Source organism: Ochrobactrum sp. MYb379 (assembly GCF_037479515.1).
GTDB lineage: Bacteria > Pseudomonadota > Alphaproteobacteria > Rhizobiales > Rhizobiaceae > Brucella.
The window spans coordinates 55,977-112,550 of record NZ_JBBGYW010000011.1 but is presented as its reverse complement, the minus strand read 5'-3'; the positions used below and the strand labels follow the sequence as shown (position 1 = coordinate 112,550).

The following is a 56,574-nucleotide window of genomic DNA, read 5'->3' as shown; positions in this document are numbered from 1 at the left end:
CCAAGGGTACGGAAATCCTGCCGGTTTAGCGGTCGCGGATTGTTGCTTGTAGGGGAGTTTGTTGATGCCATCGATTCCATCTCTTCTGATCGGGTATCCGGATATGGACCCTAATGCGCCAATTGCATGCGCACTGCAAGCTTGACTTTTTGTCAATTTGTCATATTTTAGAATTATTCTAAACTATGGATTTTAACAATGCTCAGCCGATTTTTTAGAAATAGCCGTCGTCCTTTTAAATCCCTATCCGAACAAGAAATTCTTGCTCTTGCCATCTCCTCCGAAGAGGACGATGCACGCATCTATCTGGCTTATGCTGATGGTTTGCGTGAAGAGTTTCCGCAATCTGCAAAAATCTTTGAGCAGATGGCCGCCGAAGAGCATCAACATCGCGATGCATTGATTGAGCGACACCGCGCACGTTTTGGTGACAGGATTCCGCTTATTCGTCGCGAACATGTCACCGGCTATTACGAGCGCAAACCCGACTGGCTGGTACGCCCGCTTGGCATCGACAAGGTGCGCGATGCAGCAGCGCAAATGGAAGATCAAGCCTACCGCTTTTACATTGAAGCTTCCAAGCACGTGACAGACGCGCAGACGCGTAAGCTTCTGGGCGATCTGGCGCAGCAGGAAAAACAGCACGAGGCGACAGCCGAGTCGCTTGAGGGCGAGCTCACCCCTCACGACGTTAAAGACGACGAACGCGCATCGGAGCGCAAACAGTTTATCCTGACCTATGTGCAGCCGGGTCTCGCCGGATTGATGGACGGTTCGGTCTCCACCCTCGCACCAATCTTCGCCGCAGCCTTTGCCACACAGGATACGTGGCAGACATTTTTGGTCGGTCTGTCGGCTTCAGTGGGTGCGGGTATTTCCATGGGCTTCACCGAAGCCGTGCACGACGACGGCAAGCTTTCAGGCCGTGGCTCACCGATTAAACGCGGCATTTCTTGCGGCCTGATGACAACGCTCGGTGGCCTTGGCCACACCCTGCCCTATCTGATCAAGGATTTCTGGACTGCGACAAGCATCGCTGCAATCCTCGTATTCTTCGAGCTCTGGGCCATCGCCTTCATCCAGAACCGCTATATGGAAACGCCATTCTTCCGTGCAGCCCTTCAGGTGGTGTTCGGCGGCGCGCTCGTTCTGGCAGTCGGCATATTGATCGGTAGCGCTTAAACCCGCACTTCATCACGAGGCTGAGAAACAGGCTCTTCGAAGACATCAATCGCAATGCGGCCCTGCCGGGAGACAGTGACAAAACTGTTTGCCGGCACCGCCATCCAGTTTGCAACTTCGCCGTCAAGCGGTTCCGACACCACACATATTCCCGAAGCGCTACCCAGCGTCGCGGTATAAAGCGTCGGTGCAAATGCGTCGGTTGCGTAGCGGATCGCATAAAGCTGACTGCCATCCGAAAAAGCAGCGGTCAGTCGCAAGAATGGCGGCACACCGGCAATCACCGCTTCTTCAACAATCGTCGCGACCATACGCTTCATGGCCAGCACGGGATCGTTTTCGAGACCAAACTCCAGCATCAGCAGAAAGATCAGCTCAGAATCAGTCGCACCGTGTTTCTGTCGGTAATTATCATCGCTCAGATGACCTTCAAGCCTACGCCGCAGCCGATCAAAATTACCAATCTGGCCATTATGCATAAAACTCCAGCGACCCGAAACGAACGGATGGCAATTAGAGCGACTGGTTAATCCACCTGTTGAAGCACGCACATGTGCGAGAAAAAGGCGCGACCGGATCTGCCGCGCAAGACTGTTTAAATTCTGATCGGACCACGCGGGAAGAATATCCCGATACAGACCCGGCTCGGCACGCTCACCATACCAGGCAACTCCGAAGCCATCGCCATTGGTGCGTGTTTTCGCTTCATGCGCATCGTGGCTTTGCGCCACGAGCGAATGACAGGGAGACGATATAATGTCTTCCAGATAGGTTTCAGGTCCGAGATAGGCGGCCCAACGACACATGTTTGATCCCGAAATTACCGGCTTCGGTTATGCGTCCGCTCATAAAGCTGGCGAACGATCGAGCTCGCAGTTTTCTCGAACAAAAATGGCAAAATTGCATGGATCAATGCTGCAAAAGCTGCACAAAAAAGCTTGAACGAAAAACGCCCGGCAAAAGCCATATGCTGAAAATAGGTTTCATCTATCGACTCTGGGTGTTCGGTGAAGAGGCGTGTAATACGAGTGGTCATTGGAAATACTCCCGTCACTGAGTAACTTGTTCCCGATTTGCGACGCATATCGCGTCGTTCTGGAAAATCATTCTAGCAAATGCACATGAGATGAAATCTCAAAATATCCTTGTTAAATACGATTTTATGAGACAATCATCCCAACATGAAACCAACTCTTGATGCAATTGATCGAAGAATATTGGATGAACTGCAAATTGACGGCACTTTGTCCGTTGATTCTCTATCAGAGCGCGTGCATCTTTCCCGCAATGCCTGCTGGCGGCGGGTCAAGCGCATGGAAGATGACGGGATCATCAAAGCCCGCGTTGCTCTGATTGATGCCGAAATGGCTGGTTGCGGCCTATCCGTATTCATTCTGGTGCGCACATCAAGCCACGACCCTGATTGGCTCGGCAAGTTTCGCTCGGCGATGGGCCGTTTTCCAGAGATCGTTGGCGTCTACCGCATGACCGGCGATCTCGACTATGTGCTCAAAGCGCGCGTTTCCGACGTCAAAGCTTATGACCGGCTTTATCAGCGATTGATCGCGAGCGTGCCCTTATCGGATGTATCAGCTTCATTCGTCATGGAGGAGATCAAGGAAACGACAGCCGTGCCATTAGAGCGGGATTGATCTACCGAAAAAGTGCATCTCATCGTGTAAAAGCATGACCCTGTGCCGGACAATCATTGCAAAACATCAAATAGACGGTACACCTTTGTAATAATTTCACGTATGAGCGTCGCCAATTTAACTTCTTGCACGCCAGATCAAATCTTGGAGGAAAGGCTCTCTCATGACCGTACCTACGCTTGGCATTATCCGCCTTGAACATGCGGAAGGCCTTGAACTCCCCGCTTACGAAACATCTGGTTCCGCTGGAATGGACCTTCGTGCAGCCGTTGCGGAAGATCGACAGATCGTCCTGCTGCCGGGTCGTCGCACATTAGTACCAACTGGTCTCATCTTTGAAATCCCGGAAGGCTTTGAAGTGCAGATCCGCCCACGTTCAGGCCTTGCCTTTAAGAACGGCATCACCTGCCTCAATACCCCCGGAACCATCGATTCGGATTATCGCGGCGAAGTAAAAGTGCTGCTCGTTAATCTTGGCGATGAAGATTTCCGCATCGAACGCGGCATGCGTATTGCGCAGGCTGTTTTTTCTCCGGTGGTTCAGCCGAAGATCGAAGAGCGCACTGAGGTCAGCGAAACCAAACGCGGCGCTGGCGGCTTCGGCTCAACTGGCACTGCCTGATTAAACAAAATCAAAGAATTCAGAAAGCCGGGTAAAGCCCGGCTTTTCTTTTGTACTCACACATTACAACAATCACATTTAAACCATCAAACAACCGCTTAAGCGTCCTCACACTAGGACTATTGCGCGCATGACAAATAATTAAGATGAATTCCTGACTGCGCAGACATAGATATCCGCCTAACACTATTTTTAAAATTGATTTCTCAGGGGTTACCGGGTGCTTAAATCCACTGATACACTTGCCGCAGGACGAAAAAGGACTGCTAAACGCAAACGCAATCCTTTGTGGATCGGCTTGGCTGTTGTGGCCATTGCCTTGGGCGCAGGCTGGTATTTCCTCAGTGGCAAAGAAGCAAGCGGCCAGAAAAGCACCTATCTCGCTGAGACAGTCGAACGCGGAAATATCGAAAACTCAATCACCGCCGTTGGAACATTGAGTGCGCTACGCAGCGTTAATGTTGGTGCGCAGGTTTCGGGGCAGCTGAAAAGCGTAAAAGTTGAAATCGGCGACACTGTAAAACAAGGTGATCTTCTGGCTGAGATCGACCCCTCGCCTTTCGAAAAGAAGATGGAAATCGCCAGCGCGCAGCTCGATAATCTTAAAGCGCAGCTTTTAAGCAAGCAGGCACAGCTTACACTCAAAAAGTCCAATGCTGCCCGCCAACGCTCTCTGCTGGCCACTAAAAATGCATCGCAATCAACCATTGATCAGGCCGACGCAGATCTTGCCGTGGCCGACGCCGATGTGAAAGCGCTGAGCGCACAGATTCGTCAACAGGAAGCCCAGCTTGCCAGCGACAAGGTCGATCTTGGCTACACGACGATCTACAGCCCAATGGCCGGCACAGTTGTCGATCAGACTTCTAAAGAAGGTGAAACGCTCAACGCCGTACAAAGCGCGCCGACGGTCGTAACCGTGGCAGACCTTACGGTGATGACAGTCGAAGCACAGGTTTCGGAAGCCGACATCAGCAAGCTAAAACCCGGCATGCCGGTTTATTTCACGCTACTCGGCCAACCTGAAAAGCGCTTTACCGGAACGCTCCGCCAGATCAAACCAACGCCCCAAACCGACAACAATGTTGTCCTCTATTATGCGCTGTTCGACGTTCCCAACCCGACCGGCGAACTCATGATCAATATGAGCGCTCAGGTCTATTTCGTTCTCGACAATGCCGAGAATGTGCTCGTTGTTCCAACAGCTGCATTGAATACAAAATCTGACAAGGACGGTAAGCCGCAAACCACTGTGCAGGTCGTGGATAAAAGTGGTGCGACGACAGAACGTGCTGTTGAAGTTGGCGTGCGCAACCGTGTGCAGGCGGAAATCAAAAGCGGTCTTGAAGAAGGTGACAAAGTCGTTGTCACCTCTGCATCGGCAACTGCGGGTTCCAGCCAGCGCGGTCGCAGGCCCGGCGGTATGTTCTTCTGATGGAGCAAACCATGACCGATGCTCCGCTCATAAGATTGCAGGATATTCGCAAGACCTATCACAATGGCGATCTCGCGGTTGAGGTTCTTCATGGGATCACGCTTGATATTCGCGCCGGCGAGTTCGTTGCCATTAAAGGTGCGTCTGGTTCTGGCAAGTCAACCCTGATGAATATTCTGGGCTGTCTGGATAGTCCTAGCGGCGGTGAATATCTGCTTGATGGCGAGGATGTCTCGACACTTGATGCTGATGAACTGGCAGGCCTGCGCCGCCGCACTTTCGGTTTTGTGTTTCAAAGCTATAATCTGATTGCCACATCGACCGCACTTGAGAATGTCGAAGTTCCCGCGATCTATGCAGGCATGCCAGCTGCTGAGCGTCACGAACGCGCGGCAGCACTTCTTGATACGCTTAAACTCGGCGACCGTTTGGACCATCGCCCCAACCAACTTTCCGGTGGTCAGCAGCAGCGCGTTTCCATTGCGCGCGCACTGATGAATGGTGGCCGGATCATCCTTGCGGACGAACCAACTGGCGCGCTCGATAGCCAGAGCGGCGAAGACGTTATGGCGCTTTTGCGTTCGATGCATGAGCAAGGTCATACGATCATCGTCATCACCCACGCTCGCGAAGTCGCAGAACGTGCTGACCGTCTGATTGAAATTCGCGACGGCCAGATTCTGTCCGATACGACCAAGCATGAAATCCCAGACATCGAGGCACCCAAAAACCTCCAGCAGGTGACGCAAAGCGGTGCGGCGCATATCGCCGATATTTCCGAAGCGGTCAAAATGGCAATGCGCGCGTTACGTGCCAACATCTTCCGCACGGTTTTGACCTTGCTCGGCATCATCATCGGCGTGAGTTCTGTTGTGACAATGCTGGCAATCGGTACCGGCGCGCAAAATTCGATTCTTGATCGCATCAATGCGATGGGCACCGACCTTGTTTTGATTCGTCCCTCTATGCCCGGATTCCGTGGCTCAGGCTCTGTGGCAACGCTTGTCCCTGAAGATGCAGACGCAATCCTTCAATTGCCCAATGTGAAAACCGCCGTGCCCGAAGTCACTGGCAGCGTTACGCTAAGGCGGGGCAATGTCGATTATCAGTCACAAGCCAATGGCACGGTCGCGGCTTTTTCTGAAGCCAAATCGTGGAAGATCGACACTGGCGATTTTATTACACCGCATGACATGGAATCCTATGCGCCGGTTGCAGTGCTTGGTTCCACTGTGGTCAAAACACTGTTCCCAGATGGCTCCAACCCCATTGGCCAATATATCTTAATCCAGAAAATCCCGTTTCAGGTGATCGGCGCTCTGGAATCAAAGGGCGCAGGCTTTGGTGGCTCCGATCAGGATGATGTGGTTGTCGTACCGCTCTCGACAGGGAACCTGCGGCTCTTTGGCCAGAAATATGTCCGCACCATCACCGTTAAGGTCAAGGATGCCGACCTGATCGATACGACGCAGGATCAGATTCAAGAATTACTTGATCACCGCCACAAGCAGCGTGACACCATGATCACCAACATGTCGTCTATCCGTGACGATGCGGCGGCCATGGGTTCGACCCTGACGCTGTTTCTGGGATCGGTAGCCGCAATCTCGCTTCTGGTCGGTGGCATTGGCGTGATGAATATCATGCTCGTCAGCGTAACCGAGCGCACCCGTGAAATCGGAGTTCGTATGGCAACAGGGGCGAGACGGCGAGATATTCTCCTTCAGTTCATCACGGAAGCTCTGACGGTATCTGCAATCGGCGGTGCATTCGGCGTGATACTTGGTGTGGGAGCAGCGACACTCATATCCTTTGCAGGCGTGGCCGTGGCCTTCAGCGCCGGTCCTGTCTTGCTCGCCTTTACATGCGCATTCGCAACGGGACTTGTTTTTGGCTTTCTACCAGCCCGCAAGGCATCACGTCTGTTGCCAGCAGTAGCGCTCTCATCCGAATAAGTCGCTCATCTCACAAAGAAAAAAGCTGGCCCGTTTTCACAGGCCAGCTTTTTAAAATTGCTTTGTAGAACTTACTTAAACTGAATAGGCACCGTGATCGGCATACGTGGTTTGGCAATTGCTGCTGGCGGTGCAGGCACAGGCGATGAATTGCGCGTTGCCTGAACTGCGAGTTCATCCACCGTCGGATTACCCGATGACCGTGCCAGACTAACAGACAGAATGTTGCCCGACGGATCAACGACGAAAGTTACCTGCGCTGTACCCTTAACGCCTTTTCCAGCCTGACGCTGCAAAGAACGTGTTCGGCGCAACAAATGCGAATACAGTTTCGACTGCCATTTGTTCGAACTCACACCTGGAGACGCATTGTTATCGCCACGGCGACTTGCAACAGCCTTGGATCCAGAATCAACGTCCATACGTGGAGCGCTTGCCGTACGGGTTTCTACAGCCTTTTCAGCCTTTTTCGGCTTCGGCTTTTCAACCTTTTTTACCGGCTTTGGCTTTTCAACCTTTGGTTTTTCAACTTTTGGCTTCTCGATCTTTGGCTCAGGCTTTTCAACAGGAAGCGGCATAGCCACCTCCGGCTTTGGAGCCTCAACGATATCTGGGATGACCTCTTCCGGTTCTTCAACTGGTTCAGGCTCCGGCTCTGGCTCCGGTTCCTTAACTTCCTCGATAACAGGTTCCGGTTGCTCTTCCTCAATAGGCTCAACGGCAGCTTCCTGCTGCGGAGCCTCCGAAACAGCCTCTTCCATCGGTGCTTCTGGCTCAGGAGCAAACTCCACCACCATGGCAGCAACCTCAGTGCCATCCGGTTGGTCTTCATCCTGGTTCATGCTTACAGCATAAGCGCCAGCAGCGTGTACGCTTAGAACAATAATCCCCGCACCAAGCCAACGCCCTGCATCATGCCAGAAGGAATGATGATGGCTATCAGTTGATGCCACATGTTTGATAGGCGGATGTTCGGGCGGCAATCTGTTCATTACTGAGCCCCCTGCTCAACAGGTAGAGCTGTTGAGGAAGGTGTTGACGCAGGAGCAGGTGCGGATCCATCGGCAGCAGGTGCAGCACTGATAGTTTCAAGGCCAACCAGCGCTATCTTGAGGTATCCAGCTTCGCGCAACAAATTCATCACGCGCATCAGTTCGCCATAGCCAACTGTTTTGTCGGCGCGGAGAAACACGCGTGCTTCCTTGTTGTTTTCAGAAACACCATCAAGCTTCGGGCCAAGAGCCTCGCGCACGACTGTATCATTGCCGACACTAACGGTAAGGTCGTCTTTAAGCGTTACATAGATAGGCTTGTCGGGACGAGGTGCAGGCGTTGCACTCGACGCAGGAAGATCAACATTGATATCAACCGTTGCCAGTGGGGCGGCAACCATGAAGATAATCAGCAGAACCAGCATAACGTCAATAAATGGCGTCACGTTGATTTCGTGATTAAGCTCCAGATCGTCACCACCACCTTCGCGAATTTTGCCAGCCATTTTGCTTACTCCGCAGCGTGTAGCTTGCCTTCAGATACACCAGCGGTTCTGAAGTCGAAATCACGGCTCACAAGGCGTTCAACACCAGCGCCAGCATCTGCAAGCAACGAACGATATCCAGTAATCGAGCGTGCAAAAACGTTATAGATAACAACCGCCGGAATAGCCGCAACAAGGCCGATAGCCGTTGCGAGCAGTGCTTCGGCGATACCAGGAGCGACAACTGCAAGATTGGTCGTCTGCGCCTGACTGATACCGATGAACGAGTTCATAATACCCCAAACGGTGCCGAACAGACCAACGAATGGTGCGACAGAACCGATGGTTGCCAGAATGCCGGTACCCTTGGAAAGACGGCGTCCGGCTTTTGCTTCAATACGTGACAGACGCGAGGACACACGTTCCTTAAGGCCATCGCCACCAGCGCGTGACAATGCCGGTCCAGATAGACGAACTTCATCTTCTGCTGCACGCACAAGAATTGAAGCTGGACCTTTAACACCATCAAGCGAACGAACCGCTTCAGCAAGCGTCGCGGAATGGCCGATCACCTTCAAAGCACGCTTAGCGCGGCTTCGTGCGCCAGCGAGTTCAAGTGATTTCGCGATCCAGATCGTCCAGGTTAAAAGTGATGCAATGGCAAGGCCAATCATCACGCTCTTGACCACCCAATCGGCAGCCATGAACATGCCCCAAGGCGAAAGGTCATGCGGCAATACAAAAGCAGGCTTCGCATCGCCGGCAACCACAGGCTCATTGACTGGTGCGGTAACAGGCGTAGTGGCAGGCGCTACAACAGGCTGCTCTGCAACTGGCCCTACAGCAGGTTGCTGCGCAGCAGGCGCAACCGGCGCCGCCGCTGGTGCGGGACTTGATACTGCCGGATTATTGGTAGCAGGCTCCTGCGCCTCCTGTGCAAGTGCAGAACCTGCAAATGCCAGTAACCCCATGCCCATCACCGTAGCCATGAAGCCTTTTCGCCAGAAACCAGTCATTGTGATCGCCTTTTGATTTTTCTCTTCCGTGCGCGCACAACAGATCGACCGTGCAAACTGCCACGCCGCTTAAGGGCTTTTCTTAACTCTCATTAACCTGATGTTGCAAGTCATGTTTTGAAATTAAAAGCATTTTCCTGATCATTATGGGCAAATAATGCAACTTCTACGCGCTGATATAGTCCTTGCTCACGACCCAATAATTCAGTGAAAACAGCAAAGAACGCAGGGACTGCGCTCCTGTCTGTCTTCCTAAACAGCGCGACATAACCGATCAGTTCTTCATTTCAATATGCGTAGCGTAAAATGTGGCCTATTGCATAAAACCTTCAAATCAGGCGTGATAATATGGATGGCGAACCTAACGTAGCAAATGCCTTACGGAAGGGCCGCTTGGAACTTGGGAGGATATGCTCATGATGTTTAAGGACATCCAGGCGCTCGAAAATGCCGCTCGCACCGCCATGGCAGGCAATGATGATCCACTGCCTATTCGTGCACGTGCATTAAAACCATCGCATTACGGTCTGGCCCTATTAGCAATTGTTGGCGCTGCTTATTTGTTACTCGCTTAAAATTAAACCGCTTCACGACGAACAATCCGGCAGACGTTTACCATGACATACAATCAGCAACGGATTGAGTTGCTGAATTGGTGTTCGCCATGCAACCATTAGGCCCAAACAACGTTATCAAAGTCGAGCAACATAGGTTGCGAACCACTGAACGTATAGGAGACCAGATATGGCGCGCGCAGCAAGCAATACGGCGAAGATCGGAAAAGAGATCGAAGAAGCTTTGACGGATTCGACAACCGAAGATCTTCAGGCTCAGGTCGAGCAGCTTAAAGAAGATATTGCTGCCATCGCTGCAACTCTCACAAGTCTTGGCTCGCAAACCGTGCGAGATGCAAAGCGTACCGCCAAAGATACATATAGAAGCGCTTATGTTCAGGGTGAGGACGTCGTCGATGATCTCAAGAACAAGGCACAGGACGTCGAAGCACAATTAACTGAGACAATTCGTGCTCGACCAATTGCTTCTTTGGCTACCGCAGTCGGCGTTGGCTATTTGCTCGCCCTTCTTTCGCGCCGCTGATTCCTGCCATGCTAAAACTTTTGGCCCCAGTCGTGGCAACGCTTGCAGGTGATGAGTTAAAACTCTTCACCGGACGCGCAAAACGTGCTGCAATTTTTGCGATAGCAGTAGCCATATTCGGGCTAATAGCGATCGTGTTTCTTTGCGTCGCAGCTTTCCTCGCTCTGAGTGAAAACTATAGCGGCCCAGTTGCAGCACTCATTCTTTCAGGATTAGCCCTGATTGTGGCGTTGCTCATTCTTGCGGTGTTGAAGATTCAAGCCGCCGCTGAAGAAAAGAAGCGCAAAGCTCGTATCGCTGCTGATAAATCCGCACTCATGGCAACGGCGGCAATCGCAACCGTTCCTTCTATCTTAAAGCGTCCCATTCTTGCCGTAGCGTTGCCTTTGGCTGGCATCGCACTGGTTAGCCTGCTTTCTGATAAGAAAAAACGATAAGATATCAGTTTATTAATTCCTATTACGTCGGCTCCTGTGAACTCTCACCGGGGCCGTTTTCTTGATGAGGGTCTAGATTCGTTAGTGACGACAACCGAATAATGACGCGCGTGCCAGTACCATTTAACGACTTCTTATAGATGGGCTTGTCGCCAAACTGCATGCAAAGCTGTTCAACAACCAAAGTGCCAAGACCATTCTGCTCTCGCTCCCCATCGAAATCGCTGCTCTTCCAGCCAATACCGTTATCTTCCACAACCAGCGCCAGCGATCCGGCGTCTTCATCATTTTTCAAGCTGACACAAATCTCGCCCCCCTCGCGTCCGACGAAGGCATGTTTGACAGCGTTGGTGATGAGTTCACCCAAAATAATACCGATGGTCGTGACGTCACGTGATTTAAAATCATATGGCGCAAAATCAGTTTTGAAGGTGATCTTACGATCCTCACTAATTCCTTCCTGAATATCTTCGATGACAGTCTCTAAAAACTCATCAATACGAGTCGATTCCATATCCTCGCCAAGACGAAGCCTTCGATGAGCTGTAGAAACGGTTTGCACCCGATCACGAGCCGCAATGAGCGCTGCACGCGCTTCTTCACTGCGGGTTTGTCGCAATTGCAACCCAAGCAGAGACGATACGGTTGCCAGTGAATTGCCTATCCGGTGATTGGAATCTTGTAAGAGCACCTCAACGCGATTGCGCTCCTTCTCGGCAATTGCCCGTTCTTTCTCGAGCTCGGCTGTGCGTTCTTGTACGCGCTGCTCAAGAAGTTGCTTCTCCGTTAGCAGAACGGATTGTCCTTCAAAGAGTGCGCGCGTTGCGCGTTGAACACTCGTCAAAAGTAAGAGAGTTAGCATTGCTGCCGATGCAAGCGCCACGATAGACGTCACGGTCAACATAAAACGCATATGATCGATATAGGCATTACGCTGCTCAAGTTCCGCACCTTCCGTGGCAACAAACTGCGCTACGGTTGTAGCGAGTTGCTCCCGCAAAACCTTGCCCGCGTTTCCACGTAGCTGAGCTGTTGCCTCGCTAATTTGTCCTGATCGGGCTAGGTTTATCGTTTCACGAATATCCTTCTGCCCCCGTTCGACCAGCGATTTAATCTCAATAACCCGCTCATGTTGTTGCGGGTTATCTTGTGTCATCAGAGCGAGGTTAGACAATGTCTCATCAATATCGATGATCGCCTGTTCATAACGGTCGATATATTCTTTATCGAGTGTTAGCAGAAAGCCACGACGGCTCATTTCAATATTATATGCAATACGCGTGATCGTGTTTACTTGTTCACGGAGTTCGAAATTTTTAGAAATATCAATAACTTGCTTGTTGACCCCATTCGAAAGAAACAGCGTTATTAATGCAGACAACAACACCAGACTGAGCGACACGATAAAAGCAATCGGACGCATTGTAGGTCTATATAAACGGTTCAACAGCATTGATAACAACGGCAATCCCACACCAAAACATTACGCCTGAGCGCTGTATAAATACTCGAACAAAAGACTCCGCCACATAGTAATTCGCCCTGACAGACCAGCACTGGAACTATGATTGCTTCCAGCGCTGGTTTGACAAGGAAATATTAATCCAAAGAATTATTCAAGTGTCAGACATCACACGATATAAAAAAGCCTCAAGCGAAGCTTCGTAGTGTCGCGCGAGTGGAATTAGCGTCTGGTCCGTAATCGCCATCGCCCTCTATCTGCAAAATTTCTTGCAGACGTGTACGCGCACGACTGACACGACTTTTAATCGTACCAACCGCACATCCGCAGATTTCGGCAGCTTCTTCATAGGCAAAGCCGGATGCGCCAATAAGGATAATGGCTTCACGCTGATCATCCGGCAATTGCTCCAGCGCAGCCTTAAAGTCCTGCAAGTCGAGCGTACCGTATTGCGAAGGGTGAACAGCGAGCTGCTCACTGAATACGCCATCTGTATCCTGCACCTCACGGCCACGTTTGCGCATCTGCGTATAAAACTCATTGCGAAGGATCGTAAAAAGCCAAGCCTTGATATTGGTTCCCAATTCAAAGGAATCCTGTTTGGCCCATGCCTTCATAATCGTGTCCTGAACGAGATCATCTGCGCGGTCAGGCTGACCAATAAGCGACACGGCGAACGCACGCAGGCTTGGCAAAGACGCCAGAAGCTCGCGCTTGAACTGCGCTAAATCTTCAGCCGACGGAACCAGTGCTGTGCTCACGCGTACTCTCCTGTTCGGCCTGATCGAGTTTTTCCAGCAGATCGAGAAAACGATCTGGAATGCTCTCATCCTGTATTGAGCTATAAAGCGCCTTTAATTTAAGGCCGACCTCGCAATTCGGCCCTAAAATGTCCTTCCGGACGCGCCCGCCAAGCCGTATTCCGGCCCCGTTCGCATGAAGGTTTTTCTTCTCTGTCATCTCTTAATCATTCCAGGCATTCGCCATTTCTAACTAAACCAAGCCCCTGCTTGTCAGGTAGAATGCATACGATCTCAAAAAGTTCCCTGAAATACGACAAACAAGTGGAACTTTTTCCAATCACCGACGTTTTGGGTAGGATAATGCTGCGCTCTATAAGACTTTCAACGCCTCTCAAGAGTCGATTAGAAGTTTGTAAAGATAAAATTGCGGCAATGAGGAGTCCAAAAACCATGACGTTATCGACGCGAATTGCGCCGCACCTTCCCTATCTTCGCCGTTTCTCACGCGCACTCACGGGCTCACAAGCATCTGGCGATGCCTATGTGGCCGCCACATTGGAAGCCTTGATCGCAGATATAAGTATTTTCCCACCGGCATCGGCTGACCGAATTGCCCTCTATAGGCTCTTCTGCAATCTGTTTAAAACTGCTGCGGTTCAGGTACCAGAACCATCATCAGAATTTGCATGGGAAAAGCAGGCTGCCCGCAATCTGGCTCACATCGCACCGATTCCAAGACAGGCTTTTTTGCTGGTCGCTGTTGAAGGTTTTAATGATCGGGAAGCCGCTGAAATTCTTGAACTCAGCGAAGTTGAGTTCGGCAAAATCCTTGTAGACGCATCAACAGAAATCTCGAAGCAGGTTGCAACCCGCATCATGATTATCGAAGATGAGCCATTGATTGCTATGGACATCGAGCAAATGGTCGAAAGTCTTGGCCATGAAGTTGTTGGCATCGCCCGCACAAAAGATGAAGCGCTGGCACTCTATAACAGTGCGAAGCCACGCATGGTCCTTGCCGATATTCAGCTCGCAGACGGCAGTTCCGGGATTGATGCTGTTAATGAAATTTTGCAGGATCAAACCATCCCTGTAATCTTTATTACCGCTTTCCCCGAACGGCTCCTGACGGGCGAACGCCCGGAGCCAACCTTCCTTGTTACAAAGCCGTTCAATCCGGATATGGTCAAAGCGCTGATCAGTCAGGCACTTTTCTTTGAGGAAGCCGCTCAGGTTGCAGCTTAGAAAAATACATACAGGCCACAAGCCGCTGACCTTCGGGGATGAAAAATCCCCGGAGGCTTTTGTCTTTTAAACAATATCCGCTTGAAAAAGCATGATATTTTCGCTGTCTGGACACGAAACTTGTCTATTCTACGGAACCAAAAGCATAGATCAGCCGTTTCTCTTTCAATAGTCAAAGAGGAGATTAAAAATGCTGTATTATGCTCTCGTTTTTCTGGTGGTCGCTTTGGTTGCAGGCGCACTAGGCTTTGGTGGAATTGCTGGCGCGTCGGCTGGCATAGCACAGATTCTGTTCTTCGTGTTCCTTGCGCTTCTGGTGATCTCACTGATCGCATCTGTTCTGCGCAAGGCATAGAGAAAACATCACTGATCACCGAACGAGGTAATAATCTCTCGTTCGGTGATCCGCTAAAAAGATTGCACCTGTTTATATTTTCCGCCAGCGACGCGATCAATTCGCTTAAAAAGAAACGATTTTATAATAGCTCTTTCAGTACCAAGCGGCCTACTTCAATCCATACCGAACTGCAGTTGAGGCATTCATGACAGAGTCAAACTCATACCTCACTGAAACAGAGCCAGATGCCTCACGTTTGCGTTCTTTGTTGCGCGCGGTGCGAAACAGTAATGTTTGCGTTCTTTATCAGACACCCGATCTTATCTACGCGTGGGGAGAAAATATCCCCGCTTACTGGCAGGAAAAATGGAAAGCCGGCGGTCAGGACTGTGACTTCATTTTTTCCACCTCAATGTCACGGCTCGAACATGCAAAGCGTACAGCGCTTGAAACAGGAACAGCGCAGAATGTCGAACTCGCTATCAATGATGGCGATAAGCTCCGCTGGATAGAGTTTCACATCGATTGTGATCACGATGATGATCGTAAAATAATAGGAATTGTGACGACAGCCCTTGAAATCAGCGAACTTAAGCGCCGTGAACAGGTCCTTAAAACGCTGTTGCGTGAAGTCAGTCACCGTTCAAAAAATCTGCTCGCTATCGTGCAAAGCATTGCGACACAGACCGCACGCTTCACAGATTCGGTAGATGATTTTCTGTTGAAGTTTCGCGGACGGATCCAGTCGCTTTCCTATTCGCAGGATCTGGTAACCGATTCAAACTGGCATGGCGCGCTATTTCTTGATCTCGTGCATTCGCAAATTGAGAAATATATCGATATGCAGGATGAACGCCTGACAATCGAAGGCGACAATCCCTATCTCTTCCCCGGGGCAGCATTGCATGTCGGGCTGGCTCTGCATGAGCTCATCATCAATGCAACATCATTTGGTGGACTGTCCATTCCATATGGACGCGTAATCGTCTCTGCAAAAATCCAGAAAAACAACAATGGCGATGATGAGTTGACCTTCCATTGGAACGAAACAAATCCATCAATGCCAGAAGTGAAACATGACCCGCGCTTCGGCAGCGCAGTGTTACAACGTATCGTTCCATCCGCAGTTGGTGGTCACGCAGAATATCGCGTTGATGGCTCAGGCGCCGTTTATTCCCTGATTGTGCCCGCAGAACAATTCGATTCCTGACCCACCGCATCGAAAAAGAGCAATTCTCTTTGATGCAGCAAAAAGCCGTCATGGATTTGGACCATAACGGCTTTTTAATAATGCGGAACGCCAGCAGCAAAAACGGGGATAAATGTGCGGCATTCTCGCTGTCCGCTCCATACGGGGAAGTTGGAGTGAACTGTGAAGGCCGCTGCGGGGCGGGTTGCAACCTTCATATTAGAAACGCGACTGAACTTGTTTGGTTCCGTCAGGGTTCGATTTTTTTACAATAAAGTTCGAGCCGGTGATGCACAATCTCGTAGCCGAGTTCGCGGGCGATCTCTTCCTGAAGTTTTTCGATTTTGTCTGAACGAAATTCAACCACATCACCCGAGTCCATATCGATGATATGATCATGATGAGAGCCACTTGCCTGCTCAAACCGCGACGGTCCGCCGGCAAATGCATGGCGATGAATAGCACCCAGCTCTTCAAGCAGCTTCATCGTGCGGTAGACAGTCGACAGTGAAATACTGCTGTCAATCACAACCGCACGCCTGAAGATTTCCAATGCATCTGGATGATCTTCGGTCTCGGTCAGAATGTTCAGGATAATACGGCGAGGCCGCGTGATACGCACGCCAGCATTTCGCAGTTCCTGCTCATAATCGGGTTTCTTGTTCGATTCACTCATACACCGATTATGCACTTACAATGCTCCAGTTGCAAATTTTCGCAACTGGAGCACTTAGCATCTCCCACAGCTTTTGTTAAAAGCTATAGAATTGAGGCATCCACCTACTCAGCACCAACCCGGAAATACGTACCGGCAGCTGAACCAAATCCACCAGATGTTGATTCATCACAAAAAGGAGTGGGGATTTTGAGTGCAGCTCCCTCGAGCTTCAGGATCAACGGCCCGCTCTTGCTTTCAAACTCCGCTTCACCAGCACTCTTCTGGTTCAACACACCTTCAAAGCTGCATATCCAGCTTCCATTGGCCTGATCCGAAACATCAACCTGAACCGAGAGTTTATCAGGTGATTTTTTCTCGACTTTGATACTACCCCAGGCATTCTGCCAATTTCCTTCAAGGGAAGAACTCTCCTCAACTGAAACCCAGTTTAACAGTTCTGCGCGCGCTTCAGTCCGGTAACTTAAACCTTCCAGTCGCATTGCAGCATTGGATAAATGACTTTCAAAAGCCTCTGAGCGTTGCTTCAGAAAGCCAGCCTGATCGTTACGAAGTGCTTCTTTCAAATCGGGAGAAGCTCTCTCGACAAGCGCAGTATAGGCTATCGACATCGCCCGATCCGCTTCTGCGATATCTTTGTCAGAGCAAATCGCCTTCTCAGTATCTGTAGAGGCTTTTGCGCAATCAAAACCAGCCTGGGCGAAGGCTGCAACGGGAGACAAAGCGCAGACACCCAAAGCCAGACTGAAAATGACAGAGTAGTTCATAAAATAATCCCCTTGGACTGTTTGGCCACATGCAATCAAGCAATGAACAAGCAGCTGAAACTTGGCGAGGCTGACGTAAATACGCCGCCGCCATTAATTAACGCATGCAGGTAAAAGCCTATTGAGCTGGTTCAAACGCAAATGGCTCGGCATCGACGAATTGATCCGACGTTTCTCCAACAAACACACGGCTCATATCAACACCAAGATCAAGCTTTCGTACTTTGGCAGCCTCTGAAAAATCGAGCTTCTTCAGATCAACCCAAAAGACGTTTGGCGATGTTGCCGATTCTGCGTGAAATGTCAGACTCTTCTGATCTGCAACAACACGCCAGCGGGTTGTCGATAGATTGGGCGCATCAGGCAGGCTGACACCATAAGGCACCGAAGCATTGCGGATCACACTAAAGACCGCAGAAGCGGCAATCCTTGGATCTTCGGTTTGCGTTACGGCATTGACGTAAAATCCTGCACGCACAAACCGATCTTCCGATCGACCACTCCCCGGAAGGAAGTTCAGCAAATTGAGAGCGCTCCAGTATTTCTGATTGGCAAGCTGGAAATCAAATGGCGGATCATTTGTGACCACCTGATATGAGCGATCATGATGGATTTTAAGCTTTCCATCGATCCACTCTAATACAGCGCTGTCACCTGAAGCATCCGAGAGGGTCAGATGCAGGGGTGCGAGACTGCCCGGACGACCGGGAACTTCCCCGCTCACCACATCAAACGGCTGATTGCGGGTATATTCTACGGCCTCGGCAACAGTCGCGAACTGATCCAGATAGAATTGCGCCCATATTGCCAGAGACATACGCGGTGTCGCATCATCATCTTTTGGGAATTGCGTTGCGTTCAACCATAGCAAGCTTGCATTGAGGCCAGCCTCATTCATGCCGTCAACGGTGGAAATATCATAGCCCGACACTGCGAGGCTTCCATATTTCGAAGTCCACTCCTTTGAGCGTGAGCCGGCTTCGCCACTGCGCTTCATGCCACGCGGAAAGACCCAAAAATTGCTGACCATCGGATCCCTGAAATCCATATTTCGGCCAGTAAGCACGCGCCCCTGCTCTCCATGATAAACAATTCGGGTGCAGGCCTGAACTTCAGCCGTCATTAACGCAGTTGCTGCGGTCAACGCGGCAAGTACACGTGTGAAGCGGGACATCTTGGACACCTATTCATCAATTGATAGGATATTTCTATCGGTGAAATTGGGATAGCAACACAACACGAAAACTATGTCTTCATCATCACTCTATTTGCGAGCCCAATCAGGATCAATGCCATTTGTGCCCATGATCCCATAATAGCCACCTGTGTTGATAAACCACACAGTAAAGGCGGCGCCTAACAACAGGAAGATACTTATCGCGATCAGAAGACGCTTCTTTCGCGCCGTGCGCCTCAACACGAGATAAACGCCAGCACTGAATACGGCTGATCCGATATAGGCCGCGATCATTCCACCCTCCCCCGACATATACAAAACGCTTGAACCTTTTAGATAGCACCTGAAAGGTTCCGCGGTGAACAACAAGTAAAATCGTCGGAATTCATCCCTTTTATTTGGTCATCAAAAGTTGGAATTGATTTAAGAGGCTTACAATATACGGTTTAGCAATGACTTCACGAATGAGAGGATGCTATAATGCGTAAATTTATTATGTTTGCAGCAATATTGAGTTCTTTATGTATTTCGTATGTTGGCTTCGCAGAAGCGAAGGATTCAATAAAAAACAAGAATGCAAATTCTATGGCCTGCATGGAACGAGGAGGAAACCCACTTGAGTGCTCTACCCGTTGCGCAACACTAGGTATATATTTCACTGCGTGTTTTTAAGAATATGATGAAGTTTTTATAACGAAAACGATATGAAAAAAACCGTATTACTATTTATCATTTTCAGTCTGATCGTATTGGGCAACATCAGCAACGCCGGAGCCAAAGCCTACTTGCCGCTTGATGAAAGCTGCCAATATTACTATTTGGACGGGCAGCGAATTAAATGTTGTCAAGATTCTACAGGTAGTTGGTATTGCAATAAGGGAATATGATGTTCGACAAAGAGGCTTCCCTTGTTGTCGAACATCACCATCAATCATGGAAATTGTTGGTACGCCCAAGGGGAATCGAACCCCTGTTTGCGCCGTGAGAGGGCGCCGTCCTAACCGCTAGACGATGGGCGCAAGCAGTGCTTGCTAATATAAGACGAGCCGCACGCAAAGAAAAGGGCGGCAAATCTGCCGCCCGCATCCAAAACTATTCAACATTACCGAGCTTGATACGCCCGAGAATGCGCGATTCACGGTAATCATAAATGATAAGTTCCGTGCCGCCATCTGGCAAAAGCGTTTCCAGCGAAAGCTGATCACCAGACAGGCTCTGCGATAGAAGACGCGTACCCGGCGTCAAATCGATCTGCGATTCGATCAGCTTCGGCGGCTCCACCTTGATAGGTGCAGAAACCTGTCCCGGAATGTCTGAACGCGCAACTTCTGTCTCGGAAGCATCCGGTGCGCGATTGATCTTGTAGACAACGGCGACAAGCACAGCCATAAGACCAATCAACATAACACCGATGGAAACTGCAAGCAGCCGCACCATCTTACGACGGACTTTCTCCATCGCTGGATCAAGCGGGGGTTCCGGTTGTTGTTGGTCCGGGTAATAGCCCTGCTGATAGTCCTGATATCCAGAATCCTGTTGATTCTGATATTTCGGATAGTGTGGATCCTGCATTAAATGACTCCGGTTCATGCACCCGCGTGGGCGCGTGATAACGAAGGGAAGAGACAATTGAAAGAACTAATTGCCGACCTAGACGCTGCGGGCAAAAGATTAGACCAGTGGCTGGCCGCAGCATTGGGGCCGGAACTCTCCCGCAGTCGCGTCCAGTCCCTGATTGCTGATGGTCATGTGACCATCGATGATGTTCCTGCCAGTGGCGCAAAGCAAAAGCTGCGCGAAGGCATGAAGATTACCATCGTGCTGCCAGAGCCTGAACCTGCCGACCCGCAAGGCGAGAACATCCCGCTGGATATTCTCTATGAAGATGATGATCTCATCGTCATCAACAAGCCCGCAGGCCTGGTTGTCCATCCGGGCAACGGCAACTGGACGGGAACGCTTGTAAATGCTCTCATCTATCATTGTGGCGATAGCTTGTCGGGCATTGGCGGCGTGCGTCGTCCGGGCATTGTCCATCGTCTCGACAAAGACACCAGCGGCGTCATGGTTGTGGCCAAAAACGACCACTCACATCGCCACTTAAGCGACCAGTTTGCCGATCATGGACGCACCGGCGATCTCGAACGCGCTTACAAAGCGCTCGTCTGGGGCATGACCGAACGTCCGCAGGGCTATATCGACGCCCATCTTGGCCGCTCACATCGCGACCGCACCAAGCAAGCGGTCGTTAAAGAAGACCGCGAAGACGCACGCCACGCCATTACGCATTATTCAACACTCGAAAAATTCGCGCCGCAAGAAGATGCAACATCGCTTGCTTCATTGGTGGAATGTCGCCTTGAAACAGGGCGCACACATCAGATTCGCGTTCACATGGCCCATATCGGTCATCCGCTTGTCGGCGACATGGATTATGGTGGTGCTTATAAAACCAAAGCAAACAAGCTGCCCGAGCCATTGAAAAACGCCGTGAATGGTTTCCAGCGTCAGGCGCTACATGCTTGGCTTTTGGCTTTCACGCATCCCACGACCGACGAAATCATGCGTTTTGAGGCTGATCTGCCTGAAGATATGGAGCAATTGCTGGAAAATTTCCGCAAGCACTCTACATAAAGCTGTAAGTTCTCACAGTTTCAGATCCCGCGAAGAGGTCTGTAAAGATTATGCTTTGAGCGCGAAAACGCGATCTCGAAACAAGGCTGTAACCTCGATTGATGCAGCCTCTTAAGAATGGCGAGTGTTCACATTCTAGTGACACATTGTTTCATGAGGTTAGAGATCGTGTTTTCGCCAAAATCGTGCCTATATATGTAAGTTCGCGAGGGAAGTGCAGGAGGCAGCCAGCGCGACAGGTTTGCCATACGGGAACCTGAAACTATAAAGGAGGGTGCTCAATGGCCCGTTCTAGTCTTCCAAGTATTACATCCGGTGACGGTGGCCTAACCCGTTACATGGAAGAAATTCGCCGCTTTCCAATGCTTCAGCCGCAGGAAGAATACATGCTGGCGAAGCGTTATCATGAACATACTGATCCGAAGGCTGCGCATAAGTTGGTGACGAGCCATCTTCGTCTTGTGGCGAAGATCGCCATGGGTTATCGCGGTTATGGCTTGCCAATTGGTGAAGTTATCTCCGAAGGCAATGTCGGCCTGATGCAGGCGGTGAAGCGCTTTGAACCAGAACGCGGCTTCCGCCTAGCCACATATGCAATGTGGTGGATCAAGGCTTCGATCCAGGAATATATCCTGCGCTCGTGGAGCCTCGTGAAAATGGGCACGACTGCCAATCAGAAACGCCTGTTCTTTAATCTGCGCAAGATGAAGAGCAAGATCCAGGCACTGGATGATGGTGATCTTAACCCTGATCAGGTCAAGCAGATCGCGACCAAGCTAAAGGTCAGCGAAGACGAAGTGGTTTCCATGAACCGCCGTCTGTCAGGCGATGCCTCGCTGAACGCACCGCTGCGTGCAGCCGAAGGTGAATCCGGTGAATGGCAGGACTGGCTGGTCGATGACAGCAGCAGTCAGGAACAGGTTCTGATTGAACAGGATGAACTGGAAAGCCGCCGCTCACTGCTCGAACAGGCTATGGATTCGCTCAATGAACGCGAGCGCCGTATCTTTGTGGCACGCCGTCTGTCGGAAGACCCAATGACACTGGAAGACCTTTCCGGTGAATTTGGTATCAGCCGCGAACGTGTACGCCAGATTGAGGTCCGTGCCTTTGAAAAGGTTCAGGCTGCGGTCAAGGCAGCAGCTTTCAAACAGCACAAGGCATTGACCCATGTCGAGGAAGCCAACGCATAAATCTATCTATTTTGATACCATTCTACTGCCGCGATTGGGAAACCATTTGCGGCAGTTTCGTTAAGCGTCATCCAACTGATAAAAAACCGTCAAATATCTGTAATGCAATGTCTTTAGGCAACAGGTCGTATTTCACCGAAGCCCTAAAGGTCATGATATGAAAAAGCTCCTGCTTGCCGCAACGCTCGCTCTTACTGCTGCTACTGCTGTATCTGCGTCTGAATATGTCTCTTATCTCGACTATCCGCAGAAAGAGCAGGACGGAAAAGAGTTCTTCACTGCCATTGAAATCCCACAGGGCAGCTTTACCAAATACGAAATCAACGACAAGACCGGCCATATCATCGTTGATCGCTATCAGTCGATGCCGGTTGTTTACCCAGCCAATTACGGCTCGATCACAAGCACGCTCGCAGGCGATGGCGATCCGCTGGATGCACTTGTTTACACACGTGAGCCAATCGTACCGGGCGCGATCATCAAGGTTCGCCCAATCGGCGTTTTGAAGATGATCGATGGTGGCGAGCAGGACGACAAGATCGTCGCTGTGCCAACCTCCAAAATCGACCCAACCTATGACAACATCAAAGAACTTTCCGACCTGCCGAAGATTGAACAGCAGCGTCTGGAAGCCTTCTTCCGCGTTTACAAGCAGCTTCCAGAAGGCCGCAAGACTGTAGAGCTCAACGGCTTTGATACTGCCGAAACCGCGGCTTCTGAAGTGGCAAAGGCGATCAAGGCTTTCTCAGAAAAGAAGTAACCCACTTTAGCTATCGCACAAGGCATTGAAAACACGGGCTCTGCGTAACACATCCTACAAAATGCACGGATAGTTCACCCATAACAGATAAGGGCGTTGGTCTGATTTCGTCAGATCGGCGCCTTTATGGTTTTCGACGAAACACTAAATGATAAAAATCTGTAATTCTTGATTACTAGACACACTATATAGTTGCATGCAAAATTAGCCATTGTTTAATTTAGACATCTGAATCAATGGGGGAAAGATGCGTAAAATTCCAAGTATAATCGTGCTGGTTACTACTGCCCTCTACGGTAGTTCTGCATTCTCAGCAGACATGTCGGAAGCAGGCTTGCGCGAACTGAGATCAGAGCAAAGCTCACACGTAAATTGTGCGGCACTCGTTAAAAAGCCGCGAACCAAATCCAATACGGCCCTGCTAAAGCGTCATGGCTGTAAAGTCCCAACCATTCCAGTCCCGCCATCAAATGGGGGCAATGGAAATAGCGGCAACAACAGTGGAACAGATACCGGCACTGATGCAAGCAATGGCACTGGTGGCAATAACGGCGGCACCGATACTGGCACCGGCGCAAGTAATGGCAACGGTGGCAACAACGGCGGAACTGATACCGGGGGCAGTGATACTGGCGGCAGCAACGGTAATGGCGGCAACAACGGTGGAGACGATTCCGGTGGCAGCGACACCGGTGGCAGCAACGGCAGCAATGGGAATGGCGGCAACAATGGCGGCGACGATTCCGGAGGTGGTGATACTGGTGGTAATAACGGTAGCAACGGTAACGGCGGCAACAATGGTGGGGCCGACACCGGCGGCGGGGACACTGGTGGCACCAACGGCAGCAATGGCAATGGCGGCGACAATGGTGGCCAATAACACGGCAGTTTTTAAGCCAATTATCTCATAATTAAAACGATGAACCCCGCTTTCGCGGGGTTCAATTTATCTCATTCCAAATTTTAATAGGTTCTATCGCTATCAACCTGCGCCAAGAACATCGTTAAAGACTTTTTCACCGGGCACGCCTTTTTCAAGGCTGATCAGAGCACGGCGACCATTGCGGTATGAGATCGGAATATCGATCCACTGCAAACGACGCATGAGGGACAAGTTGGTGTCCTGTGCCGTTGTTGCGTCATTGAGCCAGATAATGAAGAAGTTATCTGCAATCTTTGAGGGCACAGCGATCAGCGGATTGCCCGCTGCCTGTTCCGTATCTTTGAACGTGATGCGCTGAACATTATCGACAGCACCGCCAACAAAATCATCCGGTAAAGTAAATACCATTTCGATCAGATGGCTTGCAGGAATGGACTGGTCCGTATTCTTGCGAATGGTCAACTTAAGTTCAGCTTTGGTGTCAGGCATCGTGATCGTGCCACGAATTGCCGGAGCCGCAGGTTCACCCTCGCTCGGGCTTTCCTGGATTTCAGACCAGACAACCGTTCCACGCTCAACCGAGCCAGTTTCTGTTCCACCACGCTCTTCATAAAGAAGTGCCTGCTGGCCAACAGCAACAGCTTGCTGAGCTTGTGGCTGGTTTGGTGTATTGGTCTGTTCCGCGCCCGGCGTTGAAGCCGCCGTCGACTTACCTTCGCCAAGACCTGCCTGACCACCCGCCGGACCTTCGTCCTTTTCGCTGCCATCTTCCATCAGACGCTGCGTCATTTTCTGTTCTTCAGATGGCGTCGCTGGCTGGCCAGTTTGTGGTTGTTCAGAACCAGCGGTCTGTCCGGCCTCTGGCTGCGTTGTTCCTGCATCACCGCTTGCTGGTGCATCGCTGCGACCCAGGCTTGAAGCCAGTTCCTGCAACTTGTCTTTATTCGCCCAAACGCCGTAACCGGCTCCGCCCAAAGCAAGGACAGCAATAAGGCCAATGATTAGACCCTTGTAAGAACGCTTTTCTTTGAAGCGAACCGGGTCAGTATATTCCCCACGACGGGCGTAAGCTGGCTTGTCTTCCGTGCGATCCTGTTCGCGCTCTGCCGACCATTCATCCTGACGACGCACATGCACGGGTGCTGCGTCTTCGTCAGTATCGACATCATGATCGGAATAGGACCGATTGCCAGCAGCGAAAGGCGCATCATCATAGGATGGTGAAGCAGAGGCTTGCGTTGATTCGGCGAGAAAATCTTCGAGCGGATCATGCAACGGTTCATCAACAACAGGTGCAGCAGCCGGCGGCGCATAAAAGGCTTCGACTTCTTTGATGGCATCTTCAAGTATTTTGCGTTGGCGAACCGCCACAACTTGCGAAGCATTTGCTGTCACAAGCTTCTGTTCAATCGTCGCACGTGCCTTTGCATAGACACGCTCGCGCAGTTCAGGCGATTTATCCGCCTGAGCATCGATTGTCTTTTTCAGAACCGCTACAAAATCAGCCATACGTGTTACCCAGTTTCCGCGCGTTCGAAATGCAGTAAATACCTCAATAATCACAATAATCGTTAGAAAGCAAAGGTTGCGGCGTTGATTACGTCAACCCTTTCAATCAGATCGCGAAAAAACCTCAAAAAAATACCCGGTCAGCCATAAAGGTAAACCGGGTTTTTATTCTTAAGAACCAAAGGCCCTATCGACTAATCCTGAAACGGATCAGTTACAAGGATTGTGTCTTCGCGTTCCGGGCTGGTCGAAAGCATCGATACAGGTGCACCGATCAGCTCTTCAATATGGCGAACATATTTGACAGCCTGCGCTGGAAGATCGTTCCATGAACGTGCACCGGCAGTCGTCTCTGACCAACCCGGCAGCGTTTCATAAATCGGCTTCACGCGAGCCTGCGCACCCATCGAGGATGGCAGATAGTCGATACGCTTGCCATCAAGCTCGTAAGCCACGCAGATCTTGATTTCTTCAAGACCGTCGAGAACGTCAAGCTTAGTCAATGCAATACCGGTAATGCCCGACGTGCGAACAGTCTGGCGAACGATGACCGCATCAAACCAGCCACAACGACGCTTGCGACCTGTCACCACGCCAAATTCATGGCCCTTGGTGCCGAGGAATTCGCCGATCTCATCATTGAGTTCGGTCGGGAACGGACCTTCACCAACGCGGGTGGTGTAAGCCTTGGTAATGCCGAGAACATAACCGATCGCTGTCGGACCAAGGCCAGATCCAGCAGCAGCCTGACCGGCAACAGTGTTGGACGACGTTACGAACGGATAGGTGCCATGATCGTTATCAAGAAGCGCGCCCTGCGCACCTTCAAACAGAATACGAGCACCTGACTTGCGGCGTTCATCGAGAACGCGCCAGACCTGATCGATATAAGGAAGGATCTTGTCAGCAACCGAGGTCAGCTCTTCGAGAATAGTCGCAACCGCGATTTCTTCAAGGCCCATGCCACGACGCAGCAGATTGTGATGCGCAAGCAGACGCTCAACCTTCGGTTCAAGGGTGTCTGGCTCGGTCAGGTCGATCACGCGGATTGCGCGACGGCCAACCTTATCTTCATAAGCAGGGCCGATGCCGCGCTTGGTGGTACCAATCTTGAGACCTTCGGTAGCGCCTTCGCGCATCGCATCGAGCTCACGATGAACCGAGAGAATCAACGGAGCGTTTTCAGCAATACGCAGAACATCCGGATTAATATCGATGCCCTGCCCGCGCAGCTTTTCGACTTCCATGACGAAATGATGCGGGTCAACCACAACACCATTGCCAATCACACTCAGCTTACCGCGCACGAGACCAGATGGAAGAAGCGAAAGCTTGTAGCTGACGCCATCGATAACAAGTGTATGACCCGCGTTATGACCGCCCTGATAGCGCACGATCACATCGGCGCGTTCGGACAACCAGTCCACGATCTTTCCCTTGCCCTCGTCGCCCCATTGCGACCCGACGACAACCACATTAGCCATTGAGAAAACTCCTCGGTCCGGCATCTCAGCCGTAAATATAACCCAAGGATCGCAAGCAGCCCCGACAGTTTGACGCGAGGTGCCGATCCCTCGTCTCTATACAGACTGAATCGTGCTTACGCGACTCTTTACATGCAAAAAATACGAATATTTTCACGAAGACGTGGAAAGGCAGCGGATTAAGGGAGAAATAGTGAGTTTAAACGCTATCTAAAAATATGCGCTGTACTGAAATCCATTCACTCGGATAAGGTTCGTAGTCCTGTTGATCCAGGGCATGATATTTCCCCCAGCCTTGAAGCGCCCAATATTTAGTCATGACATGAAAATGACTATGGCCGGTTATCTCTGCAATTTTTTCAGCTCCCTCATTGAGAAGTTGCCTAAAACTATCTCCCATGGGGCCGACAAGACACATGCCGGGGAGCATCTGTCCATCAAGTTCAGGATTGAGCCAAACTTCATGTATCAATTCATGCTTCATCATGACATCAGACATTCAGCCGGCGCGGACCATATATAGAGCCTCGTCCGAATAGCCTTTCAGCTTGTCTTCAAGCGCAGGCACATCACGGGTAACGAAGCCCTTTTTCTCCCAGAACCCCTGCGAACCATTCACCGCAACAAGTGCCATGGTCGCAAAACCGTCCCGCTCTGCCTGTGCGCCCATCAGCTCGACAACACGCGATGCTTGCCCGCCAGAACGCACTTCCGGCAAAAGCGCAATATCGTGGATATAATAGGTGCTGATATCTTTTGGCAGTTCGCCAAGAACCGAATTCAGTGCAGGAACCGAATCGAGTTTCCACGGATGACTGATGCCATAACCGACGATTTCACTGCCCTTTGCCAACACGAAACAACCAGCAGGATAAATGTTGAAGCGGTCCCGAAAGACCGCCTCATCCTCGAAGAAGTCGGGATGAACAATGTTAGCGACCGCAGTAACGCCTGCAAAATCCTGCGCCTGCATCCGCCGCCATTCTGCCTGTTCAATCCCGTCTGTCATGTCGTTTAAGCTTCCTCGACGTTAAATTCCAAAGGTCTTGCCGCCTTGATTGCCTCTTGTGCGATCAGTTCGTCAAGTGCTGCCTGTGGAATCCTGTCATCGACGTAAAGCATCGCAATGGCATCACCGCCCGGATGATCACGTCCGAGAGCAAAGTTTGCGATGTTGATATCATGCTTACCGCAGATCGTTCCCAGCAGACCAATCATGCCCGGAATGTCGACATTGGTGACATAAAGCATGTGCGGACCGACTTCCGCATCAAGGTTGATTCCCTTGATCTGGATGAAACGTGCCTTGCCATCCGAGAAGCATGTACCGGCAACCGAACGCTCACGTTCAGTCGTTTTGACGATCAGCTTGATATAGCCATCGAAAATCCCGGACTTGTCACGCTTGATTTCAGAAACGATGATTCCACGCTCTTTCACCATAATCGGGGCGGAAACCATGTTCACATCAGCAACCTGCGGGCGGATCAGACCAGCAAGTGCTGCACTGATCAAAGCGCGCGTATTCATAGCAGCAGTCGCACCATCAAAAAGCACTTCTACTTCCTGAATAGGCTCATCTGTCACCTGACCGACAAAAGCACCCAGAACCTCTGCAAGCTTCACGAAAGGCCTCAGACGTGGTGCTTCTTCTGCCGTGATCGAAGGCATATTAATGGCGTTGGAAACCGCACCCTTGACCAGATAATCCGACATTTGTTCGGCGACCTGAATGGCGACATTTTCCTGCGCTTCTGACGTAGACGCACCGAGATGCGGTGTGCAGACCACGTTGGGCAGATTGAACAATTCGTTCTCTGTTGCAGGCTCGGTTTCGAACACGTCGATACCAGCACCAGCAACATGACCCGATTTCAATGCCTCAACCAGATCTTTTTCAACGATCAATCCGCCGCGTGCGCAGTTGATAATACGAACGCCCGGCTTCGTCTTAGCCAGCGCTTCCGCATTAATAATGCCACGTGTCTTGTCGGTTAATGGCGTATGCAAGGTGATGAAATCGGCACGCGCCAGAAGTTCATCCAGCTCAAGCTTTTCGACGCCGAGTTCCTGCGCCCGCGCTTCCGATAGAAACGGATCAAACGCAACAACATGCATCTTGAGACCAATACCGCGCGCAGCAACCACAGCGCCGATATTGCCGCAACCGACAACACCAAGCGTCTTGCCGGTAATTTCCACACCCATGAAGCGGTTCTTTTCCCACTTGCCAGCACGCGTGGAAACATCAGCTTCCGGCAACTGACGCGCAACTGCAAACATCAGTGCAATTGCATGTTCTGCCGTGGTGATCGAATTGCCGAAAGGCGTATTCATCACAATGATACCACGGCGCGATGCTGCCGGAATATCGACATTGTCCACACCAATACCTGCGCGACCAATGACCTTGAGCTTCGTTGCTGCTGCAATCAGCTTTTCTGTTGCCTTGGTGGCAGAGCGGATAGCAAGACCATCATATTGGCCGATGACTTCGAGCAGCTTTTCTTTGTCCTTGCCAAGATCTGGCAGATAATCAACTTCAACGCCGCGGTCTTTGAAAATCTGAACGGCGGTCGGCGACAATTTATCGGATACGAGTACGCGAGGTGCCATAAGGGCCTCCTTCGGATTGTACGATAATAAGACGCAGGCTGTGGCCGTCCCAACTTCGTCCACAACGCTGTCATCGCTTGCTTTTATGCTGCGGCTTTGAGTGCTGCTTTCTGTGCTGCAAAAGCCCAGTCGAGCCATGCAGTCAAAGCTTCAAGATCAGAAGCCTCTACCGTCGCACCCGCCCAGATACGCAATCCCGAAGGTGCATCGCGATAAGCACCAATATCGAAGGCAACGCCCTCTTTTTCGAGCGCAGAGACTATGCCCTTGGCAAAAGCGGCCTGTTGATCAGTGGACAAAGCAGTCACGTCAGGATCAACAATCGTCACGCAGACCGATGTGTTCGAGCGTGTTTCTGGCTTTTGCGCCAGATTGGCAATCCAAGGCGTTTTTTCGATGAAAGCATCAAGCACGGCAAAATTCGCATCTGCACGACCGACCAAGCCGTCGAGACCACCGACCGAACGCGCCCAGCTCAGCGCGTCGAGATAATCTTCAACGCAGAGCATCGAAGGGGTGTTGATGGTTTCGCCGACGAAGATGCCTTCGATCAGCTTGCCGCCCGAAGTCAGGCGGAAAATCTTTGGCAGCGGCCATGCTGGCTTATAGCTTTCCAGACGCGCGACGGCGCGCGGCGAAAGAATGAGAATGCCGTGTGCACCCTCGCCGCCTAGAACTTTCTGCCATGAGAAAGTAACGACATCGAGCTTTGCAAAATCAAGACGCTGCGCAAATGCAGCCGATGTTGCATCGCAAATGGTCAGGCCTTCACGGTTTGCCGGAATGAAATCCGCATTAGGCACGCGAACGCCAGACGTCGTGCCATTCCATGTGAAAACAACGTCACGGTTGAAATCGACTTCAGCGAAATCGACCAGTTCGCCATAAGGCGCAACAAAGGTGCGGGTGTCTTCGAGTTTGAGCTGCTTGATCACATCTGTGACCCAGCCGGAGCCGAAGCTTTCCCATGCGACCATATCAACGCCGCGTTCACCAAGCAGCGACCACAAAGCCATTTCGACCGCACCCGTATCGGATGCCGGGACAATGCCAATTCGGTAGTCAGCTGGAACGCCAAGAATTTCGCGGGTAAGGTCGATGGCTTCTTTCAGCTTGTTTTTGCCGATTTTCGCACGGTGCGAACGGCCAAGCGGCGCATCGGCGAGCGCTTGAAGCGACCAACCGGGGCGTTTTGCACAGGGACCTGAAGAAAAATTAGGGTTAGCCGGGCGAACTGCCGGCTTCGCAATCGTCGTCATTTTGTTTCCTATCCTCACAGATAGCACGCGCCTCGTTGGGGAAGCGTGGCCCACTGATGAAAATATCGGAAAGCAAAAATTTCACAAGGTGGTTGGAAATATATTTTGCAAAACCCGCCGCAGTAACTGGCGGCGGGTTAAAGTGCATTGCTGATGTTATTTTGAAGTCTCGTCTTTCATACGTGCGTAGTAGCTCGCAATCAGTGCACCAGAGACATTGTGCCAGACACTGAAAACCGCACTTGGCACCGCTGCCAATGGCGAAAAATGTGCATTTGCAAGGGCCGCACCAAGGCCGCTGTTCTGCATACCAACTTCAATACTGATTGCCTTACGCTTGGCCAGCGACAATCCTGCGAACCGTGCCGCAAAATAACCGAGCAACAAGCCCAAACCATTATGCAAAAATACAACAGCAAATATCAGCAAGCCTGACTGAGCAATTGCTGTCTTGTTGACCGCGACAACAGCAGAGACAATAAGCACAATGCCGATAACCGAAACGAGAGGCAACATTGGAACAGCTGCTTTTACAAGGCCGGGCATCAGCTTCTGCAAAATAAATCCAAGTGCCAGCGGCACCAGAATGACCTTGATAATGCTGATAAACATGCTCATTGCATCCACTGGCAAATACTGGCTGGCGAAGAACCAGACCAGAAACGGCGTAACGAGAGGAGCCAGCAATGTCGTAACGCTTGTGCAGGCAACACTCAAAGCAACATCGCCCTTGCTGAGATAAGTCATCACGTTACTGGCCGTACCACCGGGGCAACAGCCGACCAGAATAACGCCGGCAGCGACTTCCGGTGACATAGGAATTACACGCGTCAGCAAAACAGCCAGCAGCGGCATGATGATGAATTGCGCCAATACGCCAATCAATACGTCAAAAGGACGGCGCGCAACTTCGGCAAAATCCTTGGTCGAAATTGTCAGGCCCATACCGAACATGATGATGCCGAGCAGCACAACGATCCACGGCGCAAAAATACTGAATGCCGATGGCAACAGGAAACCCAGCACAGCGAAAACGATAACCCAGACGGCAAATGACCGCCCGACAAAATCTGAAAAAGCTGCAATGGCTTTCATTTCAATTCCTTTTAAGCAAACCGAAGTTCATAAAACACAGGCCATGCCTGTTTCATGCGGGTTTCTATGCGCTATTTGAAATATATGATACAAAAAATAGAGTTTTTGCTAACTTATGCACTTTCAGCACGATGTTTTGGGACATAAAACAAAAAGGCCCGGAAAACCGGGCCTTGAAATTCATTGATCTATGCGATCAGCCGCCAAACATATAGCGAAGGCCGACGCGGATATCGTGGATGTTCATGCCCTTATCGCGGACTGCACCAATATCTGTATCACCCTCAAACATTTTGCCACCATTAACATGGCGGAAGCGATAGCCAGCATCCAGCTTAAGATTATGCGTGAGATCGACCGATGCACCGGCCATCAATGCATAGGTAAAGCGCCAATCGGTTTCACCTGATAATTCGTTACCATCAGTTGTAAGGGCCATATCGTCCCACTTCACACGCATACCTCCGAGCCCTGCACCGACATAAGGTGTCACACCGCCAAAATTGGCCAGATCGACATAAGCATTTGCCAGAGCCGACAAACCGGACATCTTGCTGTTATCGTAATCGGTGGTGAATTTTGAGCGCGTTGAATAGTCAAGCGTCAAATCAGTACGGAAATAATCCGTAATCTGATAGCCAACGCCACCGCCAAAGACGAAGGAATCTTTCAGATCACCATCAAATCGAGTGCCATCAAAATCTGCTCTTTTGAAGCGATTGAAGGAATAACCAATATCACCACGCAGATACCAACCGCCAGTGGCGGACGGCGTAACAATGACTTCCGGCACTGATTCCATATCATCAGCGGCAAATGCCACAGACGAAAAGCCAGTCAGTGCAGCGGATAAAACAAGGCCGGCACCAAAAGTCTTAATCAGACCATTCATTTATTTGTCCCATCAATCAGTGACGCAGCAAACACGCCGAAACCAGAAACTTGGGATCAAAATAGGGATCAAAAATTAAATACTAATTAACCTTATTTTTTAATCGTTTTTTATCCATGCTTTTTCAAAGCGGAAGTCTTTTGGAACAAACAAAAAAGCGCGGAAAACCCGCGCTCTTTGTGAATTTTAGTCCGTCAACTCAGGCAGCAGCGCTTTCCGACGAGATCACATTAATGATGTCGTTGACGACCTTCTCAACGAGTGCACGGTCGTCACCTTCTGCCATAACGCGGATCAGCGGCTCTGTTCCCGATGGGCGGATAACCAGACGTCCCTGCGCGCCCAAACGATCAGTCGCCTCGTCAATCGCGCTCTTAACCTTCTTGTTTTCAAGCGGTTTTCCGCCAGAAGTACGCACATTCTTGAGCAACTGTGGCACCGGCTCAAACTTGCGGCAAAGCTCGCTCAGTGGCTTGTTCTCTTCCTGCGCGACCGCAAGAATCTGCAATGCGGAAACCAGCCCATCGCCGGTCGTCGCAAAATCTGACAGAACAATGTGACCCGACTGTTCGCCGCCCACATTGAAGCCATACTCACGCATGTGTTCAACCACATAGCGGTCACCAACCTTGGTGCGGGCCAGCGTCATATTGTGGTCATGCAAGTAACGCTCAAGACCGAGATTGGACATGATCGTTGCGACGATACCGCCGCCCTGAAGGCGATCTGATTTGGCCCATGATTCGGCAATGACTGCCAGAAGCTGATCGCCATCGATGACTGTGCCGTTTTCATCGACCAACAAAACGCGGTCCGCATCACCATCAAGCGCAATGCCGACATCGGCGCGCACTTCATGGACCTTCTTCATCAGGCCAATCGGATGGGTCGAGCCACAATCCTCATTGATGTTGATGCCGTTTGGCTCGTCATTGATGGTGATGACTTCTGCACCGAGCTCCCAAAGTGCAGCAGGTGCCACCTTATAGCCAGCACCATTCGCGCAATCGACCACGATGCGCAGCCCCTTGAGCGAGATATTGCGTGGCAAAGTGCGCTTAGCAAATTCGATATATCGATAGATATCACCGTCAACGCGCTTGGCCTTCCCGACTTCGCCATGGGTCGCAAGATGCGCGGAGAGATCACTGTCGATGAGGCTCTCAATCTTCAATTCGATTTCGTCTGACAGCTTGAAGCCATCAGGACCAAACAGCTTGATGCCGTTGTCATAGAATGGATTGTGCGAAGCCGAGATCATCACGCCAATGTCTGCACGCAATGAACGGCAAAGCATGGCAACAGCTGGCGTCGGAATTGGGCCGAGCAGGAACACATCCATACCCGCAGCAGTGAAACCTGCAACAAGCGCGTTTTCCAGCATATAACCAGAACGGCGCGTATCCTTACCGATCACAACGCGCGAGGCTTGGCCGTGACGACGGAAAATATGCCCCACCGCCATACCGACTTTCATGGCAATATCTGGCGTCATCGGAAAGCTGTTTGCCTTGCCGCGAATACCATCAGTTCCAAAATATTTACGTGTCATATTCTTAGCCTTGCGTTGCGCCATAAAGCTGTCTCGAAGCAATAAAATATCAGTCGCTGTTAATCTGTGAGACGGCAATGGCATCCGGGATTGTTAGCCCGGCAATCGATTGTCTGCGTTAATAGCGCAAAACCACCTGTCATTGCAATTTCAACTTTCGACGAAACAGATCGTATCAAAGCATCAATTTCCGAACTTGTCCCATGATGCGCCGAAATCCTTAACCGAGCCTTTCAAACGAAAGACGCTTCAGAAGCAGAAAAGCCGGACAAAATGCCCGGCTTTTCATAGTTCTTACAGATGCCTACTGCGGCTGTGGGTTTGGCTCAATGCCAGGCTCACTGCCGGGTTCTTCACCCTTACGCTTGCGTGGGCTGCCCGCTTTGGGAACGCCTGAACCGCGCGATGGCGTATCATTGCCCTGATCACGCGATGGCTTGTTGCCCGCAATCAGTTCCTTGATTTCATCGCCGCTCAAAGTTTCATATTCAAGCAGACCTTCAGCAAGCGCAATCCAATCCTCACGCTTTTCGGTCAGGATACGGGTTGCTTCGGCATAGGCTTCATCCACAAGACGTCGCACTTCAGCATCGATGATCTGCGCGGTTGCTTCCGAAATATTCTGCGTGCGTGAAACCGAATGACCAAGGAACACTTCTTCCTGATTGTCACCGTAAGCCACGCGACCGAGCTTGTCGGAATAACCCCACTGGGTCACCATCGAACGCGCCAGCTTGGTTGCCTGCTGAATATCGGAAGACGCACCAGATGTGATGTTTTCCTTACCAAATTTCAGCTCTTCCGCAACACGACCGCCCATCAGGATCGCTAGGCGCGACACCATCCAGGTATAAGTTGCCGAATAACGATCACCTTCTGGCAGCTGCATAACCATGCCAAGCGCACGACCGCGCGGAATGATGGTTGCCTTATGAACGGGATCGGAACTCGGCACATTGATTGCCAGAATAGCGTGACCTGCTTCGTGATAGGCCGTGTTGGCCTTTTCTTCCGGCGTCATGGCGGAGCGGCGCTCCGCACCCATCATGATCTTGTCCTTAGCGTCTTCAAATTCCTGCATGGTCACGAGACGCTTGTTGCGACGCGCTGCCATCAGAGCAGATTCGTTGACGAGGTTGGCAAGATCGGCACCAGAGAAGCCCGGCGTACCGCGTGCTACAATCTTAAGATCGACATTCGGAGCAAGCGGCACATTGCGCACATGCACTTTGAGGATCTGTTCACGGCCAACAATATCCGGGTTCGGAACAACGACCTGACGGTCAAAACGGCCCGGACGAAGAAGTGCTGGATCAAGAACGTCAGGACGGTTGGTCGCAGCAATCAGAATGATTGATTCGTTTGCTTCAAAACCATCCATTTCGACCAGAAGCTGGTTGAGCGTCTGTTCGCGTTCGTCGTTACCGCCGCCAAGACCGGCACCACGATGACGACCAACAGCATCGATTTCGTCGATGAAGATAATGCAAGGTGCATTCTTCTTAGCCTGTTCGAACATATCGCGGACGCGGCTTGCACCAACACCAACAAACATTTCAACGAAGTCAGAACCAGAAATCGTGAAGAACGGCACATTAGCTTCGCCTGCAACAGAGCGCGCGAGCAAAGTTTTACCGGTTCCGGGAGGGCCAACGAGCAGCACGCCGCGCGGAATCTTACCGCCCAGACGCTGGAACTTCTGCGGATCACGCAGGAATTCTACGATTTCCTCCAGATCCTGCTTGGCTTCTTCAACGCCAGCGACATCCTGAAAGGTGATACGGCCATGCGCTTCGGTCAAAAGCTTCGCCTTCGACTTGCCAAAGCCCATCGCACCGCGTGAACCACCCTGCATCTGGCGCATGAAGAAAATCCACACACCCAAAATTAGGATCATCGGCAACCATGAAAGCAGGATACCAAGAAGCGAACCGGAGCCGTCATTTTCAGGACGAGCGGTGATTGCAACGCCCTTTTCCTCAAGACGAGAAACCAGTCCCGTATCGCCCGGCGAATAGGTCTGGAAGGTCGATCCATTATCGGCAAATGTACCGCTGATCTTCTCACCAGTAATAGTGACCGACTTAACGCGTCCATTGGAAACGTCATCGATAAACTGGGAGTAGGAAACTTCACGGGAATTCGAGCGCTGGCCAGGACTCTGGAACAGGTTGAACAGCGCTATCAAAAGTAGAGCAATGATCGCCCAGAGGGCGAAGTTGCGATAGTTCGGATTCATATCGGGTCCTATCGATACCACAGCCACCCGACAAGGGCGGTACGATGTTTCGACTTAACATAGGATCGAAGAACGGCGTTGCCAAGGCGCGAGAGCCGCCTCATCTTCGATTCTTATCAAACTGGTTTATAAAAATTAGGACATTCGCGCCCAAACTGCGTTTCAATGGCTTTTGCAAGCGCAAAATCATAGCCCGGAAGCACATGATCAAAGATTGCGAAGTGCTTTTCGACAGTGATTCCTGAAGGCAACTGCTGACCGTTAACTGCCGGAACTTGCAGCAATTTGCCGTTTTCATAGATCGCGGGCAGCACCAGCAGCGCTTCGCGTTGTACAAAATCGACATCAATCTGATGCACTTCAATGAAATCAGCCAGTTCCTGCCGATCAGGTGCGGCCACCTCGAAGGTTGTTTGAGTGTGATTTGTCAGGCGGTAGCGCCCATCCCAGATGATCGTTTGGCCGGGATGAAGTTGCAACGTTGGCAGGTTACGACGTTCGCGACGAAACTTATGCGGCTCACCATTTTTGCCAAGCTCGACGAGCGCACCAAACACTGTCAGACGCCCAACTTTCTCCTGACCGGACAAAAGCTTTTCAATACGTGCGCGTTCAGCATCACCGGGGAGAAAACGCCGCCCGCCCGCAATCGATGCAAGAAGACCCGAAAACAAGCGCCGAACAGTTTCTGGAAGCTTCGCATAAATGGACGCGTCGACCAGGATCGTGCCAAACGCATTCATTTGCAGGTAGACCGGATCAGACAATGCTGCAACAAGCGCCGCATTATCGCGTTTTCGCGCCGCTGATGCCAGTGCGACTTGGGCCATCACGCGATCCGGATCGACTTCTGTAGCCGATGTCAGCCGCACGCGCGGACGCTCATAGCTGGTGTTGACGTTGCTGGGATCATCAATCCAGACCACCGCTTTCTCAGTGAGTTCCTGACGCAGATTTAAGCGGGATGTTTCCAGCAGCGGTCTTACCAAGACGACCGAATTTTCAAGCCATGACTGCGGTGCCATAGCGGCAAGTCCACGTGCTTCCGAGTGGGAACTCCGCTCCTTGCGCATCAGGAATGTTTCAATCTGATCGTCGCGCGTATGTCCCGTCGCAATAAAATCCGCGCCCGCCTCATGCGCCGCCTGCACCAGCAACCGATAGCGGGCAGAGCGAGCAGCGGCAGCGAGACCAGTCTTCGGCTTGGCTTCGTCCCACGAAAGAACACGGTGAGCGATGCCGTGTTGATGGCAAAGCGCGCCTACATTATCGGCCTCTTGCGTCGATTCCGCACGCAAACGGTGATCAATGGTAACAGCCGTCAGCGGTGGCGGGTTATCCAGCGTCGCGAGATAGTCTTTCAAGAGGAAAAGAAGAGCCAGAGAATCGCTGCCACCGGAAACGGCAGCAATGATTCCTTTTGCATTTTCTATTCTGAAAGGCTCAAAAATATCTTTCGGGGAAAGCCCCACACATAATCTCCAAAATCAACACTTGATACGCGTGCGCTCATCGCTCACCCGCTTCAAAACGGCGGGTGCAGCCTTCGGATAGCGCTCTGGAATCTGCTTAAAAGTTGCACAAGCGACGTCGTGATTATCCATCTTTTCAAGCGTCATACCCAGCTTGAACATATTCTCCGCTGCGCGTTTGGAATCGGGGTAATCTCGCTGCGTATCAATGAAAACAGTTGCAGCTTCTGGATACCGCGCCTGACCATAAAGCGATTCGCCCAGCCAATAGCGTGCTTCAGCCGTGGTCGGATCAGCCGGATATCGCTTGATGTGCTCGCGGAAACCAGTCTCCGCCGCTTTATAATCGCCCGACATCACATATTGATACGCGGCCTGATAGAGTGAATTTGGATTATCATCAGTCGGCAGCGATGCCACTGCCTGCCCTGCAGCCTGACCAGCTGGCAATGCAGCACCCTGTTCAACCGGACGTGGCTGCGCATTCATGGTTTCGCCGATTACATTGCCATTGTTATCAAAGCGGATTGAGCCAAGCGATTGCGGCGGCTCCCCACGCTGTGGGCCACCCTGCGCGGCAGCACCCGAACCAATAGCCATGGAATCGGCGCCCGATGAATCATTGGTCGCCGTTTGTGTATCTGAACCGATATTGCCGCTCTGTGCCGTGTTGCCAGAAACCCCATCATCGGGGTTTCCAGCCGGTGTCGCATCTGCGAGCGACGTATCGCCGGGCGCATTGCCTGCATCAGCGCGGCCACCTTCCAGCTTCTGGAAGCGGCGTTCATTGTCTTCCTGCATTTTCTGCATCTGGTCCTGCAATTCAAGGACCTGGAAGTTCATGGCTTCGGCACGATTGCTGAGCGTATCAGCGGTGCCCACAGGATTGCCCATACCCTGCGAACAAAGATCGCTGCCGGGAGGTGCACTGACCTGAGCATTCTGAGACAGATCAGACTTTGCAGGAGCGGTTACACCCTGCTTCTTTTCCAGCTCTTCAAATCGGAAATCATTGTCGTCTTGTGTCTTCTGTAGCAGCTCGTTCGTAAACGAAATCTGCGCATCAACATCCTCAACCTTACCCGTGAGGTTACGGATCAGCTCTTGCTGCAAGCCGGGGCTTTGCTGATAGCCACCCTGACCACCTGCGCTGCCGTTGTCGCGCATGGCATCGTCGAGAATTGCGGTCGAGCCGACATTTGCGTGATTCTGCCCACCACCATTGCCCTTTTCCAGCGCACGAAAACGGGTTTCATTATCACGCTGAATTTTCAGCATATTGTCGCGCAATTGCATGATGCGGGCATAGGACTGTGCATTCTGATGCGCCAGATTACAGACCTGCTGCGAAAACTGATCGCCACCGGGAGTTCCAGCTTGCGCGAGTTGGATATTCCCCTGCTGCGAAAAACCAGATGCTGCCAGAACCGGCGCACTCGCCAAAAGCGGCAGCATGGCAATTGCCAGCGTCACTTTCCTCATTGGTTTCCTCATTCCCTTTTTGCCCCTATCGCTCATTGTCGAAAAATGATGGTGCCCTGAAACTATAAACCGCGACCACCAAGGTCTGGATAAACAATCAAACACGATGCCTGAACATTTTCTGAACACCTGAATTTCCGCGGTTCTTTTCAGTTATTAGAGAAAAACCTTAAAAAGCATAGATGCTTTCCCTATGACACAGGTGAGTTCGGCCAAAATTTGTCGAAAAGACAATTACCTGACGTCTGAACAGAAAAAAGCGGCCCGAAGACCGCTTTTCTCTGATTAGGTTCAGACTATTTTCTGAAACTTAGCTGCCAGCACCGTTAAGAACGGTAACGGCACGACGGTTCTGCGACCAGCAAGAGTTGTTATCGCAAACAGCGATTGGACGCTCGTTGCCGTAGGAAACGGTACGCATACGGCTGGTTGGAACGCCACGGGCTGCAAGGAAGTCACGGGTTGCAGCAGCACGACGCTGGCCGAGTGCAAGGTTGTACTCACGTGTACCACGTTCGTCGGCATGACCTTCGACAGTGATGGAGTACTGTGGGTAACGCTGCAACCACTGTGCCTGCTTCGACAATGTCTGCTGCGCATCCGAACGGATCAGCGACGAATCGAGGTCAAACAGAATGCGGTCACCGACATTTACAGTGAAGTCCTGAGCGGAGCCGGGCGTTGAAGCGCCACCAGCCAAGCCAAGATCACCGGCATTGTTCGGAAGGTTCTTTTTCGACGCACAACCAACAACGGCGAGCGACATGAAAAGGGCAATAGCGATCGGGCTACGTGCAATCGACTGGATACGGCGCATGGGCCGGAGCTCCTTAAGATTTGATGTTCCTGCGTAACCAACCAATAATCATATTTAGGTTAAAACAGGCTCAAGAAGTATGGTTAATAATTTCTTGCGACCATCTGCGAACCGTTTTTATCCGGTTGCAATTCTGCTTTTAGCCCTTGAGGGCTAAATGAGGCAGAAACACGGCTCCAAGGCTATAATTGTGGCATTTTGCCATGAAAAAGGCGCGAAACCGATGCCTCGCGCCCTAAACTCATTCCAACTCACACCAAAACTACTCAAGCAATGGCGACCAGGCCGGATCAGAACCGAAGTTCGGTGTCTGGATTTGGCGTTCATTACGTCCCGTCAGATCGATACTGAAGAGCTTCGGACCACCGGCACCCGATGCCTTGCGGAAGAACATCAGCACGCGGCCATTTGGTGCCCAGGTCGGACCTTCATTGTGGAAGCCGGAGGTCAGCAGTCGCTCACCCGTACCATCAGTCTTCATAACGCCAATCGAGAATTGGCCTTGCGACTGCTTGGTGAAGGCGATGAGATCACCACGTGGGGACCAAACCGGGGTCGAGTAGCTGCCATCACCCGACGAGATACGGCGTGGATTGGAGCCATCAGCGCCCATCACGTAGAGCTGCGGACGTCCGCCACGATCAGACGAGAACACAATCTGCGAACCATCCGGCGAGTAAGACGCACTGGTATCGATTGCCTGACTGTTGGTCAGACGTGTCGTGGTGCGGTTACGCAGATCCATAGTGTAGATATTCGCGCTGCCGTCATCCTGAAGAAGGCTCATGACAACCTTCTGGCCATCGGGCGAAAAGCGCGGTGCAATCGACATGCCGGGGAAGTTGCCAACCAGCTCGCGCTGGCCGGTTTCAAGCTGCAACAGGTAAACGCGCGGCTGGCCACCAGCAAAGGACATATAAGTCACTTCCTGACGGTTTGGCGAAAAACGCGGGGTCAACGCCATGTCGCGGCCATCGGAAAGGTAACGAATATTGGCACCATCCTGATCCATGATCGCCAAACGCTTGACGCGCTTCTGAGCTGGACCAGATTCATCAACAAAAACGACGCGGGTATCGAAGTAACCTTTTTCACCGGTCAGGCGCTCATAAATCGCATCAGCGATAATGTGCGCAACACGACGCCAGTTATCAGGCGTGGTAAAGAACTGCTGACCAATCAGCTGTTGTCCACCAAACGTATCCCAGAGACGGAACTCCGCCTTCAGGCGGCCATCTGGCTGCTTGGTAATGCGACCGGTCACCAGCGCCTGCGCATTGATGACCTTCCAGTCTTCAAAACGCGGAGACGCATCAGGATTGGAAATCTGTTCGATAAATGCGCTTTTGCTGATCGGCGCAAACAGGCCAGATCGTTCAAGATCTGCTGCAATCACGGAACTGATATTGGCACCAAGTTGATCGCCAGAAAGGAAATCGGTGATCGCAATCGGCAATGGTTCGACAACACCCTTGTTGATGTTGATTTCGACCACGGCATGCGCAGGAGCGGTTGCAACAAAACTTGCGGCAATGACACAGGCCAAAGCCGAAAGGGCTGCTCGGATCTTCGTTTTCATAATGCCCATTTTCATGTCTTCGGGGACCTCTTTTGTCCTTGGCATGGAACTTAACTGCAACCGGAACCCGGTCAGAACATTTCGCTTGGGTCGAAGTTAACAATCACTTCCGACCAATTGTCATATTTATCTGCTGGCAGATTGTACGGTGCGCAACGTGCCACTGCGCGACGAGCGCTTTCTGCTGCGGCTCGGCCAACACCATCGCCACCACCACCGGATGTCACTTCAGGCGAGCCCTGAATAGAGCCATCCTGATTGAGTTTCATCTTAACTGTCACAACCAGTCCGGGCGCATCTGCAACACCCGCTGGCACGTTCCAGCACTTCGAGATTGCGCCACGAAGCGCATCCATTTCATTCTGGCTCAGTTTCGAGCCACCCGTATTCTTTTTGCCGCCCAGCGATGCCTGATCGGTCGAACGCTTTGCACCACCGCCGGAAGCCTTCTGCTTATTAAGCAGTGCTGCCACTTCGTCAGCAATAGCATCATTCTTAGACTGCGACGTCTGCGAAGCTGACTGCGTCGGCTTCTTCTCTTCAACAGGCTTGCGGTCCGGTGTCTTGGCCGTCTGCGCCTGCGGAGGCTTTGGCTTTTCCTGCGGTGCAGGAACATTATCCGGCAATTTCGGTGCAGCCTGATCAGGAGCTTCGACCTGCTTCTCAATCGCTTCCGCGACCGGGTCAGGCTTCACTTCCTGTTTTTCTTCCGGCTTGGTCTGAACTTCGGTAGCAGGAACCGGCGTCGGCTTATCCTGCGGTTTAGGTTCAGGCTTTGGATCGGGTTTAGGCTCTGGCTTTTTTACCGGCTCTGGCTGCGCCTTTGGCTCTTCAGCGGCTTCAAGCGGTTTTGCCTTGGTGTCAGGTGTAGGCGGTGTCTGGCTATCAACGCTTTGATCACCAAACTCCTGCGCATCTGGCACGGTCTGCGGCTTTGTGGTCGGAATAGGTGCCGACTTTTCCTTCATCGGCGCTTTTTTATCGCCCTGCTGAATTTGCGTGATCGATTCAATTGGCACGATGTCGACCGGAAACGACTCTGAATCCTGCACTTCGAATGACTTCGGTGAGGAAAAAGAGAAGATTCCCATCCCGATCAACACGACATGGAACACAACAGAAGATGTAAGGCCAGCCTTCATAATGGCGTCAGCTATCCTGCTCCTGGAGGGTCACAAGGCCGATATTCTTGAAACCGGCGGCGGAAATGCGAGCCATGACCTTCATGACAGTGCCGTAATCGGCAGCCTTGTCACCGCGCACGAAGATGCGCTCTTCGTAGCCAGTCTTGGCAATCGCCTGAAGTTTAGCGACAACTTCATCAATCGGAATTTCAGTTTCCTGAAGATAGATCTTGCCTTCGTTGTTCACCGAGACAGTGATCGGCTGCGTGTCGGCGTTCATCGATTTTGCCTGCGTATCCGGCAGATCAATTGGCACACCAACAGTCAGAAGCGGTGCGGAAACCATGAAGATGATCAGCAGAACCAGCATCACGTCCACGAATGGCGTAACGTTGATTTCGCTCATCAATGCCTTCTTGCGGCCACGCCTGCGGCGACCACCCGACTGCATTCCCTGATTTCCAACTGACATGCCCATTGCAAGTTTCCCGAAGGCTCGATTTCAACTGTTTTTGCTGGAACGCTTTATTTTTTGTTTTCACGTATGTCGTTATCGGAAAACCGGTTCCTACTTTTCCGCGACATGCTTAGCTGCGCGGCGTCAGCTTCTCATCAATTTGGCGCGACAGTATGGCGGAGAACTCATCGGCAAAGCCTTCGAGGCGTCCGCTGATCTTGCCCGCATCTGCTGAAAGCTTGTTATAAGCGATAACCGCAGGGATAGCGGCGAGCAGACCAATCGCCGTTGCAAGCAGTGCTTCCGCGATACCCGGTGCCACAACTGCAAGGCTTGTATTCTTGGAAGCGGCAATCGCCTGGAACGAGGTCATGATACCCACAACCGTTCCGAACAGACCGACGAATGGTGCAGCAGAACCCGTCGTTGCAAGGAAGCCAAGGCGGGAATCGAGCTTTTCGCCCTCACGCGCCAGCGCCACATCCATCGCTTTATCGATACGCATCTGCAAACCAATCGGCGAGCGCGCACCTTTCTCAAACGACTTTTTCCATTCACGCATCGCGGCAATAAAAATGGAGGCCATGCCGGTGGTACGGCGTTCATTGAGCGTGCGGTAGAGTTCTTCCAGCGACTGTCCTGACCAGAACGCCTGCTCAAAACGCTCCATCGCGCCGCGAGCGCGACGATAGGAAACAATCTTGTCGACGATGATTGCCCAGGTCCAGACCGATGCACCTATCAGGCCGAGCATCACAAGCTTGACCACCCAGCCCGCATGCATAAACAGGCCCCAGAGGGTAATATCGGCGGCAGGGGCCGCGAGCGCAATATTTTCCATCGATCTACCGTCCTCGAATCCAAACGCCCGGCATTGTGACCGGGCGGCATTGCAAATTACTCGAAAAACGTCCGCTGCCGAACGCCCCAACCGCCATAACCGGATTTTAGCTTTAAATCCTCAAGCGCTTGTCATGGTTAATTTTGGTGAAAGGAAGGCGTTACACCGTAACGAGCCTCTCAACCGAATCCGTCAGCGTGATTAATCCGATATTATGGTTAAATATGCGTTAGCATTTGCTGACAAGACGAGCTTGCCCGTAAAATATTGCAGGGCATCTCTAAAAATCAGCCAGCTTTTGTGAAAGCGTCACGCCATTCATCGGGTATTCGGCGCGGCTGGCCTTCTTTCGTGATCATCACGGCCTCGACTTTTGCTTCCGAAAGCAGTCGCTCACCACAGGTGATTTTTTGCGCCATGATGACACGTGCGCCACGAATTTCGCTGACACGCGTTTCGATCAAAATAAGATCGTCCATTTTTGCAGGTGATTTATAGTCGATCTCCATACGGCGGACGACCCAAACCATCTCTTCGCCAAGCGAACCTTCGGCAAGCTCAATATGATGAACATCCTGAAGCCGCAGGAAATCCGTGCGGCCACGCTCATAAAATTCGAGATAACGACCGTGATAGACGAAACCTGAAAAATCGGTGTCGGCATAATAGATGCGTGCATAGAGATGATGCGTGCCGTCTTTGAGTTCGCCCGCAACCTGTGCATGGTTCATATCTATTCGTCTTCCGTGAAAAGGCCAAACTGCGATTGCTGCGTAACCTCAGTGGGCGCTGTCAGGCCCATATGTTGCCACGCCAACGCTGTTAAAACGCGACCCCGTGGTGTGCGCTGCAAAAAGCCCTGCTGAATCATATAGGGTTCAATAATATCTTCAATCGCATCACGCGGTTCCGACAGGCCCGCTGCAATGGTTTCGATACCGACTGGTCCGCCACCAAAATTGCGTGCAATCATATCGAGATAACGCCGGTCAAGCTGATCGAAACCACGATTATCGACTTCCAGCCGCGAGAGAGCTTCATCGGCGATCTTACGATCAATAACATCAACACCTGCGACCAGCGCGAAATCGCGCACGCGCCGCAACAAACGGCCTGCAATACGCGGTGTACCACGTGAACGACGCGCAACTTCTAACGCACCATCCGGTGAAATGCCCATCTGCATGATGCGCGCACCACGGCGCACAATATATTCAAGTTCTTCGACCGTATAAAAATTGAGCCGGACCGGAATGCCGAAACGATCCCGCAACGGCGTCGTCAGAAGCCCAAGACGCGTCGTTGCTGCGACCAGCGTAAATTTCGCAAGATCAATCTTCACCGAACGGGCCGCCGGCCCTTCACCAATGATGAGATCAAGCTGAAAGTCTTCCATCGCCGGGTAGAGAATTTCTTCAACAGCCGGGCTGAGACGATGGATTTCATCAATAAACAGCACATCGCGGTCTTCAAGATTGGTCAGCAGAGCTGCAAGATCACCTGCCTTGGCAATCACCGGACCAGAGGTCGAACGGAAATTAACACCCAGCTCTTTCGACATGATCTGCGCAAGCGTGGTCTTTCCCAATCCCGGAGGGCCGACAAACAGGACATGATCCAGCGCTTCACCGCGCACTTTTGCAGCCTCGATAAATACTTTGAGATTGGCGCGCGCAGCGGCCTGCCCCACAAAATCATCCAGTGTTTGCGGGCGTAAAGTTCTGTCGGCGTCGTCACCACGCAGATCAGCATCAATAAGAGGATTGCGGTCGCTCATGCCAGTCCTCTCGCATGAACGTTCACTTGAGACAAGTCACTCAACGCGACAGTTCCTTCAAACCAAGACGAATAAGCTTGGCCGAATCGGCATCTTCCCCAGCTTCTCTGAGAGCCGCGGCCACAGCATTTGCCGCCTGATCGCGCGAATAACCAAGATTGGAGAGAGCCGAGACTGCATCGCTAACCGGCGCTGATGCAACGCCCTCGCCGAGTTCCTGCTTAAGCCCGATGGTGCCGCTGGCGTCCCCTGCAAAGGCCGGTGCCTTGTTCTTCAACTCCGTAACAATACGTTCGGCAACTTTTTTACCAACACCCGGCGCACGCGAAACCATAGCGAGATCACGAAGCGCAATTGCGTTTGCAAGTTCAGGTGGCGTCAAAGTGCCAAGCACCGCGAGCGCAACCTTGGCACCCACGCCCTGCACATTCTGCAACAGGCGGAACCATTCGCGTTCAAGCTGTGATCCGAAACCATAAAGGCGGATCATATCCTCTCGCACATAGGTTTCGATCAGCAACACCGCCGCCTCGCCTTCTCCGCCCAGATTACCGAGCGTGCGAGAAGAACAGAAGACAACATAGCCAACACCATGCACGTCAATGACGGCATGATCATCAGCAATTTCATCGATCACGCCTTTAAGCTTGCCGATCATTCTGGTTTTATCCCGCTAATAACGCCTGCATTCTGCGTGCGCTGACAATGCTCTGACGATGATGCGCATGGCAAATAGCAATGGCAAGCGCATCGGCAGCATCGCTCGTATCGAACGTTGCGCGCGGCATCAAAACCTTCACCATCATATGAATTTGCTGCTTTTCACCATGGCCCACGCCAATGACCGCCTTCTTGACAGCATTCGGCGCATATTCCGCAACCGGGAGCCCAGCCTGTGCAGGTGCCAGAAGTGCAATACCACGCGCCTGACCAAGCTTCAGCGTCGCCGTCGCATCCTTATTGACGAATGTATGTTCAACGGCTGCTTCATGCGGCATGAATTCATGCAGGACTTTAGACAGTCCTTCATGCAACTGGCAAAGCCTTGAAGCGAGATCCATCTCAGCATTCGAGGTCACAGTGCCGGAGCCGATAAAATGCAGGGAATTTCCAAGCGATTCCACAACGCCCCAGCCGGTACGGCGGAGCCCCGGATCAATACCAATGATGCGAATCGTTTCTTTCATAAGTGAACCCTATCCTCAGACAGGTTCACTTGACAGCACAAATGTGAACAAAAGAGAAACATTGCATCCGCAGACGCAATAAGACTGCGCAGATTTTACTTAAGACGCGCCGAAAGCAGTCTTCAGCAGCACAATCTGATCGGAAACCGGATTGCCCCGCGGCGCACTCTGCAAAGCGACAACTTCACCATAAACGTTGCGATCCATACGGCGAACGCGTGCCTGTAAGCGGATAGAACGTTCGATGAGTTCGATGAAAGCGAATGGCAACTCGTTCCAACCTGTCGCGAGATCACCGGCAGACGGCGTATCAAGACGAACTTTGGCCTTTTCAGCTTCAACCTGCTTGCGGGACATTTCGCCATTACGCGCTGCTCGCTGCAGCAACAGCCATGAAGCAACCTGCATAAGACGTGTGGTCAGACGCATCGATTCGGCAGCATAAAGGGTTGCGGCAACACGCGAGAGATTGCGCGCTTCCTCACGGCCTTCGCCGTCGAGATAGCTGGCGGCTTCCTCAACCATGTCCATGCCTTCACTGTAAATCGGCTTGAACGAATCTGAGAAAACCATGCGCTCAGCGAGGCTGATCATATTGCCCGGCATCTGTCCCTGTTCGCTAATCACTGCTCTGCCACCTTACATAAACGCATCTGCGATTATTTTGTTGCTCGCGCACTGTCAAAATGTGCGTGAAATAATAGAATGAACTGCTGTTCGATCATGGGGAGAGCTGGGACGGAACAGCTTGATCGGGCAAGTCCACGATAAACTGCACCTTCATGCACCGCCGCGCAAGTTTATGTTTAACATTCGGTTAATTTTTTAAAATGCTTTTGAATAAACTCTGAAAGGCATTGACGCCAGTTTCGCCAGAAAACAGGCGATTCCCACAAAACCATAAAAAAAAGAGCCGCAAAGGCGGCTCTCAGGAGTTTAACAGGGAGGCGTCAAACAAAGTGGCTTCACCACTCGGTAAGAATCCAGCCGAACTGGATGTAAACCATTAAACGCCGTTAAGATTAATGATTGGTTAATTCTGAGCGCCAGCTGTGGAATAATCCGCAAACATAAAAGCCGCCCGAAGGCGGCTTTTAATTACATTCTCTGAAGTGCGGGTTTTGGATTGGCTCCAAGCGAAGCCTTTGAACCTTCCGCGGCCGGTTTTGCGGCAGGCTTCTTGCCCCAGCCAATGGTTGGGAGCCATTCCAGATAATAAGCCAGCGCAAACTGCATCACTACACCCGTCGCAATAAGCAAAGCGTCGTATGGAAGGCCACCCGGATTAACGAGCTTCATGACCTGCGCAACCATCGCCAACAACGTACCGGCAATAAACACCGGCAGCGAATGCTTGCCGAGAATCGCGAGTGGGTTATCCGGCGAGGTACGCGCGATGCTGTTAAGCGTTGGCACAACGGCGATCAGATAAGCCATGGCGAGCACATGCAAAAGACGTGGAGCCGACAAAAACGTCTTGTCGAAGCCAGTCAGAACCGCAGGCATGCCCATTGAAACATCAATACCCCAAAGCGGAATACGGACCCAAGCCAGCGAAAGAACCAGATAGCCAACGGAAGCAGCAATCAATGCTGGATTGGTCGGCAGCTTGCCGCCACGACGCACATGGATGGTGCCAGCAATACCGATAGCAAACAGGAACTGCCATGATAGCGGATTAAGGAACCAGACGCCCTCTGTCGGGTAGTTCACCGGAGCCACATGATAGAGACCCGCAAGCAACCACACCATGCCCGACACACCGAGCATCAGCGACAGGCTGATACGAGCGAGCAAAAGCAACAGTGGTGTAAGTAGAAGCACAACCGCATACATCGAGAGAATATTATTGTAGCCGAGCTGGTGACCAAGCGTAACCAGACCGAGAAGTGCCTCAACCGGCTGCTTGACCAGTGGGCCAATATTGATCTGTGTCAGAAGTTCACGATGCTTGAGGAAAATCGCGGCAGAGGCAAAAATGCCAATCGTCGCGAGCGTCGTCATAATGTGCGCCGTATAAAGCACACAGGCGCGACGCCACATTTTCAACGTCAGCATAAGACGATTGCCCGGAGCAAACTTCGATCCATAGGCCAGTGCCACTGCCATGCCTGAAATCAGAACAAAAGCTTCTGCCGAATCCGAAAAGCCGAGATTCTTATGCGTGAAATGCTCGAAAAAGGTTCCGGGCACATGATTGATGAAAATCGTAAGCAGTGCCAGCGCGCGAAACACATCAATGCGTGTGTCGCGGACCTTTGGCACTATTTTCGCCGTTTCATTCGTCATTTCGCCTGCCTGCTGTTTATATTTCAGTCTGCGATAGCGCAGCACTCATTGCCGCCTATATAACTGGTAATTCGGTGAGAACGCGGTTGGTTCCAATCAACTTTCGTTCCAGTGGATAACATTATGCCAACACAGGGGTTTCCCGCTCCCGCAACAAAAGCGTTAAAATGCAAAGGGGCTGTTCAAGCAACGCCTCTTACTTTATGCCCGAATTCCATCAACATTTTTCGCTAGGTTTGGTTTATGAACGCGCCAACTGCTAAACAAAACAATGATCGCTGCCGCCTTTTGCTGGTTGCACCACCCATCGCAAATGGGGATGCACTCGCAAAACTGTTATCGGCAGCCTTGTCAGGCGGCGACGTTGCAAGTGTGATTCTCGATGGCACTGATCTGGATGAAGCCACATTTCAGGCATCGGCCCAGAAGGCCGTTGCCGTCATTCAGGAAAAAGGTGCTGCCGCGATCATCCTAAATGATACGCGCATTGCGGGCCGTGTTGGTGCCGATGGCATCCACATTGAAGGAAAAGCAGCTGAGCTTGCTGAAGCAATCGAAAAGCACACACCGAAATTCATCGTTGGCACGGGCAATCTGCGTGATCGCCATAGTGCTATGGAAATCGGCGAACTGCAGCCTGACTACGTTTTCTTCGGCAAGATTGGCGCTGACAAAAAGCCCGATGCGCATCCGCGCAATCTGTCTTTGGCTGAATGGTGGTCCGAACTCGTTGAAATTCCGAGCGTCGCACAAGCTGGCAACACGTTGGAAAGCGTCATCGCCGCCGCAGAAACCGGTGCAGATTTCGTCGCCCTTGGTAGTGCCATATTTGAAGCAGAAAACCCTGCGGAAGCTGTTGCGGAAGCCAACCGGCTTCTCGACGAACACGCACCTCGTTTCGAGAAATAACGCCCAAGGTTTTGTACGCCCCATGAAGAGCAAAATTCTTCTCGCCACAGCTTTGATATTCGCTGCATCTTTTCCGGTTGCCCATGCTGCCGGAACTGCTGGCGAACCCGCAGGCGTGCAAAAGAAACACGACAAGAAAAGCGATAAGCCTGCTGACAAGCCCAAGATGCTGCCGCAACCGGCATCAACCAGTGCTTTGCCTGCAATTGACCCAAGCAGGTTTGGCGACAAACCAGCGGATGAAGCCTTCGGTGCCTATCAGCGTGGGCTTTATCTGACCGCATTTAATCTGGCGAAACCAAAGGCTGAGCAAGGCGATCCAGCTTCACAGACACTTGTGGCAGAAATCTATGCGCGTGGTCTGGGTGTACCTGCGGATCAGAAAAAAGCCGCCGAATGGTATGCCAAAGCCGCGGATAAGGGTGTGCATGAAGCGCAGTTTCGCTATGCCGCCTTGCTGCTTCAAGGCCAGTACGTCAAAAAAGACACAGCCAAGGCGACAGAACTGATGCAAAAGGCTGCCGAAAGCGGCAATGCCATGGCGCAGTTCAATTACGGTCAGCTGGTCATGATGAAAGCGACAACAGCTTCTGGCATTGATGCAGCTTTCCCGTGGTTTGAGAAAGCTGCCAACGCGCAGCTCGCCGATGCAGAATATGCCTTGAGCCAGATTTACGCCAACGGCACTGACAAAATCCCGCATGACGACAAGAAAGCGCGTGAATATCTGCTGCGCGCTGCGCGCAAGGGCTATGACACGGCACAATATGATCTGGGCCGTTGGCTGGTTGAGGGCCGGGGCGGTGATCGCAATTACGAGCAGGGCTTTGGCTGGATGCAGATTGCAGCACAGCGCGGCATGGTTCTGGCTCAAGCCTGGCTTGCAAGACTTTATCGCGACGGTATCGGCACAGATGGTGATACGGTCAAATCAGCTGCGTGGTATATCGTTGCTCAGCGCGCCGGTTATCGCTCACCAGACCTCAATGACATGATGGATGGGTTGGCTGATGATCAGCTTAAGCAGGCAATCCAGATCGCAAACAATCTGCGTGTTCGATAAAACCAGACAGTTTTTTGATGAGCTGACCCGCTGATTTACGGCTCAGGCTTGCACAAAGCGCTATTTTATGGTCTTGGAGAGCCCGATTATCGTGGTTCGAGTTAAAGATGGACGCAATCCCTGCAAACAAGCGAGAGATTGCCTTTCTGTCGTGATGCGCCGGGCCGCAACAGTTTCACATTTACTCCCGGATTAATCTTATGAAGATCAATGGTAACGAAATCCGCCCAGGCAATGTTATCGAACATGATGGCGGCCTGTGGGCAGCGGTTAAGACCAATGCAGTCAAGCCTGGTAAAGGCGGCGCTTACAATCAGGTTGAACTGAAGAACCTCATCACCGGCACCAAGCTTAACGAACGTTTCCGCGCAGCTGAAACCGTAGAGCGCGTTCGTCTGGAACAGAAGGACTTCTCGTTCCTTTACGAACAGGGCGAAGCTCTGGTTTTCATGGACACCGAAACCTACGAACAGCTTGAACTTCTGAAAGATTTCGTTGGCGACCGCGCAGCCTTCCTTCAGGACGGCATGATGGTTACCGTTGAACTCTACGAAGAAAAGCCAATCGGCATTCGTCTTCCAGAACAGGTTACACTTGCAATCGTTGAAGCTGATCCGGTCGTTAAGGGCCAGACTGCTGCTTCTTCTTACAAGCCAGCTGTTCTTGAAAATGGTATTCGTATCCTCGTTCCACCATTCATCGCTTCGGGTGAACGCGTGATCGTTGATACAAGCGAACTGACCTATATCAGCCGCGCATAATCGAATATTTAAAATCATGCGGCGCCTTTAGAACCGGCGCCGCAGTCCATCCTCTTTTAAGAGGAATGCGACAGTTCTTTCTCAGCTTGCTCAGTTCTGAGTGCCATAGGTTTGATCTCATCAGATCGGCGCTCTGTGATTTATCAACGCGCATCTTTTTCGAAAGCCAGCTCACAGGTTTCGGAATGCGCTTCTAAAAGGACGATCAGATGGCGCGTTCAGCCCTTCTCAATGTTATGGTTCAGGCCGCTATGAAAGCCGGACGCGGCCTTGCGCGCGATTTCGGCGAAGTGCAGAACCTTCAGGTTTCTCTCAAAGGCCCCGGCGATTATGTCAGCCAGGCTGACCGCAAAGCGGAAAAAGTTATCTACACAGAACTGAGCCGCGCCCGCCCGGATTTTGGCTTCCTGATGGAAGAATCGGGCGAGGTTGAATCGAAAGACGGACAGCATCGCTGGCTGGTCGATCCGCTCGACGGCACCACAAACTTCCTTCATGGTATTCCTGTTTTCGCAGTCTCTATCGCTCTTGAGCGTCAGGGACAGATCGTTGCCGGCGTAATTTACAATCCGGCTATGGACGAGCTTTACACCGCTGAACGCGGCGGCGGCGCGTTCCTCAATGATCGTCGTCTGCGCGTTGCTGCCCGCAACAAGCTGGTTGATTGCGTGATCGGCACCGGCATTCCGCATCTTGGTCGCCCCGGCCACGGCCAATACCTTGTCGAACTGCGCAATGTCATGGCTGAAACATCGGGTATCCGCCGCATGGGTGCCGTTGCTCTTGATCTCGCTTATGTCGCAGCAGGTCGCCTTGATGGTTTCTGGGAAGACGGCATGCATCCGTGGGATCTCGGCGCAGGCATCCTGATGATCCGCGAAGCCGGTGGTTTTGTATCCGACAAAAAGGGTGGTCAGGACATTTTTGACACGAAGACCATCGTTGCGGGCAACGAAATCATTCAGAAGGCGTTGCTCAAGACGGTCAACAAGCCAATCTGATCAGCTTCCTATTTTTATGTTTTACTGCGCTCCGGTATTCCAACCGGGGCGCATTATTTTTTGTGTTTAAGCGATTCCGCTTCGCTAAATTATGCAGTAGGCTCCCCCGCGACAGATTATCCCAATGGATATCCATGGAGCCAAACGCATGAGCGATCTGAGACTTTCACGGGAACGCCTCGACGATACACGGGACTACGACCCCTACCGCCTGAGCAGCCCGAGAATTGTCATTCTATCCATGGTGATCTTTCTCATCATTGTTGCATTCCTTGCAGCAGTCCTGATGCGGCAGATCCATACATTTTTCGTCACCAATCCCGGCCTGAATGGACTGATCTTCGGCGTGCTGCTCATCGGTATTCTGCTGGCATTTGGACAGGTGCTGCGGTTGCTGCCAGAAATCCGCTGGGTCAATTCATTCCGCGACGGCGAGCGCGACGGCACTACACGTCCGCCTGTGCTTCTTGCACCAATGCGCGCTCTGATCGGTCGCAGACAGTCGATGGCGCTGACCACAACATCCACCCGAACCATTCTCGACTCGATTGCCTCGCGCCTTGATGAAAGCCGCGATATTTCGCGCTATCTGATCGGCTTGCTGGTCTTTCTGGGTCTGCTTGGCACGTTCTGGGGGCTGCTCGAAACGGTAGGCTCTATTGGCCAGACCATCCAATCACTGGACCCGAGTTCGGGCAGCACAACCGATGTGCTTGATTCGCTCAAAGCTGGTTTGCAAGCACCGCTGTCGGGTATGGGAACGGCGTTCTCGTCCTCACTGTTTGGTCTTTCGGGTTCGTTGATTCTTGGCTTCCTCGACTTGCAGTCGGGCCGTGCGCAGAATCGTTTCTATACCGAGCTTGAAAATTGGCTCTCATCCGTGACCGATCTCGGTTCGGATCTCAGCACCGATGAACATCTCGGCGGCATCCGCAATCTCGCCGAGCATGTGCAAAACCTGCAAGGTGGCGAGGCTTCAAGCCAGCGCACAACGGCAGCGCTTGCCAATCTTGCAGAAGGCATTCAGGGGCTTGTCAAAAGCATGCGCAGCGAACAGCAGTTGATGCGCGATTGGGTTGAGAAGCAGACGGATGAGCAAAAGGCCATTCGCGAAACGCTTGGACGTCTCAACGAGGCCATTGCTTCCAGAGCCCCTGCCGAGCGCGCTCCGGGTCGCCCCACTGACAGCAAACGGCCGGAGTAAGCAGCATGGCTCTAGGCCGTAACCGCCGCCCGCAACGTCATGTCGATTATTGGCCCGGCTTCGTCGATGCGCTGACGACATTGCTGCTGGCCATCATGTTCCTACTCACAGTGTTCGTGCTGGGGCAGTTTCTATTAAGCCGCGATGTCGATACCAAAGACACCGCTCTCGCTCGCCTTAACAGCCAGATACAGGAACTGACACAGCTTCTCTCACTCGAAAAAAGCAACTCACAGGACATGCAGGATACAATTGCAGATCTGCAAGCATCCTTGTCAGGTGCCGAGAGCGAGCGTTCCCGCTTGCAAGCGCTACTCAATGAAGGAACCGGCGCAGGTGCTGCCGCTGAAAAGCGCGCTGGTGAGCTGGGCCAGAGCCTTGATGCGGAAAAGCAGGTTAGCGTACGTGCGCTTTCACAGGTTGAATTGCTCAACCAGCAGATTTCAGCACTTCGTCGTCAGATTGGCGCACTGGAAGATGCACTCAATGCGTCCGAATCGCGTGATCGCGAATCCAACGCTAAAATTGCCGATCTTGGTCGCCGCCTGAATGTGGCACTTGCACAGCGTGTGCAGGAGTTGAACCGCTATCGTTCTGACTTCTTTGGTCGTCTGCGCGCGATTCTGTCCGACAAGGAAAACATCCGCATTGTCGGAGACCGCTTCGTCTTTCAGTCGGAAGTTCTTTTCCCGACCGGCTCGTCTGATCTCAATCCCGCCGGCCTGGATGAAATGAAGAAGCTCGCCGAGGCAGTCATCACGCTCAATCAGGAAATCCCGGATGACATCAACTGGGTGCTGCGTGTGGATGGTCATACCGACAATGTGCCACTCGCAGGAACTGGTCGTTTCCGCGACAACTGGGAGCTTTCCTCGGCGCGTGCAACAGCTGTGGTGAAAGACTTGATCGCCAATGGTGTTCCGCCCAATCGTCTGGTCGCGGCAGGCTTTGGCGAGTATCAGCCGCTTGACAGCTCCGATGCGCCCGATGCCCGTGCCAGAAATCGCCGCATTGAGTTGAAACTGACTGAGAGATAATTTAGCGCGTCCCGAAAAGTGTGAAGCGGTTTTCGGATAAGATGCGCGCAAAATAAATAAAGGGGCGCTTAGCCCCTTTTTTATTTTCCGAAAACGCCGGAACCGGCTTCAAACTGAAGCTTGGCCAGACGGGCATAAATCCCGCCCTTTTCAACCAGCGTCTGATGAGTGCCCTCTTCGACAATCTGCCCTTTATCGAGCACGAGAATGCGGTCGGCTTTCAGAACCGTAGCCAGACGATGCGCCACAACCAGCGTGGTGCGATTATCCATCAAGCTATCCAGTGCTTTCTGCACCAGCATTTCGCTTTCTGCATCAAGTGCCGAGGTTGCCTCATCCAGCAGCAGAACAGGTGCCGCCCGCAGAATCGCGCGCGCAATCGCTATACGCTGACGCTGACCGCCTGAAAGCGTCACGCCGCGTTCGCCGACTTCCGTGTCATAGCCCTTATCGAGTGCCAAAATAAAATCATGCGCGAGTGCTGCTTTAGCTGCAGCTTCAATGTCCGCATCACTCGCACCCGGCTTACCAAAGCCGATATTTTCACGAATGCTCGTAGCAAAGATCACAACGTCTTGCGGCACGACTGCAATGCGTTCGCGCACCTTAGCCGGATCAGCATTTGGCAAAGCTACACCGTCCATCAGCACAGAACCCGTCTGAGGATCGTAATAACGCATCACCAGCGAGAAGATCGTGCTTTTGCCAGCGCCAGATGGCCCGACAATCGCAACCGTCTCACCGGGCTTTACAGTGAAGCTGACGCCATTGAGCGATGGAGCGTCAGGACGCGTCGGATAAGAAAAATGCACATTATCGAAGCTGATTTCACCACGTGCAGGCTCTGGAAGAGCAACAGGTTTCAAAGGTGCCGCGATGCCCGGATTTTCATCGAGGATCTCAGCAAGACGCTCAGTAGCACCAGCGGCTTGCGCAAGTTCGCCACCGACTTCGGAAAGCGCACCGAATGCACTGGCTGCAAACACAG

58 protein-coding genes, 1 tRNA gene and 1 pseudogene (2 of these 60 running past the window's edge) are annotated in these 56,574 nt (G+C 51.8%); 21 read left to right on the top strand and 39 right to left on the bottom strand.

Annotated features, from left to right (window positions below):
• Positions 1-71: the 5' end (the start) of an MFS transporter gene (locus WH356_RS18080; RefSeq protein ID WP_339513287.1), read on the bottom strand. Its footprint begins 1,282 nt before the window's first position; the window shows 71 of its 1,353 coding nt (coding positions 1-71); its start codon is at positions 69-71; the stop codon falls past the left edge of the window.
• A gap of 127 nt (positions 72-198) precedes the next feature.
• Between WH356_RS18080 and mbfA the strand changes: the two genes are divergently transcribed.
• Positions 199-1,182 carry an iron exporter MbfA gene (gene mbfA, locus WH356_RS18075; protein ID WP_339513285.1) on the top strand — a complete coding sequence of 328 codons (984 nt, stop codon included), beginning with the start codon at positions 199-201 and terminating at the stop codon, positions 1,180-1,182.
• Here the strand turns inward: mbfA and WH356_RS18070 are convergent.
• On the bottom strand, positions 1,179-1,988 hold the full coding sequence (locus WH356_RS18070; protein ID WP_339513283.1) for a class II glutamine amidotransferase: 810 nt from the start codon (positions 1,986-1,988) through the stop codon (positions 1,179-1,181). The two genes, mbfA and WH356_RS18070, sit on opposite strands and share 4 nt — an antisense overlap.
• Before the next feature lie 14 nt (positions 1,989-2,002).
• Positions 2,003-2,218, bottom strand: coding sequence for a DUF6356 family protein (locus tag WH356_RS18065; protein WP_339513281.1), 216 nt, complete (start codon positions 2,216-2,218; stop codon positions 2,003-2,005).
• 145 nt (positions 2,219-2,363) lie between these two features.
• On the opposite strand from WH356_RS18065, the gene WH356_RS18060 reads away from it, so the two are divergent.
• The 4 genes from WH356_RS18060 to WH356_RS18045 all read left to right on the top strand — a co-directional run bounded on the left by WH356_RS18060 (position 2,364) and on the right by WH356_RS18045 (position 6,846).
• Positions 2,364-2,834 (top strand): Lrp/AsnC family transcriptional regulator, encoded by a 471-nt coding sequence (locus WH356_RS18060; protein WP_339513279.1) that lies wholly within the window; start codon positions 2,364-2,366, stop codon positions 2,832-2,834.
• Positions 2,835-2,997: 163 nt separating this feature from the next.
• Positions 2,998-3,456, top strand: a complete 459-nt coding sequence (dut, locus tag WH356_RS18055) for a dUTP diphosphatase (RefSeq protein ID WP_339513277.1) — start codon at positions 2,998-3,000, stop codon at positions 3,454-3,456.
• A gap of 220 nt (positions 3,457-3,676) precedes the next feature.
• A complete protein-coding gene (locus WH356_RS18050) occupies positions 3,677-4,891 on the top strand; it encodes an efflux RND transporter periplasmic adaptor subunit (RefSeq protein ID WP_339513275.1) in 1,215 nt (404 codons plus the stop codon).
• Between the two features lie 11 nt (positions 4,892-4,902).
• The gene (locus WH356_RS18045; protein WP_339513273.1) at positions 4,903-6,846 is read left to right on the top strand and encodes a MacB family efflux pump subunit; all 1,944 of its coding nucleotides are present in this window, start codon (positions 4,903-4,905) and stop codon (positions 6,844-6,846) included.
• A gap of 71 nt (positions 6,847-6,917) precedes the next feature.
• Here the strand turns inward: WH356_RS18045 and WH356_RS18040 are convergent, their stop codons facing one another.
• The 3 genes and pseudogenes from WH356_RS18040 to exbB form a co-directional block, all read right to left on the bottom strand.
• On the bottom strand, positions 6,918-7,838 hold the full coding sequence (locus tag WH356_RS18040; RefSeq protein WP_339513271.1) for an energy transducer TonB family protein: 921 nt from the start codon (positions 7,836-7,838) through the stop codon (positions 6,918-6,920).
• Complete coding sequence (exbD, locus tag WH356_RS18035; protein WP_339513270.1) at positions 7,838-8,344, bottom strand: TonB system transport protein ExbD; 507 nt, start codon at positions 8,342-8,344, stop codon at positions 7,838-7,840. The genes WH356_RS18040 and exbD overlap by 1 nt, the downstream gene beginning before the upstream one ends.
• Positions 8,345-8,349: 5 nt before the next feature.
• A pseudogene (gene exbB, locus WH356_RS18030) lies at positions 8,350-9,063 on the bottom strand (tonB-system energizer ExbB); the annotation flags it as partial.
• A gap of 692 nt (positions 9,064-9,755) precedes the next feature.
• On the opposite strand from exbB, the gene WH356_RS18025 reads away from it, so the two are divergent.
• The 3 genes from WH356_RS18025 to WH356_RS18015 all read left to right on the top strand — a co-directional run bounded on the left by WH356_RS18025 (position 9,756) and on the right by WH356_RS18015 (position 10,874).
• On the top strand, positions 9,756-9,914 hold the full coding sequence (locus WH356_RS18025; RefSeq protein WP_339513266.1) for a hypothetical protein: 159 nt from the start codon (positions 9,756-9,758) through the stop codon (positions 9,912-9,914).
• A 169-nt stretch (positions 9,915-10,083) separates the two neighbouring features.
• A complete protein-coding gene (locus WH356_RS18020; protein WP_339513264.1) occupies positions 10,084-10,437 on the top strand; it encodes a DNA gyrase subunit B in 354 nt (117 codons plus the stop codon).
• An 8-nt stretch (positions 10,438-10,445) separates the two neighbouring features.
• On the top strand, positions 10,446-10,874 hold the full coding sequence (locus WH356_RS18015; protein WP_339513262.1) for a hypothetical protein: 429 nt from the start codon (positions 10,446-10,448) through the stop codon (positions 10,872-10,874).
• A gap of 22 nt (positions 10,875-10,896) precedes the next feature.
• On the opposite strand, the gene WH356_RS18010 is transcribed toward WH356_RS18015, so the two are convergent.
• From WH356_RS18010 to WH356_RS18000, 3 genes are all read right to left on the bottom strand, one after another.
• The gene (locus tag WH356_RS18010; RefSeq protein ID WP_421566189.1) at positions 10,897-12,327 is read right to left on the bottom strand and encodes a sensor histidine kinase; all 1,431 of its coding nucleotides are present in this window, start codon (positions 12,325-12,327) and stop codon (positions 10,897-10,899) included.
• Positions 12,328-12,524: 197 nt separating this feature from the next.
• Positions 12,525-13,097 carry an RNA polymerase sigma factor gene (locus WH356_RS18005; RefSeq protein ID WP_339513260.1) on the bottom strand — a complete coding sequence of 191 codons (573 nt, stop codon included), beginning with the start codon at positions 13,095-13,097 and terminating at the stop codon, positions 12,525-12,527.
• Positions 13,069-13,296: a NepR family anti-sigma factor gene (locus tag WH356_RS18000; protein WP_310015220.1), complete on the bottom strand. Its 228-nt coding sequence runs from the start codon at positions 13,294-13,296 to the stop codon at positions 13,069-13,071. Before WH356_RS18000 ends, WH356_RS18005 begins: the two co-directional genes overlap by 29 nt.
• A 233-nt stretch (positions 13,297-13,529) precedes the next feature.
• Here WH356_RS18000 and WH356_RS17995 point away from each other — a divergent pair, with 233 nt between their 5' ends.
• The 3 genes from WH356_RS17995 to WH356_RS17985 all read left to right on the top strand — a co-directional run bounded on the left by WH356_RS17995 (position 13,530) and on the right by WH356_RS17985 (position 15,871).
• On the top strand, positions 13,530-14,324 hold the full coding sequence (locus tag WH356_RS17995; RefSeq protein WP_339513257.1) for a response regulator: 795 nt from the start codon (positions 13,530-13,532) through the stop codon (positions 14,322-14,324).
• A 190-nt stretch (positions 14,325-14,514) separates the two neighbouring features.
• A complete protein-coding gene (locus WH356_RS17990) occupies positions 14,515-14,679 on the top strand; it encodes a DUF1328 domain-containing protein (protein WP_310015223.1) in 165 nt (54 codons plus the stop codon).
• 187 nt (positions 14,680-14,866) lie between these two features.
• Entirely contained in the window at positions 14,867-15,871 is a 1,005-nt protein-coding gene (locus tag WH356_RS17985; protein WP_339513254.1) for a sensor histidine kinase, read from the top strand.
• A gap of 229 nt (positions 15,872-16,100) precedes the next feature.
• Here the strand turns inward: WH356_RS17985 and WH356_RS17980 are convergent, their stop codons facing one another.
• The 6 genes from WH356_RS17980 to WH356_RS17955 all read right to left on the bottom strand — a co-directional run bounded on the left by WH356_RS17980 (position 16,101) and on the right by WH356_RS17955 (position 20,042).
• Positions 16,101-16,526, bottom strand: a complete 426-nt coding sequence (locus WH356_RS17980; protein ID WP_339513252.1) for a Fur family transcriptional regulator — start codon at positions 16,524-16,526, stop codon at positions 16,101-16,103.
• Positions 16,527-16,630: 104 nt separating this feature from the next.
• Positions 16,631-17,293, bottom strand: a complete 663-nt coding sequence (locus WH356_RS17975) for a lysozyme inhibitor LprI family protein (RefSeq protein ID WP_339513250.1) — start codon at positions 17,291-17,293, stop codon at positions 16,631-16,633.
• 118 nt (positions 17,294-17,411) lie between these two features.
• Positions 17,412-18,467: a linear amide C-N hydrolase gene (locus tag WH356_RS17970; RefSeq protein WP_339513248.1), complete on the bottom strand. Its 1,056-nt coding sequence runs from the start codon at positions 18,465-18,467 to the stop codon at positions 17,412-17,414.
• Positions 18,468-18,557: 90 nt separating this feature from the next.
• Positions 18,558-18,764: a hypothetical protein gene (locus WH356_RS17965; RefSeq protein WP_339513246.1), complete on the bottom strand. Its 207-nt coding sequence runs from the start codon at positions 18,762-18,764 to the stop codon at positions 18,558-18,560.
• Between the two features lie 650 nt (positions 18,765-19,414).
• Positions 19,415-19,489, bottom strand: a tRNA-Glu gene (locus WH356_RS17960).
• 73 nt (positions 19,490-19,562) lie between these two features.
• On the bottom strand, positions 19,563-20,042 hold the full coding sequence (locus WH356_RS17955; RefSeq protein ID WP_339513244.1) for a hypothetical protein: 480 nt from the start codon (positions 20,040-20,042) through the stop codon (positions 19,563-19,565).
• 3 nt (positions 20,043-20,045) lie between these two features.
• Between WH356_RS17955 and WH356_RS17950 the strand changes: the two genes are divergently transcribed.
• From WH356_RS17950 to WH356_RS17935, 4 genes are all read left to right on the top strand, one after another.
• The gene (locus WH356_RS17950) at positions 20,046-21,104 is read left to right on the top strand and encodes an RluA family pseudouridine synthase (protein WP_339513242.1); all 1,059 of its coding nucleotides are present in this window, start codon (positions 20,046-20,048) and stop codon (positions 21,102-21,104) included.
• A gap of 281 nt (positions 21,105-21,385) precedes the next feature.
• Positions 21,386-22,297, top strand: coding sequence for an RNA polymerase sigma factor RpoH (rpoH, locus tag WH356_RS17945; RefSeq protein WP_339513240.1), 912 nt, complete (start codon positions 21,386-21,388; stop codon positions 22,295-22,297).
• Positions 22,298-22,454: 157 nt separating this feature from the next.
• Positions 22,455-23,057, top strand: coding sequence for an inorganic diphosphatase (locus tag WH356_RS17940; protein WP_250041079.1), 603 nt, complete (start codon positions 22,455-22,457; stop codon positions 23,055-23,057).
• 247 nt (positions 23,058-23,304) lie between these two features.
• Positions 23,305-23,937, top strand: a complete 633-nt coding sequence (locus tag WH356_RS17935) for a hypothetical protein (protein WP_339513238.1) — start codon at positions 23,305-23,307, stop codon at positions 23,935-23,937.
• Positions 23,938-24,039: 102 nt separating this feature from the next.
• On the opposite strand, the gene WH356_RS17930 is transcribed toward WH356_RS17935, so the two are convergent.
• The 23 genes from WH356_RS17930 to WH356_RS17820 all read right to left on the bottom strand — a co-directional run bounded on the left by WH356_RS17930 (position 24,040) and on the right by WH356_RS17820 (position 49,611).
• The gene (locus WH356_RS17930) at positions 24,040-25,449 is read right to left on the bottom strand and encodes a transcriptional regulator (RefSeq protein WP_339513236.1); all 1,410 of its coding nucleotides are present in this window, start codon (positions 25,447-25,449) and stop codon (positions 24,040-24,042) included.
• A gap of 194 nt (positions 25,450-25,643) precedes the next feature.
• Entirely contained in the window at positions 25,644-26,933 is a 1,290-nt protein-coding gene (locus WH356_RS17925; protein WP_339513234.1) for an adenylosuccinate synthase, read from the bottom strand.
• A 199-nt stretch (positions 26,934-27,132) separates the two neighbouring features.
• Positions 27,133-27,432 carry a hypothetical protein gene (locus WH356_RS17920; protein WP_339513232.1) on the bottom strand — a complete coding sequence of 100 codons (300 nt, stop codon included), beginning with the start codon at positions 27,430-27,432 and terminating at the stop codon, positions 27,133-27,135.
• On the bottom strand, positions 27,433-27,942 hold the full coding sequence (locus WH356_RS17915) for a GNAT family N-acetyltransferase (protein ID WP_339513230.1): 510 nt from the start codon (positions 27,940-27,942) through the stop codon (positions 27,433-27,435).
• A gap of 5 nt (positions 27,943-27,947) precedes the next feature.
• Complete coding sequence (gene serA, locus WH356_RS17910; protein ID WP_339513228.1) at positions 27,948-29,549, bottom strand: phosphoglycerate dehydrogenase; 1,602 nt, start codon at positions 29,547-29,549, stop codon at positions 27,948-27,950.
• A gap of 83 nt (positions 29,550-29,632) precedes the next feature.
• Positions 29,633-30,808: a phosphoserine transaminase gene (locus WH356_RS17905; protein WP_339513226.1), complete on the bottom strand. Its 1,176-nt coding sequence runs from the start codon at positions 30,806-30,808 to the stop codon at positions 29,633-29,635.
• Positions 30,809-30,964: 156 nt separating this feature from the next.
• Positions 30,965-31,903: a bile acid:sodium symporter family protein gene (locus tag WH356_RS17900; RefSeq protein WP_339513224.1), complete on the bottom strand. Its 939-nt coding sequence runs from the start codon at positions 31,901-31,903 to the stop codon at positions 30,965-30,967.
• 196 nt (positions 31,904-32,099) lie between these two features.
• A complete protein-coding gene (locus WH356_RS17895) occupies positions 32,100-32,795 on the bottom strand; it encodes an outer membrane protein (protein WP_339513222.1) in 696 nt (231 codons plus the stop codon).
• Positions 32,796-32,994: 199 nt separating this feature from the next.
• Positions 32,995-34,347 carry a phosphoglucosamine mutase gene (glmM, locus tag WH356_RS17890; RefSeq protein WP_339513220.1) on the bottom strand — a complete coding sequence of 451 codons (1,353 nt, stop codon included), beginning with the start codon at positions 34,345-34,347 and terminating at the stop codon, positions 32,995-32,997.
• A 304-nt stretch (positions 34,348-34,651) separates the two neighbouring features.
• The gene (gene ftsH, locus WH356_RS17885; RefSeq protein WP_339513218.1) at positions 34,652-36,586 is read right to left on the bottom strand and encodes an ATP-dependent zinc metalloprotease FtsH; all 1,935 of its coding nucleotides are present in this window, start codon (positions 36,584-36,586) and stop codon (positions 34,652-34,654) included.
• 116 nt (positions 36,587-36,702) lie between these two features.
• On the bottom strand, positions 36,703-38,058 hold the full coding sequence (gene tilS, locus WH356_RS17880; RefSeq protein ID WP_339513216.1) for a tRNA lysidine(34) synthetase TilS: 1,356 nt from the start codon (positions 38,056-38,058) through the stop codon (positions 36,703-36,705).
• Between the two features lie 15 nt (positions 38,059-38,073).
• On the bottom strand, positions 38,074-39,552 hold the full coding sequence (gene ybgF / locus WH356_RS17875) for a tol-pal system protein YbgF (RefSeq protein ID WP_339513214.1): 1,479 nt from the start codon (positions 39,550-39,552) through the stop codon (positions 38,074-38,076).
• Between the two features lie 298 nt (positions 39,553-39,850).
• A complete protein-coding gene (gene pal / locus WH356_RS17870; protein ID WP_339513212.1) occupies positions 39,851-40,357 on the bottom strand; it encodes a peptidoglycan-associated lipoprotein Pal in 507 nt (168 codons plus the stop codon).
• A 262-nt stretch (positions 40,358-40,619) separates the two neighbouring features.
• Positions 40,620-41,951: a Tol-Pal system beta propeller repeat protein TolB gene (gene tolB / locus WH356_RS17865; RefSeq protein ID WP_339513210.1), complete on the bottom strand. Its 1,332-nt coding sequence runs from the start codon at positions 41,949-41,951 to the stop codon at positions 40,620-40,622.
• 56 nt (positions 41,952-42,007) lie between these two features.
• The gene (locus tag WH356_RS17860) at positions 42,008-43,078 is read right to left on the bottom strand and encodes a hypothetical protein (RefSeq protein ID WP_339513209.1); all 1,071 of its coding nucleotides are present in this window, start codon (positions 43,076-43,078) and stop codon (positions 42,008-42,010) included.
• A 7-nt stretch (positions 43,079-43,085) separates the two neighbouring features.
• A complete protein-coding gene (gene tolR, locus WH356_RS17855; RefSeq protein ID WP_339513207.1) occupies positions 43,086-43,538 on the bottom strand; it encodes a protein TolR in 453 nt (150 codons plus the stop codon).
• 109 nt (positions 43,539-43,647) lie between these two features.
• Positions 43,648-44,358, bottom strand: a complete 711-nt coding sequence (gene tolQ, locus WH356_RS17850; RefSeq protein ID WP_339513205.1) for a protein TolQ — start codon at positions 44,356-44,358, stop codon at positions 43,648-43,650.
• Between the two features lie 287 nt (positions 44,359-44,645).
• Entirely contained in the window at positions 44,646-45,089 is a 444-nt protein-coding gene (gene ybgC / locus WH356_RS17845; protein ID WP_339513203.1) for a tol-pal system-associated acyl-CoA thioesterase, read from the bottom strand.
• 2 nt (positions 45,090-45,091) lie between these two features.
• Complete coding sequence (gene ruvB / locus WH356_RS17840; RefSeq protein WP_339513201.1) at positions 45,092-46,135, bottom strand: Holliday junction branch migration DNA helicase RuvB; 1,044 nt, start codon at positions 46,133-46,135, stop codon at positions 45,092-45,094.
• Positions 46,136-46,175: 40 nt separating this feature from the next.
• A complete protein-coding gene (ruvA, locus tag WH356_RS17835) occupies positions 46,176-46,793 on the bottom strand; it encodes a Holliday junction branch migration protein RuvA (protein WP_339513199.1) in 618 nt (205 codons plus the stop codon).
• 7 nt (positions 46,794-46,800) lie between these two features.
• Complete coding sequence (gene ruvC, locus WH356_RS17830) at positions 46,801-47,322, bottom strand: crossover junction endodeoxyribonuclease RuvC (protein WP_310015271.1); 522 nt, start codon at positions 47,320-47,322, stop codon at positions 46,801-46,803.
• Between the two features lie 99 nt (positions 47,323-47,421).
• Entirely contained in the window at positions 47,422-47,928 is a 507-nt protein-coding gene (gene rcdA / locus WH356_RS17825) for a protease adaptor protein RcdA (protein WP_339513317.1), read from the bottom strand.
• A gap of 492 nt (positions 47,929-48,420) precedes the next feature.
• Complete coding sequence (locus WH356_RS17820) at positions 48,421-49,611, bottom strand: OpgC family protein (RefSeq protein ID WP_339513196.1); 1,191 nt, start codon at positions 49,609-49,611, stop codon at positions 48,421-48,423.
• A gap of 243 nt (positions 49,612-49,854) precedes the next feature.
• Between WH356_RS17820 and WH356_RS17815 the strand changes: the two genes are divergently transcribed.
• The 6 genes from WH356_RS17815 to WH356_RS17790 all read left to right on the top strand — a co-directional run bounded on the left by WH356_RS17815 (position 49,855) and on the right by WH356_RS17790 (position 55,586).
• Complete coding sequence (locus tag WH356_RS17815) at positions 49,855-50,520, top strand: thiamine phosphate synthase (protein ID WP_339513195.1); 666 nt, start codon at positions 49,855-49,857, stop codon at positions 50,518-50,520.
• Positions 50,521-50,542: 22 nt separating this feature from the next.
• Positions 50,543-51,583: a tetratricopeptide repeat protein gene (locus tag WH356_RS17810; RefSeq protein WP_339513194.1), complete on the top strand. Its 1,041-nt coding sequence runs from the start codon at positions 50,543-50,545 to the stop codon at positions 51,581-51,583.
• Between the two features lie 200 nt (positions 51,584-51,783).
• Positions 51,784-52,344: an elongation factor P gene (gene efp, locus WH356_RS17805; RefSeq protein WP_339513193.1), complete on the top strand. Its 561-nt coding sequence runs from the start codon at positions 51,784-51,786 to the stop codon at positions 52,342-52,344.
• Between the two features lie 209 nt (positions 52,345-52,553).
• Positions 52,554-53,345, top strand: a complete 792-nt coding sequence (locus WH356_RS17800) for an inositol monophosphatase family protein (protein ID WP_339513191.1) — start codon at positions 52,554-52,556, stop codon at positions 53,343-53,345.
• 148 nt (positions 53,346-53,493) lie between these two features.
• On the top strand, positions 53,494-54,549 hold the full coding sequence (locus tag WH356_RS17795; protein WP_339513189.1) for a flagellar motor protein MotA: 1,056 nt from the start codon (positions 53,494-53,496) through the stop codon (positions 54,547-54,549).
• A gap of 5 nt (positions 54,550-54,554) precedes the next feature.
• A complete protein-coding gene (locus tag WH356_RS17790; RefSeq protein ID WP_339513188.1) occupies positions 54,555-55,586 on the top strand; it encodes a peptidoglycan -binding protein in 1,032 nt (343 codons plus the stop codon).
• An 80-nt stretch (positions 55,587-55,666) separates the two neighbouring features.
• Here the strand turns inward: WH356_RS17790 and WH356_RS17785 are convergent, their stop codons facing one another.
• Positions 55,667-56,574 carry the 3' portion of an ABC transporter transmembrane domain-containing protein gene (locus tag WH356_RS17785; protein ID WP_421566196.1) on the bottom strand. 889 nt of this gene lie beyond the right edge of the window, so the window shows 908 of its 1,797 coding nt (coding positions 890-1,797); its start codon lies beyond the right edge, outside the window; it ends in the stop codon at positions 55,667-55,669.

What these genes read in the sequence shown, in the direction of transcription:
- rcdA (WP_339513317.1), bottom strand. Translation starts at nt 47,928, where the DNA reads ATGCCGGGCAATATGATCAGCCTCGCTGAGCGCATGGTTTTCTCAGAT.
- mbfA (WP_339513285.1), top strand. Translation starts at nt 199, where the DNA reads ATGCTCAGCCGATTTTTTAGAAATAGCCGTCGTCCTTTTAAATCCCTA.
- WH356_RS17790 (WP_339513188.1), top strand. Translation starts at nt 54,555, where the DNA reads ATGGCTCTAGGCCGTAACCGCCGCCCGCAACGTCATGTCGATTATTGG.
- WH356_RS18045 (WP_339513273.1), top strand. Translation starts at nt 4,903, where the DNA reads ATGACCGATGCTCCGCTCATAAGATTGCAGGATATTCGCAAGACCTAT.
- pal (WP_339513212.1), bottom strand. Translation starts at nt 40,357, where the DNA reads ATGCGCCGTATCCAGTCGATTGCACGTAGCCCGATCGCTATTGCCCTT.
- ruvB (WP_339513201.1), bottom strand. Translation starts at nt 46,135, where the DNA reads ATGAGCGACCGCAATCCTCTTATTGATGCTGATCTGCGTGGTGACGAC.
- WH356_RS17795 (WP_339513189.1), top strand. Translation starts at nt 53,494, where the DNA reads ATGAGCGATCTGAGACTTTCACGGGAACGCCTCGACGATACACGGGAC.
- WH356_RS17955 (WP_339513244.1), bottom strand. Translation starts at nt 20,042, where the DNA reads ATGCAGGATCCACACTATCCGAAATATCAGAATCAACAGGATTCTGGA.
- exbD (WP_339513270.1), bottom strand. Translation starts at nt 8,344, where the DNA reads ATGGCTGGCAAAATTCGCGAAGGTGGTGGTGACGATCTGGAGCTTAAT.
- WH356_RS17820 (WP_339513196.1), bottom strand. Translation starts at nt 49,611, where the DNA reads ATGACGAATGAAACGGCGAAAATAGTGCCAAAGGTCCGCGACACACGC.
- WH356_RS17815 (WP_339513195.1), top strand. Translation starts at nt 49,855, where the DNA reads ATGAACGCGCCAACTGCTAAACAAAACAATGATCGCTGCCGCCTTTTG.
- WH356_RS17810 (WP_339513194.1), top strand. Translation starts at nt 50,543, where the DNA reads ATGAAGAGCAAAATTCTTCTCGCCACAGCTTTGATATTCGCTGCATCT.
- glmM (WP_339513220.1), bottom strand. Translation starts at nt 34,347, where the DNA reads ATGACACGTAAATATTTTGGAACTGATGGTATTCGCGGCAAGGCAAAC.
- WH356_RS17920 (WP_339513232.1), bottom strand. Translation starts at nt 27,432, where the DNA reads ATGTCTGATGTCATGATGAAGCATGAATTGATACATGAAGTTTGGCTC.
- WH356_RS17930 (WP_339513236.1), bottom strand. Translation starts at nt 25,449, where the DNA reads ATGGCTGATTTTGTAGCGGTTCTGAAAAAGACAATCGATGCTCAGGCG.
- WH356_RS17975 (WP_339513250.1), bottom strand. Translation starts at nt 17,293, where the DNA reads ATGAACTACTCTGTCATTTTCAGTCTGGCTTTGGGTGTCTGCGCTTTG.
- WH356_RS18060 (WP_339513279.1), top strand. Translation starts at nt 2,364, where the DNA reads ATGAAACCAACTCTTGATGCAATTGATCGAAGAATATTGGATGAACTG.
- WH356_RS18070 (WP_339513283.1), bottom strand. Translation starts at nt 1,988, where the DNA reads ATGTGTCGTTGGGCCGCCTATCTCGGACCTGAAACCTATCTGGAAGAC.
- WH356_RS17985 (WP_339513254.1), top strand. Translation starts at nt 14,867, where the DNA reads ATGACAGAGTCAAACTCATACCTCACTGAAACAGAGCCAGATGCCTCA.
- efp (WP_339513193.1), top strand. Translation starts at nt 51,784, where the DNA reads ATGAAGATCAATGGTAACGAAATCCGCCCAGGCAATGTTATCGAACAT.
- WH356_RS18025 (WP_339513266.1), top strand. Translation starts at nt 9,756, where the DNA reads ATGATGTTTAAGGACATCCAGGCGCTCGAAAATGCCGCTCGCACCGCC.
- WH356_RS17950 (WP_339513242.1), top strand. Translation starts at nt 20,046, where the DNA reads ATGACTCCGGTTCATGCACCCGCGTGGGCGCGTGATAACGAAGGGAAG.
- tolR (WP_339513207.1), bottom strand. Translation starts at nt 43,538, where the DNA reads ATGGGCATGTCAGTTGGAAATCAGGGAATGCAGTCGGGTGGTCGCCGC.
- WH356_RS17940 (WP_250041079.1), top strand. Translation starts at nt 22,455, where the DNA reads ATGAAAAAGCTCCTGCTTGCCGCAACGCTCGCTCTTACTGCTGCTACT.
- WH356_RS17995 (WP_339513257.1), top strand. Translation starts at nt 13,530, where the DNA reads ATGACGTTATCGACGCGAATTGCGCCGCACCTTCCCTATCTTCGCCGT.
- ruvC (WP_310015271.1), bottom strand. Translation starts at nt 47,322, where the DNA reads ATGAAAGAAACGATTCGCATCATTGGTATTGATCCGGGGCTCCGCCGT.
- rpoH (WP_339513240.1), top strand. Translation starts at nt 21,386, where the DNA reads ATGGCCCGTTCTAGTCTTCCAAGTATTACATCCGGTGACGGTGGCCTA.
- WH356_RS18010 (WP_421566189.1), bottom strand. Translation starts at nt 12,327, where the DNA reads ATGCTGTTGAACCGTTTATATAGACCTACAATGCGTCCGATTGCTTTT.
- WH356_RS17915 (WP_339513230.1), bottom strand. Translation starts at nt 27,942, where the DNA reads ATGACAGACGGGATTGAACAGGCAGAATGGCGGCGGATGCAGGCGCAG.
- WH356_RS17900 (WP_339513224.1), bottom strand. Translation starts at nt 31,903, where the DNA reads ATGAAAGCCATTGCAGCTTTTTCAGATTTTGTCGGGCGGTCATTTGCC.
- tolB (WP_339513210.1), bottom strand. Translation starts at nt 41,951, where the DNA reads ATGAAAATGGGCATTATGAAAACGAAGATCCGAGCAGCCCTTTCGGCT.
- WH356_RS18020 (WP_339513264.1), top strand. Translation starts at nt 10,084, where the DNA reads ATGGCGCGCGCAGCAAGCAATACGGCGAAGATCGGAAAAGAGATCGAA.
- serA (WP_339513228.1), bottom strand. Translation starts at nt 29,549, where the DNA reads ATGGCACCTCGCGTACTCGTATCCGATAAATTGTCGCCGACCGCCGTT.
- WH356_RS18000 (WP_310015220.1), bottom strand. Translation starts at nt 13,296, where the DNA reads ATGACAGAGAAGAAAAACCTTCATGCGAACGGGGCCGGAATACGGCTT.
- WH356_RS17935 (WP_339513238.1), top strand. Translation starts at nt 23,305, where the DNA reads ATGCGTAAAATTCCAAGTATAATCGTGCTGGTTACTACTGCCCTCTAC.
- tolQ (WP_339513205.1), bottom strand. Translation starts at nt 44,358, where the DNA reads ATGGAAAATATTGCGCTCGCGGCCCCTGCCGCCGATATTACCCTCTGG.
- WH356_RS17860 (WP_339513209.1), bottom strand. Translation starts at nt 43,078, where the DNA reads ATGAAGGCTGGCCTTACATCTTCTGTTGTGTTCCATGTCGTGTTGATC.
- WH356_RS17980 (WP_339513252.1), bottom strand. Translation starts at nt 16,526, where the DNA reads ATGAGTGAATCGAACAAGAAACCCGATTATGAGCAGGAACTGCGAAAT.
- WH356_RS18015 (WP_339513262.1), top strand. Translation starts at nt 10,446, where the DNA reads ATGCTAAAACTTTTGGCCCCAGTCGTGGCAACGCTTGCAGGTGATGAG.
- WH356_RS18065 (WP_339513281.1), bottom strand. Translation starts at nt 2,218, where the DNA reads ATGACCACTCGTATTACACGCCTCTTCACCGAACACCCAGAGTCGATA.
- WH356_RS17800 (WP_339513191.1), top strand. Translation starts at nt 52,554, where the DNA reads ATGGCGCGTTCAGCCCTTCTCAATGTTATGGTTCAGGCCGCTATGAAA.
- WH356_RS17965 (WP_339513246.1), bottom strand. Translation starts at nt 18,764, where the DNA reads ATGATCGCGGCCTATATCGGATCAGCCGTATTCAGTGCTGGCGTTTAT.
- WH356_RS17925 (WP_339513234.1), bottom strand. Translation starts at nt 26,933, where the DNA reads ATGGCTAATGTGGTTGTCGTCGGGTCGCAATGGGGCGACGAGGGCAAG.
- WH356_RS18040 (WP_339513271.1), bottom strand. Translation starts at nt 7,838, where the DNA reads ATGAACAGATTGCCGCCCGAACATCCGCCTATCAAACATGTGGCATCA.
- WH356_RS17990 (WP_310015223.1), top strand. Translation starts at nt 14,515, where the DNA reads ATGCTGTATTATGCTCTCGTTTTTCTGGTGGTCGCTTTGGTTGCAGGC.
- ftsH (WP_339513218.1), bottom strand. Translation starts at nt 36,586, where the DNA reads ATGAATCCGAACTATCGCAACTTCGCCCTCTGGGCGATCATTGCTCTA.
- WH356_RS17905 (WP_339513226.1), bottom strand. Translation starts at nt 30,808, where the DNA reads ATGACGACGATTGCGAAGCCGGCAGTTCGCCCGGCTAACCCTAATTTT.
- ybgC (WP_339513203.1), bottom strand. Translation starts at nt 45,089, where the DNA reads ATGAACCATGCACAGGTTGCGGGCGAACTCAAAGACGGCACGCATCAT.
- dut (WP_339513277.1), top strand. Translation starts at nt 2,998, where the DNA reads ATGACCGTACCTACGCTTGGCATTATCCGCCTTGAACATGCGGAAGGC.
- WH356_RS17970 (WP_339513248.1), bottom strand. Translation starts at nt 18,467, where the DNA reads ATGTCCCGCTTCACACGTGTACTTGCCGCGTTGACCGCAGCAACTGCG.
- ybgF (WP_339513214.1), bottom strand. Translation starts at nt 39,552, where the DNA reads ATGAGGAAACCAATGAGGAAAGTGACGCTGGCAATTGCCATGCTGCCG.
- WH356_RS17895 (WP_339513222.1), bottom strand. Translation starts at nt 32,795, where the DNA reads ATGAATGGTCTGATTAAGACTTTTGGTGCCGGCCTTGTTTTATCCGCT.
- ruvA (WP_339513199.1), bottom strand. Translation starts at nt 46,793, where the DNA reads ATGATCGGCAAGCTTAAAGGCGTGATCGATGAAATTGCTGATGATCAT.